Below are 57,671 nucleotides of genomic sequence, written 5' to 3'. Positions count from 1 at the left end.
GTCGTTTTGTCTGGTGCAGGTCGCTTTCCATCCGGTTCTTCAGGTTCTCCACTAATTCGTTGTTACTGGATTCCTCAGCATAATTTTCCTGTAAATGCTTCAGCGCCACCTTCAACAGTTTTATCCGGATCTTCGACTCCTGTTCATCCTCCGGTATCCGATCGGTTAGGTCCTTGGGCTGGACCCATCGAATAACAAGGGGTAAGGTTAATCCCTGAAATACCAGCGTGACCAGAATGACCACAAACGTGATGAAAAGAATTAGATTCCGATGCGGAAACGGCTCCCCATTTCCCATTGTTAGTGGAACAGACAAGGCTGATGCCAATGACACAACGCCACGCATACCTGCCCAACCAAGAACGATTGGGCCGCGTAAACCGGGATTTCGCTGGGCAACTGTAATGTATTTTCCTATAAACCGTGTGAAATACGAAGCCGATATTGTAAATACCATACGGGTAACAATGACAACTCCCGTGATCAGTAAGGCATATAAAACAGCTTCCGTTTTTGAATAGCCATCCAGACCGTTGATGATGACCGGTAGTTCAAGCCCGATCAGAATAAACACCAATCCATTAAGTGCAAAAACAACCGTAGCCCACATGCCCGTTCCCTGAATCCGGGAACTGTGGTTGAGGATTATGTGGCTCTGATTTGACAAAAACAACCCTCCGCTCACAACAGCCATAACTCCCGAAACATGAAACTCTTCAGCAGTCATGTACATAATATAGGGAGCCAGGAATGTCAGTAGAATACTAATCCGGGTTGAGGTAGGCAACCATCGATGAATCGCGTAAAACACACACGCAACAGCTAACCCAATCAATACACCCAGGAACGTGACCATCAAAAAATTGACGGAGGCTTCCTGCCAGACAAACGATCCCGATAAAATAGCGGCCAGGGCAAACCGGAATACAATCAAACTTGCGGCATCATTCACTAAGCTTTCTCCTTCCAGAATACTAACGGCGGTTTTGGAGATGTTCACTTCCTTCAACACCGACGTAGCCGCAACCGCATCGGGCGGTGAAATGATACCACCCAGTAGAAATCCCAACGCCAATGTAAACCCAGGCATCACCGCGCTTGATACATAGGCTACAGCAAACGCAGTGAAAATGACCAGGCCAAAGGCCAGAACAAGTATAATCCGTCGCCATCGCCAGAATTCTTTCCAGGATGTAAACCAGGCGGCTTCATACAGCAAGGGCGGTAAGAAGATCAGGAAGATAAGCTCGGGATCAACTTCAATACGGGGTATACCCGGCACTAAGCTGACCGCCAAACCGCTCAATACCAAAAATATAGGCACTGGAATACGCAGGCGCTGTCCCACCATGACGAGTAACGAGACAGCCAGCATCAATGCCAGGCAAAGTAAAAGTGTTTGGTGCATACGTTTCAAAAAATGAGCAATGAAACGAAAATAGTATAAACTCGGCTAACTTGCCTACTCTCTCGGACTAAGGCAAGCCATGAGTACGAATACGAGCGCTACCATAGATGCTACCGTTCGTAGCGTATGCCAATTATTCCAGGGAATTTCAAACTTTACTCGCTGGGCTGCAATTTCATCTACTGAAGCCGTTTGTATCGGAAACTTATCCAGTGCTTCATTCAGTGGAATATTCCCCAAAGCCGTTACGGCAAGTGCACCAATCAAGTACACGATCGTGGCAGCTAGCAGCAGCCAGAAACGAGTGGAAAGAGGCTGTCCATACTGAAGCCAGGTGCTCCAGATCAGCAGAATCGGTGCCCCCATGAAGCTTACAAAAAAGATGGGATTCTGGATAGCTCTGTTGATCGACTGCATCGCCATTAGGTATTCGGTGTCGGCTAGCCGATTCAGCCCTGGGTTTACCGAGCAGGAATAGGCGTAGAAAAGGCCCGCCATCAGGGCCGTTGTTATAGCAGCACAGGCTAGTATAGTATTAGAAAGTGTTAGCATAGGCTCTTTTCCGGTGAGCAACATAAGTCCAAAAACGCTAGTATCAAGGTGGTAAGTCTGGCTTAATTAGAGACTTAGCTAGATTCCATCACCCGCAATATATTCAGAAAACTATTTAAATAATTAACTATCAGTCAACTACAAAACAGTAGGCCATTTGTAACACCAAAAATCAGAATAACCCTAATTTTTTAATTAAAATTTTACCGTTATTATAATTTAAAAAACTACAAGTATATTATATCTTGCAAATTAACATATAAACCCTGGCACTTATACAAACCAGCTCCTGTAAACGAATAACCCAACACATTGAGCTGGCCTGCGGATACCATCATAAATAGTATTGGGAAATTTTCTAATGTCTATTAAACTACAAAAGATGGTGCCAGCTAAGTACTAACATACTGCTATTATATACGTCAACCCATATAAACTTTATTAGTGAGTAGGCAAAAAGCTAACTAAATACGATGGCACGCTTAATGCGTTTATATTCAAATTTAAGAAATCAAGTTACTCAATTTCGCCTTAAATACACTTATTGGACACTTACTGATAAGTCAGGAGCGGAAAGCCTTGGGATAGTTGGCGGCCAGTATGGTCGATATCCATTTAAGCGGCTTTATTTTGGAAGTCAGCGAGAAATCGCCTTAAAGGCCCATACATATAAGGGTGGAAGTAGCATAGCTCAACAGCTCATTCAAAATCGAGGTCTGGTAGTAATCTCAGAAACTAGTATTCGCAATGAGTTGAAACAGGTACAACATTGGTACGAAAAAATGCCTACTCCCAACCTGAAAACCATTCAGTGACCGGTCAATAGTAACCTCGTTCTCATACTGCTCATAATAAGATTATCATGCCTCTCCACACGTTTGAATTGTGGAGTCATACCTATAGTAAACAGTTGACTTTCAACGTACAGTGCATAGTTAATTTCAGTAAGTAACATTTTTTTGTATGGATTTATTTTACCAATACGACATTGAGCGGCTCCGGCATTATGCCAACATTTCAGTAAATACCAGCAAAATCTCCATTGAATCAACGGCAAGCTATCTTCTTCTTTGCTTTACAGATGTGGGTTATTTTAATTATTGCGTTTGCCATGATCCTGCTAACCTGCCGATACTTGTCAAACAGGCAAATGTGTTTTACACCCATCGACAAATCGAGCATCACAAGTTACTTATTGAAGAAGCACATTGCCAGGAGTATCATTATCAGTATTTAGTACAAAATGGATACTGCTTAAAAGAAAGACTGGTGGCAGTTCGAGATACAATGCTTCATTATAGACAGCACGCATGTCAGTCTGGTATTCAGCTCGAACCAGTCTGCGAAGCAACCATGTTAGCCTTTACCAAGGATTATTTAGCTGCATTTGAGTCAGAACAGCCTGATAGCACTCTGGTATCCAACAACTTCAGCCAATTGCTGCGCAACCAAAATATTACATTGTTCCGCGTGACAGACCATAAAGAGGCAGTAGGAATTGCCGTTTTGTATAGAGTTCAGAACGATTTTGTTCTGGCAGGGGGAGCTATTCTACCTACTTTTCGACACAAAGGCTATCATACAGCAGCTTTAGTGACCAGACTCAATTGGTCAAATAGCCAAAAGGCTCGTAGTATTATAGCCTGGGCTTACCACAACAGCGTTAGTTATCGAAATATGTTGAAAGTGGGCTTAACGCCGTATAAAACCTATCGCGTATATGAACGATAATTTTCGGCTTCGGTGGACAGAAATTGCTCAACAGTATTCAGCTAAAAACGCAATTTGTGCCGGGCACCGCAAAATCACCTATGAATCATTATTCCGAAGGGCTGTTGAATATACGAACGGGTTACTTATCCGTACATTCAACCAGCAGTGCATAGCCGTTCAGGTAGAAGACCCCATTGAACATATAGCGGCTTTATTGGGCATTTTACTGTCTGGAAATTATTATCATTCTATTTCCCTGCAATCCGTCGACTCATTAACTATATATCTGGATTCATTCAATTGTTCTTGTCTCATAAGTGATTCGTCATCGAGCATTTCGGAGCGACTATCCATTCAACTACTCAACCCTAAATCGCTTCAATCATCCCGTTTACGTAAAATCAATTATCCCAACATTCTTCCAACAACCAATTTTTGCCTGTTTACGACCTCAGGAACTACAGGTCAGCCAAAGCAAATCATTCACTCCCATCAGAGTGTTTTAACCGATACTTACCGCCAACTAACAGCTAATAATATTAATGCTGACGACCGAATCGACTTGCTATTCTCGCTTGAATTCAGTGCGTCGCTAGCCTGCATTTTCCCCGCTTTGCTTAGTGGGGCCACACTTGTAGTGTATGATTTAAAAAAGGAAGGGATTTTGTCATTACCTACCTTCTGGGAGCAGAACAGCATTACGTTTAGTAGCCTGTCAGTCAGCACATTTAGACTAATATTAAAAAGTAATACCAATTTTAAAGACCTCGCTAATTTACGCCTTGTCTCTATTGGGGCTGAGCCCGTTATACCAACGGATATTATTAGTTTTCAAGAGCGGTTCCCAGTAAATACGGTGTTGCAAGTGGCTTACGCGACTACCGAAACACGCACTATTTCGGAACATAAAATCCGAATTGACACCCCTGTATCTGATTCCCTATATTCGGTAGGCAAACCCGTACCGGGACGCACGGTTTTAATTCAAGATGAAACCGGGAGATTGCTGCCAGCAAATCAGGTGGGTGAAATCATTATTCAGGCCCATTACATTCCTTCAATTTATCAAAATCAGCCAGCAGCTACTCAGCAGGCGTTTGAGTTATTACCTGACAAAAAGATTCAGTATGCAACCGGAGATCTTGGATTTTTAGATACGGAGGGGAATCTATACTGGAGCGGTAGAAAAGATTTCGTTGTCAAGATCAACGGGCAAAAAGTAAGCCTGATTCAAGTAGAATATGAATTAAAACAGGAAAACAGCGTGTTACATGCGGCAGTACTTTATGATACAACTAATCCTAAGCGATCTCTGTTAAAAGCCTATGTAAGTGTTGACTCCAGCTTTGATTTACCCACTCTGAAGCAATCGTTGGCGCAACGTCTGCCAGAAATTATGCTTCCCGACCGTTACTATTTAGTTGAGTCGCTACCGCTTACAAAGACGGGCAAGATAGACCGAATGCAACTGACTGCTAATCAAGAAAGCGATTTTATAATTGATCCTGTATTTACCTTTGAAAAAGGTTCCCCGGACTTTGTTCAACTTATCAAATCCGTATGGCAACAGGAACTTAGCCTAACGACGGACATATCAGATTACGATGATTTTTTTCATGACCTGGGTGGCGATTCACTACTAGCCCAAAGCTGTTTAGTCGAACTGGAAAAACAAATTGACAGGAAACTCCCCATTCATGCCCCTTATTCTTATACTACCCCAAAGTCATTAGCTTATTATATCACTGGCTACATGAGCCAGTTTCAAGTACAGTGCATACCCTTAAATCAGATTATTTCAAATCGTAAGCAAGCTTATTTTATACCTTCCTTACCAGGTAATCGACGAATGTATAGATGGATTGAGCATAATTTAAATAAGGATTTTAATTTATACTACATTCATTATGAGCCCTTTAATTATAAAGGCGAATTAATTCCGTTTTCAAATCTTGCCCAACAAATTGCCCAGGCTATTTCTAATCCAGCCGAAAGTATTCTGGTTGGATTCTCATTTGGCGGAATGATGGCCTACCAAGTCGCTTTGAGTATAGAACAGATGCAAAAATCGTCACTCCATCAACTTGTCTTGCTGGACACACCCTTATATCGGAAGATGACATTTTTTGAATCTGTACAAAAAGATCTCTATCGGCTAAAGAAAAAAGTTTTTGTAAAGTCAGTTAAACCTGCCAACTGGCAGGCTAGCTGGTTTAGAGTTATCAGTCGGTATAGAAACCGGTTCACGAATCAATCGTCACAACCAGTTATTGATAATCAGTCGATCAATTGGAGAGATTCATGCTTAGTAGCTGTACATCAATACACCCGTACTATACATGTACACCTAACCCTTGGGTGTCCTATCATGCTGTTCAAAGCGAATGATTCCTCCCATTTTCAGCATAGTATTCGCCCTGATTTCAACTGGCAGCCCTATACCATTGCAGGGTTTGAAGAATACATTCTAGAGGCTTATCATGGTCAGCTATTGAATTCTACTAATAGTCACTTTATTGGGAAGACTCTGTATAATCTGTTAAGCAAGCAGGTAAGATAATAAATGTATTTATTCCTGCGCTATTCCTGAAAAGTTCCGGTATTGGGTTTCAATTGTTTGTCAATTCTTCGCGTACTAAACTACGTAAAATATAATAAAGTCCACCTCAACTCCCGGACGCTATTTTGGTCGCCCAGCGGCCAAATACGATCGTTTTAGGTGAATAAACGTGATTAGGCTTCCCTATTGCGATTGTTCACAGCAACTAGCTATACCACTAATACCACTACTGAAGCATCAAAAAAACATTAATATCGGTATCCAATCAACTCTTGAAACAAACTATTAAAATACGAGAAAAACACCCTTTTTTCATATAACTCTTAGTTTAACTTTGTGCAGTTTTTACTTAAAACATGTAAGCCAATTACACAAAAGCGAACACATTACAATTAACTGTCATACAACTAGTTTGGTTGGCAAAAAGCAAGCTCATTCTTATCAATCCACGAAAATTACCTATGAAAAAACTCTATCTACACTTAGTTATCTTTTTACAATTCACTATCGCAAACGCTCAGATTTCGTTAGTTAAAGACCTTGAACGATGCTGCCGGGTAGGTCCTTTCGAGCCGCTCAATAACCTCGTTATTTTCAATTCAAGGGAGCAACTTTGGCGTACTGATGGCACAGATAGCGGTACTACTCCATTAACGTCGAGTGCTAAATTCGCAAATGAGACGAACTCAAGATGCCGGGTAGGAAACATTATTTATTTCTGGGCAAATGGTTCAGAACTCTGGAAAACCGATGGAACAACGACTGGCACAGTTCTAGTAAAATCATTGTCGGGAAGTCCTCACTCCCCAATGGTGAATTTAAATGGCCTATTGGTATTTAGCTTTAAAACAAATGCTGAAGGCACCGAAGTATGGCGTAGTGATGGGACTGATGCAGGAACTTATTTAGTTAAAGATTTAGCACCAGGCTCTGCTGATGGAATAATTTACGACTCACCCCAATCAGCTGTGGTGGGTGGCTACTTCTACTTTCAGGGACCATCCATTTATACGGGTGATCCCGGCTTTGGGTATAGACCAACTTTGTATCGTACAAATGGAACGGCAGCTGGCACAACGCTTGTCGCTAATAGTGGCTTTCTTCCGTATAGCATGAATGCTGTAGGGAATCGGCTGGTTTATCAGGCATACTATCCTGTTACCGATACCTATGGTTACCCCTGTTTTCCATACAGCCCTCAGGTTGTCACTCAATTCCCAACGGTTTTGATGGTCGTTGAGAACGGGGTAGCTAGTGTATTGAAATATCCTTCCAACGTACAATACTGCGGAAAAACACCCCCTATTGGAGATACCTTTCTTAACTCAAGTAAATTCCTCAAATCCAGCAACTATTTATACTTCATCGGACAATCGGAAGTTGTTAGTGGAAATGTAGCGTACAACCTTTGGCGTACCGATGGAACGTCTAGTGGCACTATTCAACTGACGAATTTTGCCCCAGGTAGCAATGAAGGACCTTTTGGCTCCATGTTTTCTGATCGTTGGAGTACCTCTGATCATAGCTTTACCAACATTGCTTACTTTCCTATCTATACCAATGCCGAAGGGGGCGAACTCTGGCGTAGTGATGGAACACCTGGTGGAACCTATTTACTCAAAGACATCAACCCCGGCCCTAATGGCTCTGGTCTTGGTGCTTACAATGGTACTGGCAATCCAAACAATACCAGCGGGCCTCTTGAGATTCGAACGGTAAACGGCACTACTTATTTTTTCGCCAATGATGGCACCAATGGCCTGGAACTCTGGAAAACTGACGGCACCGCCAATGGCACTCAGATGGTACAAAACTTAAATCCAGGAACTCGGAGTCAGCCAATCAGTAATCTCTGGAATGATAATGTATACGGTACATCCGTGGGAAACACGTACTATTTCTACGGGGATAACGGCAATCAACTCGGTCTGTTCTCAACTTCCACCTGCCCCTCTACGCCAAACCTGACCATTACGGCTACCCCTTCGCTCACTATTGTTCAGGGGGCTACCACTACCCTGAAAGCAGCAGGAGCTGCTACGTATGTCTGGAGCAATGGGGCTAAGACAGCCTCCATTGTGGTCTCCCAAGCCGGATCGTATTCCGTTACTGGCACCAGTTCGGGAGGGTGTCCAGCCACCGCCAGTGTGGAGGTCGTCGCGGTTCCACCGCTCCTTCTCACCACCTCCACCACGGCGGGGGCACTCTGTGTGGGAGGCACGGCTGACTTATCGGTAGCTGTATCAGGCGGAACTCCTCCCTACAGCTATACCTGGAGTACGCCCTCGGGCACCAAACTGAGTGCCACCAATACGCCCACCGTATCCACCACTCTCACTACAGCGGGAACCAAAACATTTACCGTCCGAGTGGCCAGTGCGGGGGGAACACCCGTCACTACCACTACCCTAAGCGTGACAGCCAATGCCCTACCCACTCCTAAAATCACCGGAACGCTGAAAATCTGCGCTGGCCAGTCAACTCAGCTCACGGCTTCGGGGGGGAGCAACTACCAATGGTCAGATGGCCAGAGTGGGGCCAGCATTGTAGTGAGCCCTTTGGTTAGTACCACTTATTCGGTTACGGTGACCAATGAATCGGGCTGCCAGGCGGTAGCCAAAGCCACCGTATCAGTAAATGCCCGGCCAAAGGTTGTCATTACAACCAAACCAGCTCTGATCATTGCAGCGGGCAGTAGTGCCACCCTAACAGCTTCGGGAGCCTCCAGCTATGGCTGGAGCACGGGAGAAACTACACCTGCCATTGTGGTTACGGACTCAGGTCCCTACTCGGTCACCGGTAGCGTTTCAACCGGTTGCTCAGCTACTACGTTAGTGGAAATTGCCACCGTCCCCCCCCTGGTACTTTCCCCTTCGGCCAGTGTCAATGTGGGCTGTGTGAGCACATCTGGTAGACTAACCACCGATTTAGCCGTAGCGGTAAGTGGCGGAGTACCGCCTTACAGCTACACCTGGGTAGCCCCGTCAGGGGTTACGCTCAGCACCAAAAACACCGAGACAATCTCGGCCACCCTAACGGCAGGCGTTAAGACCATCACCATTCGGGTAGCCAGCGCCGACGGAGCTCCGGTCAGTACGGCCACAATCAGTCTGACGGCCAATGCCCTGCCCAAACCCACCATCACCGGCGATCTGAAGCTTTGCCTGGGCGAATCGACCACCCTAACCGCATCAGGGGGAGTGGATTACCAATGGTCAGATGGCCAGAGTGGGGCCAGCATTGTAGTGAGCCCTTCGGTTAGTACAGCTTATTCGGCGACGGTGACCAATGAATTAGGCTGTCAATCAGTAGCTAAAGCCACCGTGTCAGTGTATAATCTACCCAAATTGGTCATTAAGGCTAGCCCTGCCCTGATCATTGCAATGGGTAGTAGTACCACCCTGACGGCTTCGGGAGCCTCCAGCTATGGCTGGAGCACGGGAGAAACTACACCTGCCATTGTGATTAGTGATGCGGGCACTTACTCAGTAACGGGTACTGGCTCGGGAGGTTGTACCAGTACAACCAGTGTGGTTGTGAGCACCGTCCCTCCTCTAGTACTGGACGCTACTGCCAGTGTCAACGTGGGCTGCTTCGGCTCAGGTGTCTTGTCGAGTGAGTTATCGGTAGTCGTCAGTGGCGGAGTACCTCCCTATAGCTATACCTGGGTGGTTGCCTCAGGAACCAAACTCAGTGCTACCAATACGCCTACCGTGTCAACCACTCTCCTATCGGCAGGTATAAAGACTTTCACGGTTAAAGTAGCCAGTGCGGGCGGTGCTCCCGTCAGCACCGCCACGCTTAGCCTGACGGCTAATGCATTACCCACGGCCCTACTAACAGGTAATTTAAAGATATGCGCTGGCCAGATCACTACCCTGACGGCTTCGGGTGGCGTTTCTTACCTCTGGTCGACTGGCCAGAGTGGGACCAGTATTGACGTAAGTCCCAGTGTAAGTACCGTTTATTCGGTGACAGCGACTAATGAGTCGGGCTGTCGGGCCGTGAAAAACGCTACAGTGTCGGTGAGTGCGTTGCCCAAAGTAGTCATCAAGGGCACCCCTACATCATTGATCATCAAAGCATCGGGTGGCAGTGCAACGCTGACGGCCTCAGGAGCAACAAGCTATGTGTGGAACAATGGGGCGACTGGTGCCAGTATCGTGGTTAGTGAGTCTGGGCCTTACTCGGTAACGGGTACCAATTCGGGGGGATGTACTGCCACGGCTACAGCGGTAGTAAATGTAACGGGCGCAGTAGCCAACGGCCCTAGTTGTGACACTTATTCCTTTATTGCCGATTCCCTAAAAAGTAATAGTTTGCTTGTACGAAGTGTCTATATTGTCGGCAACACGATCTACGTACCTACTCATTCTGGTCTGAGCATCTCGACCAATGGAGGAAGCTCATTCACTAACTATACCAAGGCCAATGGCTTAGCAGATAACGATGTATTTCGTGTCTGTGTGGTAGGAACTAAGATTTATGCAGCTACCCCGTATGGGCTGAGTATTTCGACCGATGGAGGAACGCACTTTACCACCACGACTACGGATCTGGGCAGCACGTTTGTAACGAGTGTTTATGCCATTGGTAATACCGTTTATGCAGCGACTCAGGGCGGTGGATTAGGTATCTCGCACAATGGGGGAGCGAGCTTTATCAACCGAACGACTGCTAATGGCCTGGGTCATGATGTGGTCTATGATGTCTATGCCATTGGTAACACCATTTATGCCGCTACCGCTGGTGGCGTCAGTGTCTCGACTAATGGAGGAGACAGCTTTACCAACACTAGGGTTGGCATAAGCAATAATTATGCAACGAGTGTCTTCGCCGTGGGCACTACCATCTATGCGGGTACCTATGGAGGGCTCAGTATCTCGACCAACAACGGCGTTAGCTACAGCCACAAAACGACCGATAATGGCCTGGGTAGTAATACTGTGGCGGGAGTATATGTTGTGGGCAACACGGTCTATGCTTCTACCGCTACGGGATTGAGCATTTCCACCAATGGTGGGGGCAGCTTTACCAACCACTACTTGAATGGACATGGGGTGTATGGCAGCTCTGTTGCTAATAACATTATCTATGCTGCTACCGATGGTGGCCTGGCCTTCTGTAGTAGTGCTATCAGTCCTCGTCTGGCAGCTGCTGAACCTATCCAGAACTGGCAGGTGCGTGTATTGGGGAACCCACCTGTCAATGAGTATGCAGAGATCGAGCTGCGGGACGGCATTGGTCAGCAACTGGTGTTACGGTTAAACGATGCGTCGGGGCATGAATTGAGTGTTCAATCGGTGGCGGTTGAGAATGCAGTACAGCGGGTGCGGGTCCGCTTGGGATCGGTCCCGGCTGTGTACTTATTGCAGGTTAGTGATGGAGTACGTAAGAAAACCCTGCGGATTTTACGACCCTAAATCACCTCTAGCATTTACCGACGTTGAAGTAATAACTGCTTTATTTAGCAATAAAAAAGCCCCATTATGGGGCTTTTTTATTGCTAAATAAAGCAGTTTATATCAGGTCTCAGCCATGAAAAAAGTCCTTCATTTTATCAAAGAATCCTTTTTCGTTTTTGTTCGGCTTGGGCTGGAAGTTTGGTGAGTTGCGTAGTTTCTCCAACATGGCACGCTCTTCCGCCGATAGTGTTTTGGGCGTCCAAACGTTGACATGAACGATTTCATCGCCCCGGCCGTAGCCGTTCAACTCTTTAATACCCTTTCCTTTCAACCGTAGCATTTTACCGCTTTGTGTTCCAGGATCGAGAGTGATGCGAGCCTTGCCGTCGATGGTTGGCACTTCAACACTTGTACCGATGGCGGCATCAATGAAGCTGACGTACAAATCGAACACAACGTTGTTGCCATCACGTTTCAGGTCAGCATCTTCTTCCTCTTCAATCACAATAAGCAGGTCGCCCGCAACACCACCGCGTGGCGGCACGTTGCCTTTACTCCCTACCGATAATTGAATACCTTCTGCAACACCCGCCGGAATTTTGATTGGGATAACGTCTTCCTGCAAAACACGGCCTTCACCAAAACAGGCATCGCAGCGGTCGGTTACGATTTTGCCTTCGCCATTACAGGTCGGGCAGGTGCTGGTCGATACCATCTGACCTAACATCGTATTTACCACTTTGCGGGTCTGACCAGTACCCTGACAGGTTGAACAGGTTTGTACCGCAGTGCCGTTTTTAGAACCGTTTCCTCCGCAGGTATTACAGGTTACATGCCGTTTTACCTTGATTTTCTTCTCAACGCCGTTGGCAACTTCCTGTAAATTAAGCTTCAGCTTAATGCGTAGATCAGAACCCCGCCGTACGCGTTGCCGACCTCCACCCCCGCCCTGGGCACCCCGGAAGAAACTCCCGAATGGGGAATCATCACCGAAGACATCACCAAACTGGCTAAAAATGTCGTCCATCGTCGGACCACCGGCCCCGTAACCGCCGGCTGCACCACCCATCCCCGCATGGCCATATTGGTCATAGCGGGCTTTTTTGTTGGGGTCGTTCAGGACGTCATAAGCCTCAGCCGCTTCCTTGAATTTTTCTTCGGCGGTGGGGTCATCAGGGTTTTTGTCTGGATGGTATTTGATAGCCATCTTACGATAGGCTTTCTTGAGATCATCGGCCGAGACGTTCTTATCAACGCCCAGAATTTCGTAATAATCGCGCTTCGTTGCCATGTATTAATATAGTGAAGAATGAAGAGTGTAGAGTGAAGAATATTATTATCAATTGTATTCTTCACTCTACACTCTTCATTCTTCACTGTTTTAGCTTCCTACAATCACTTTTGCAAACCGAATGACCTTGTCATTCAGGTAATATCCTTTTTCAATTTCGTCAATGACTTTCCCTTTCAGGTCGTCGCTGGGGGCGGGGAACTGCGTAACCGATTCGTGCAAATCGGCATTAAATGGCTCTCCTTTAGAGGTCATTGGTTTCAGGCCTTTGCCTTCCAGCGTTTTAAATAACTTTGTGTAAATCAACGAAACGCCTTCTTTCAGAGCCGCTACATCATTGGTGCTTTCGATAGACTGCATAGCCCGTTCGAAATCGTCGACAACGGGAATCAGCGCCTTTAGTACGCCCTCATTGGCATTACTGATGAGATCAAGTTTTTCCTTAGCTGTGCGCCGACGGAAATTCTCAAAATCAGCGTATAAACGGAGGTATTTATCTTTAAGTTCGGCCAGTTCATTGCCGATTTTGTTGGTTTCTGCCACAAAGCTTTCTGCCGAAGCGGGTTCCGTAGTTTCGTCCGACTCGCCAACGGTGGCGGTCACAGCTTCATCAGAGCTGTCCGTATCGGTTGTCAGGTTGTCAGGCTGTTGGGTATCCATAGACGCTTGTTCGTCCAAAATGTCTTTATTTTCCATTGATGAGCTTCTATTTCGTTTCCAGAAATTCATAGGCAAAGATGGGCAAAAGCCCGGCCAAAACCGCATTTCCTGACAAGTTGGCACAATGACAGAACATTGATTTACAAGATTTGGCGGGTGTCTGAACCAGGATTTATAGGATTGAAATGATTTTCAGGATTTAATAAATTGCTAAAATCGTTCTCTGGTTGACCAACTGACAGTCTTTATTATTCATTTCCATTCTACATTGTTCATTAGCAATTTCGCATGCACGCTCCCGCCCATCGCTATACGCAACTCATCAAAGCCAAAGCCACTGAATTGGGTTTCGATTTTTGTGGTGTAGCCAAAGCAGACTTTCTGGAAGATGAAGCGCCAAAACTGGAAACCTGGCTCAAAAACGGGATGCATGGCCAGATGAACTACATGGCTAACCACTTCGATAAGCGGCTCGACCCTCGGTTACTAGTCGACGATGCGAAGTCGGTCATTACGGTGTTGCTCAATTACTACCCCGAACAAAAACTACCCGAAGGCGACGATGACTTAAAGCTATCGAAATACGCCTATGGGACCGATTACCACTTTGTCATCAAAGACAAGCTCAAAGACTTGCTGGCCTATATCCACGACGAAATCGGTGAGGTTGGCGGACGGGCGTTTGTGGATTCGGCCCCGGTTATGGATAAAGCCTGGGCCAAACGGGGAGGGCTAGGCTGGGTTGGCAAGCATACCAATCTAATCAATCGAGAAATTGGTTCGTTCTTCTTTATCGGCGAGCTAATCCTCGATCTTGACCTGGAGCCCGATGGTCCCATCACCGATTACTGCGGCACCTGCACCCGTTGTATCGATGCCTGCCCCACCGATGCCATCGTTGGGCCTTACGTAGTGGATGGCAGTAAATGTATTTCGTACTTTACCATTGAATTAAAAGAGGCCATTCCAGAAGAGGTTCGGGGAAAGTTCGATAACTGGATCTTTGGTTGTGATATCTGTCAGGATGTTTGTCCCTGGAATCGGTTTGCCAGGCCGCATCAGACACCCGCCTTTGACCCCCATCCCGATTTAACTGCGTTTACAAACCGTGATTGGGAGGAAATAACAGAAGACGTTTTCCGGGAGGTATTTCGCCGGTCGGCGGTGAAGCGTACCAAGCTTGAGGGGCTGAAGCGTACAATTGGTTTTGTAAAGTAGTGCCGACAGGGACGGTCGGCACTACAAGAATTTACGTAACGCTTCACCAACTCGCCAGACCTCCTCAAACGTATTGTATAAAGGTGTGGGGGCTAGACGGATGCAGTCAGGTTCACGCCAATCGCCAATAATTCCCTGTTCGGTTAGGTAGTTGAATAGCGCTTTACCATTTTTGCGGACAAGCAAGGAGAGTTGGCAACCGCGTTGGTTCGGGTCGTCGGGGGTTAGGATTTGAATCGCATCAAAAGGCGTCAGAACGTATTCCAGGAAACCCGTCAACTGTTCACTTTTTTGTCGTAGCGCCACGATCCCCGCTTCGGCTGTAATTGAAATGGCCGCTCGGTGCAACGCCAATGCCAGGATATTGGGTGTACTTACCTGCCACCCATCGGCACCGGGGGCAGGCAAAAATCCGGGCGTCATCTCGAACCGCCGATCTTCCCGATAGCCCCACCAACCCGCCAGCCTTGGCAAATTTTGCTGATGATGTTTTTCGTGAACAAACACGCCCGATATGGCACCGGGGCCTCCATTCAGGTATTTATACGAACACCAGGTAGCAAAATCAACACCCCAGTCGTGCAGACGCAAGGGTACATTTCCAATGGCATGGGCAAGATCGAAGCCAATGGGAATGCAGTGGCGTTGAGCCGTTTCGGCAATAACTGCCATGTTATACACTTGACCCGTGTAATAGTTTACCCCACTCATCCAAATCAAAGCCAGTGAATCGGCGTGTTCGGCGATAGCGTGCTGAATGTCGGTCGTATGAATTAAGCCGTCGTCGGCACGGGGCGCTACTTCAATAATCGTCTCCGCTGGCTTAAGGCCATGATGCCTTACGTGCGTTTCCAGCGCGTATTGATCGGATGGAAAATCCCCTTTGATGGTTAATATCTTGTACTTTTTCTGGGTAGGCGAGTCCACGCCGGGCGAATCCACGCCGGGCGAATAAAACGAAGCCAGCAGCAAGTGCAGATTTACTGTCAGCGCATTCATTGGACAAACTTCCGATGACTCAGCACCTACAATCTGCGACAACGCGTCTTTACAGGTCGTATGGTAGCCAAGCCAGGGCTGCTCAGCGCCTTCTGTTTTATCAAACCAACCCTCCACACCCAGATTCTGCCAGGTTGTTAACTCTTGCTCCAATGCTTCACGAGTCGTTTTCGGTTGCAATCCGAGTGAGTTTCCGCAGAGATACGTCAACGGTATGCCATCACGTTGAGGAAGATGAAATCGGTCGCGGAAGTGCCGGAGGGAATCGTTTTGGTCGAGTTGCCGGGCGAAATCGAGGGAATTTTCGTAGTTCATTGCTGGAGAGGATCGCTAGTTATCAAACAATACTAGTACGTACTCATTTGTGTTGTTTTAGAAGCCAATCGTAAATAGTCTGATCCTCAAACAGGTATTGAATAGCATGACCTTCTTTTTCCAGACGTGTAAATTTTACCTGTCCGTTACATTCTTCTAACCGTCTGACCAAGCGCTCTGTTTCAGAAATAGAGATTACATCATCGGCCACCCCATGAAATGTCCAGACCGGAATGTGTTTGATCCGACAGATTTGCGTTGAGTCATCACAACCACCACAAAGGGGCACAATGGCCGCAAATTTGTCAGGATAGGCAACGGCGGTTTGCCAGACACCGTATCCGCCCATACTGATCCCGGTCAGGTAAATCCGTTTGGAATCGATCCGATACTTCGCCTTTACGTCACTGTACAGGGAGTCAAGCCAATTATCCGTAGACCAGAATTTCCCGTCCGGGCATTGGGGTGAAGCAATAATGAATGGAAAATCACGGCCTTTATCCACCAAATGCGGCAGGCCATAGGTCTTAAGCTTAGTCAGATCTTTTCCTCTCTGTGAACCTCCGTGCAGGTAAATAACTAACGGATAGCTTTCCTTTTTGTCAATATACTCTTTCGGCAAGTATACTAAATAAGGATATTTTTCGTAGCTCTTGTGGTTGCTCTGTGCGTAAGAACCTGAAGATAAAAGCCCAGTCAAAAAGCAGAGTAAAGGAGCGAGTATACAGAAGCGCATTGTGGTTGTTAATAGAACGCAGATTTTTATGATTAATATGATTTACACAGATTAACCATAAAAATCATTCTATTCTTAAAAATCATAAAAATCTGCGTTCTATTGTTTGTAGTAAGCTGCAAAGATTGGGAACTCTTTACTTCCTCCATTCAATTTCCATAAACATCTTTCCACCCCAAGCGATCATTTTTGAGTCTAGTACCAAAAACCACCAACTTCTATGCGATTTATCCTGACAACGCTCACCTTACTTGCCATCAGTTATGGCCTGTACGGACAATCGAAAAACGACGGCGAGCCGTTCCCTACCTACCAGCAGATTAAACCGGCTAGTTCCGAGATTATTGACTATGTATCTAAGCAGGGAAAATCGGAGTATACGAAGGAAGTTGTCTTAAACCTCTTCGATAACCCAGAGGGCACCGTTATCTACTTCCTGAACGGGAAGAAAATAACAGATAGCAAGCGTGCAAAAGAACTTGTCTATCAGGAAGGAAATCACATCAATGATATTTCGATTGACAATCTATCAAGTGATGGTAAACGGGTCATACGGATAAATTATTCAACCAAAAAGTAGCCGAATCGACAAAACAAAAGCGGGCCGAAATTAGAGAATTTCGGCCCGCTTTTGTTTCAACAATCAGGTTATTGATGATCCATATCACTGCCTTTTTTGCAGCAGCTCGGTAATTTGTTGTATCCAACAGGATCGGCAACAACTTCTTCTGCGTCATAGCCAGTTTTGCTGATGTTTGCTTTCAGCTTTGCTACGTCCGTTTTAGCAGGGTTGTATTTGATCGTAACGACTTTCGATTTCACATCCAGGTCGGCTTCTTTGACACCCTTCTCAAAGGCCAGGTTCCGTTCAATACGAGCTTTGCACATGCCGCAAATAGCCGAAGTCTTAATTTTTACTTCCTTGTCTTTGTCGTCACGGGTGGGTGCACCGGCGAACGAGTTGCCCAGAATGATCAGTGAGGTTAGGGCGGTTAGAAACAGGTTACGCAACATGGTTGTACGTGGTTTATAGTGAATTGATAACGAAAATTTACTTTAAATGGTGCCCCGCATGGAGGTGCCCGGCATGGAAGTGCTAGGCCTGTCAATGCTTCATACTTCGCATAGTCATCAGGCTGGGCGATAGGCGAAGGTAAATTTCACCCGACACGGGTGTTTTGCCGTAAAACGTTTCTAATGAATTATCAGGCATACTTCCGGTGATTTGTGCACCTAGGACTAGGTCGGTGCTGCGTGTCTGCGCAACACGGTAGTTTATCCCAAGTGTCAAATTATTAATAATAAACGGTTGATCCTTAGCAATCCGGCCAATTTCAGTAGAAGAGGCTGGCTGGTAAAGGCCCAACTCTTCGGCCGATTTTGTTACATTTTCGTATCGGCCATAAAAAGCCAGCTTATCTACTTGAAAACTACTTTCGGCCAGAAATGAATTTTCTCCTTGTCCATCATGACTATTTCGCCCCCAAACCAACGCCGATGTTACATAACGACCAGCCCCGAATCCTTTACTATGCAAAATGGATGCCGTTGTGCGCGTGATATTTTCGTCAGGGTGGGCTTCTTCGGGTGTGTGTAAAAATCCCTGCGAGAACTGCAACGCCAGCGATGGCGATGGATTTACAGACAGCCGATACGAATAACTGTCAAATTTAGGTGTGTCGAAGTTGTATCGGTTTTCGTCGGGCTCACGGCCTTTGAATGTAGATCCCTCCAGTTTTACCCACTTGTACCGAAAGCCAACAGTACCTACGCCAAACAAAATGTGAGACGCATCCTGCCAGTGATGGCTTAGCGGGGCATCGGGATTATTGAACGATGAAATCCGATGCATAAACGCGGGCGGACCCAATGCTGGCTCGCCGGGGTAACCCACGTAACCATAAAGATCAATGTCTTTACTGAACGCGTGACTATAACTGACCGATAATTCGGAAACGAGGTCGTGTGGGTGTTGCTTATCAATCAACGGCTGCCCTTTGTAGGTCTCGCCGGTCTGGAAAAGTAATGGATACCCACCATTACCCACGGTCAACGGATCGAGCGAAAGCATAGCCCGCACCTGAACTAATCCCCGTTGCCCTACTTTACGCTGCGCCATGCCCATAAACCAGTTCGGAGCGCCAAGCTGCTGTCCATGGCCCCGCTTCTGAGGATGATTAGCATTTTGGCTAGTGTAGCGCAGGTAGATTGTATAGTGCAGCATGTAGCTCCATTTACTACCCGATGGCTTGCTCATGTAAGCGTACATAGGCGTATTATCCGGGTGCCAGGACGTACCCGACCCGTTACGATTCATAGATAGATTTCGCGATAGTGAATGCGTCATGCCCATGGTTGTATCCATTGTTAAACCGTAGTTCACTAGGTTCATATCACCTTTTTGGCCCATATTCATACCAGCATGCATCGAATGATCCATTGGCTTCGTTGTATCGGCAGTCGGCTTGGTATTCGCAGGCATTTGCATACCCTCATGGTGCTGGTGTTGTGCAACAGCTATAGGACCCATTCCCAGCAGAAGCATCAAAAGAAACTTATTCATCACGTTGTCGATCATATTCTGGGGTCGTTCAGGGAATAAATCCTGCCCGAACGGTAGTTTCCTCTTCCCACAAACAGAGTACCTTGTTATTCGGTAGCAAGGCTAATTTCGGATACCCACCCGAACCAATAACTGTTGGTTGTGTCTGACTGGGCGAAGTGGCCAAAATCTGTCCAGCCTGTTGAAAGACGATATAATCACCTTTAGGAGTTGTTACAATTTTTGCATTCTTACCGGTAGCAAGTTCCGTTTCAGGCTGGCCAGGCCGGGCTACAAAAAGTTTATCATTTCGTCGAAAAACGGTCGATAGCTTTCCATCGGGACGCATAAACAGCCCTCCCCCATCCATTGGACAGGCTTTTAGCAGCCAGGTTCCTTCACCTACTTTTTCTGCTTTTCCAAACGTCTGACCGCCATTTTCGGATTTCAGGATATACATATCACGCGCTCCAGCTATAAAATTCCGAAACATGATAGCCACATGCTGGCCCTGACTCACTTCCGAAAGCTGGCAACATTCGCAAACCGTACCATCCGGCGATTGATAAAGCACCTGATTGGGTGACCATGTTTTACCTCCATCCGTTGAACGGGCACCAACAATCTTATTGCGCTTATTTCCCCGCAGATCGAGCCAGACAGCGTTATACACGTTATCCGGCCCGGCCGTCAGGGCCACGAAACCTTCTTTCGCTACCTCTACGGTATCCGTTACCTGTACACGGGATTGCCAGCGACCCGTAGCCCGGCTGAGCGTATAGGACCAGATAGTTCCCGCTTTATCAATAGCGGTAATAACCACCGATTGCCTGGTCGCTGCAATTTGTGGCCCTCGTGACGCCCCCAGATGCAGCCCCGGCAAACTATCAACCCGTACGGGTTCCGCAAACTGCTCACCATCCTGCGTACTTGTATAGAAAACAGTCCCGCCTTTACCATACACAATATGAACCTTTCCGGTAGGATCAGTCGCTACTGAAGGATGTATACCTGTACCTACTAATTTTCCCGAACCAGATGGGGAACTTAGTAGCAGCGTAACTATGAACAGAAGACTAGTCAGTAAAGAATACATTGTTTAGGTTAGCAGGTTTTAGGAATTGGATGCTGTAGATCCTCTGGACACGATCATACTGGTAATCAGAACATACAGAATCACTTGAATCTACAGCATCCACAGAATCAATAGTTAGTCCGTCAACTTTTTATGCGTTTGCCGACATTGACCGACACTCTTCAGCGCATTTGCGGCAAGCCTCAGCACAGGCTTTACAATGGGCAAAATGGTCAGCGTGCTTTTCGCATTCCTCGGCACAAGCTTCACAGACTTCAGCACACAGGACCATAAAATCACGCGAGAACTCCGAACCACGGGCATCAAGTCGGCCACAGAGGGTACATATGTCGGCGCAGTCGCGGCAGAGTTTAATGCAGGCACTCATGTCATGACCTTTTCCGTCTTTGTCGCCCATTTCCAGGCAGGCGGTGGCGCAGCGCTCGCAGGCTTCAGCACACTCAAAACACGTATCTACGTGTGTATGCGTATGTTTCATCGTTTCCATAATCGTTGTTGTTTTATCGACCACCGTTGGTCTGACAAATTAACTACCCACACCCGATAGGGTTTTTACATAATTAGGGCCGAGCTTTACAAAAGCTATCGACCGTTACTTAGCCCTGGTTAAACAGCGTACGTAGGCTCAGGTCAAGATCAGCGATTGATACAAAAACATCTTCTTCCAGAGAAACCCGGCTATTTCCCATCTTAATACCATGATAATAAGCCGAATAATGCATATCCATCAATTGCGACAAATACCGAAAATGATCGACAACCATATCCGCAGCAAACAGCTCGAATAGATGCGTACCGGGTTCGCACCAGATTATATTTGTGAAGGAAGCTCCATGTGGCCCTAAAATAAAAGACGCATTTTTATAGATAGCTGCCTGCTCAGCAACCGACCTGGGCTTGTCTTCAACAATGGTGAAGTTAAATTTTTTCAACAGGGTAATCAGTGCGTTCTCGTTGGCTACCTTTCGACGGCCCGACCGACTAATGTAGATCCGATTTGACTCAGTTCGTTGCAGGTTAAGTTTACTTTCTACCTGCTTTTTCAAGGCAAAAATATCGGCCGGATTGGGGTAGAACCAATGACCGCTATTGGCCAGAATACACTGTTTAAAATGAACCTCATACACAGTACTGTCCAGAATACGCTCCTTTTCAAACCCAAGTAAGGCTAAATACTCCTGTTCATAGGCCGTCTTAAACAGTGGATAGGCAAGGACAGCCTGAGCGAATACAGCCTCGGAAAGTGCCTCTCGAATTCGGCACAATTTTGCGGCAACCAGAATCACAAAATCATAATACCCTCCAAACGAAATACCATCCAGAAGGTGAGACCATGGAGCAATTAGTATATCCTGTACCGTTTGAATTCGTTTCCTTCGGGTCAAAAAATTTTTCAGGAGATGGTACCGCTCGAAATCCGTACAAAGAACCCGGGTATCTGTCAGAATTCCACCGTATGGCAACTGAGTGGTTTTCTGTGAACTAGGAGTTACATTCCAAACGTAGCCTGGGTGCGTAATAGCCTCGGTTGGCGTAAATACAAGTGCTGCTGAGTTAGTTTCATTTTGTACGCTGGGCAACACAATCCGGGTAGCTGGACTTACTTTTAATACGTACGGTTTTAGATACTCCTCTGTTTGCTCTTTCGTTAACTGAATAATACCAAACCGTTTCAGTATCGACCCCAAAAAGGTTTTGATTAAATCCCGTAAACGTCCCATAATCAGTCCCTACGATTTAAAAGGTTCACCAGCACAAATCGCTTTAGATTAGCCGCCAGCTTCAATTTCTACTTAGCCCTTACTCTGTCTCGTCAGGATGGCCGGATTTCTTGATAAAGAGGGCATCTAGATTTCGCCGATCTACCTGAGTTGCTTTCCGAAATTGCCCCGGCGTTAGCCCCACAACTTGTCTAAATTGAGTAGAGAGGTGTTGAACACTACTGTAATTCAAACGCCAGGCTATTTCACTCAACGTCAGTTCATCATACCGCAACCATTCTTTTACCTTCTCAATTTTTAAGGCAATAGTGTACTTCTCAAGCGTATGGCCTTCGTTCACCGAGAACAAATTACTCAAATATGAGTACTCATAGCCTAACTTACGTTCAAGAAAGGTCGAATAGTTTTCAGACGCTTGTCGCTCCCCTTTTAGGTGTTGAATTTCGTTGATCAACAAAATCTTGATGTGTTCAACCAGAGCCTGTTTCTTATCATCCACCAAATCGAATCCATTTGCCTGTAGCGTCTGCCGAATAACCGCAAGCTCTGCGGGCGACGATACGTTCGTTACATCCACTTCGCCCAGCTCAACCCGGCCAACGGTCAGGCCCAGCTTTTCGAGTTCTTCACGCACAACCCGCTTGCAGCGGTCGCACACCATATTTCGGATGGATAGTGTCATAATAGTCAGAACCGCTCCGGCGGCCCGGCGGGATTACACTGATTTAAGGATTTACAGGATTTTGCTCTGCGCTTCTTTGAAGCGAATCATTAAAACAAAATCAGGTTTAATCCTTAAATCAGCTAAATCCAGGTTCAGATTAGAGGTTTAAACCGAAAGCCCACATACACCATACGACCTGTGATAGGTCCCCACACCTGCGATCCAGCATCAAAACGTGCTCCAAATGGATCGTTGGCCGCAACAATCGGGTTCAGTTGACGGAAACCCGTCAGGTTTTCTCCACCCAGATAGATCTCCCACCCACTCCTGAACGCCCGGCTGATCTGTGCGTTCAGGTTATAAAAACCAGGAGCCTCTTCGGTTGGCATATTCTGATAACTGGAATGGACGTAACCTTCGCGAAGGTAGGGAATCCGCCGGGGACCGTTCCATTGCAGGGTAGCATCAAATTTCCATTTATCAAAAGGTAGTGCATAGCCCGCATTGAGCAGTATCCGATCCCGGCTAACCATCATTTTAGGCAATAGTCGTTCTTCACCGAATGGCCCGCCCATGCTCTGCTCCACGTCGAAAAACCGATAGGCGGCTTTTACTTCAAAGCGTTTTGCCGGTTGCACGTTCAATTCGGCCTGAAAACTATTGGCAAAGGAGCGTCCTTTATTGCCAGAATCAGTCAGGTTATAAAAATACAGTTCGCCGGGGTGTTCAATATCAACAATGAGCTGGTTCTGAAAATCAGTCCGATGGTAATCCACCACAAACGACGCTTTTTTACCCAACAGTTCGAAATCGTTTGTGATGCTTAGTCCGTAATTCCAGGATGATTCGGCTTGTAAAGCTTTGTTCAGAAACACGGCCCGCGAACTGACTAAATACCCGAAGTTTTCGGCGAAAGGATTAGCTGCCCGAAACCCTCTCCCTGCCGATGCACGCACCGTAATAGCCTGACTGAGGTTATATTTCAGGTGAGCCCTGGGCGTAAATTGAGTACCAAACAGGTTATGAAAATCGAGTCGACCACCCAATACAAGGGTTAATTTTTCGGGATAGGTGTAGGTGTATTCCACAAAAGCACCGGGCACCGATTCTGTACGAGCGGTACCGATGGCCCGGTATTGCTCCCGGTAATCATCTAACAGGTAACTCAATCCAGCTTTGAAACTGTTGTTGGTAGTCCCAATAATGCTTTGGTAAATCAGGTTGGCATAAAACGTTTGCTGCTGACCCTCGTAAGGCGCAAATCCAAAGTGCGCCGTTTGCTCATGATGCACCCCGTTCAGAATCAGCCCCAATCCTTTATAGGGTTTTTCAGGATACAGTTTTGCGGTTTTTGAGAAAAACTCCAATCGCTTTGTTGTATTCAGAAAACTGTAACGTGATGCCCCGAATTTCGACAGTTGGCCACCATCCCGGTCCTCGTAAAGAACTTTTATGCCAAACTGGGCCATGTACCGATCACTGGTATACTTGTACCGATTGATGGCATTAATCTGGGTGTATAACGGCAAATCTCGAAAACCGTCGTTATTTTGATCGATCTCTGTTCGCAGGGTACTGGCATGACCCAGTACCCCCATGCTCCATTTTTTACTCAGGGCTTTCGACCAGTTGACGTTGCCCTCAATCCGTCCAAAACTGTTAGCATACGCATTTATAAAGAGCGTTTGCTTGTCGTCAGGTTTTTGAAGTTCAACATTCATCTGGCCACTCATCGACTCATACCCATTCACGACTGAGCCTGCGCCTTTACCCACATCGATACTCGTGATCCAGGTTCCAGGAATGTAATTTAGGCCAAACGTAGTCGCCAATCCGCGAACGGTTGGAATATTCTCAACGTTCGTCTGCACGTATTGCCCTCCCAATCCCAGAAACTGAATCTGCTTCGAACCCGTAACGGCATCACTATACGACACACTTACGGAAGCGTTGGTTTCAAAACTTTCGGAGAGGTTGCAGCAAGCAGCTTTGGCCAGTGTACGCTGATTGATAAATTCGGTCTGAATGGGATTGATCCGGTCAAGTTGCCCCGGCGCGCCCGATACTGTTACTTCCTGTAGGGTTCGGGTACTTCGAAGTGTTACCGTTACTGCACCCGTAGGATTTGTTACCGTTAATGTGTCCGTTTGGTAGCCAACATAACTCACAATCAAACGCGTATACGCTGGCTGGAGTGACAGTTGAAAATGTCCCTCCGCATCCGTTATCGTACCAACTGAGGTGTTAACCCATTGTACAGTTGCGCCAACAAGGGGAATTTGTTTGCCGTTGACGAGTTCGCTGACACTCCCCCGAATGGCTACAGGCTGCGTAGAATCAGCAGCAAAAAGTTTGTTTGGGACTGTTTGGGCCGCGCCAGGTAGGCTCGCCAGGAGCCCAGTCGACAGCACAAAAATCCATACATAAATAGATTTCATGAGTTCGTTGATTGATAGATAGAGTATATCATAAGCCTGCGTCGGAACGACAAAGGCCAGAAACCATCAATCAACGGATCAGATAAGGAGGCTATGGATGAGCGTCAGGATGTCGCGTCCGGATAGAGAAGGCGGGGATGGAAAGATCGAAACAGAGGACGACTTTCCGGCAAAAATCCAGTGGACAAACCAGGTTAATACGGAAACAACACCGGCGGCAATCGTTTCGGTGATTGTCTTGATAAACTTCGCAACCAACTGGCTCAGTGAAGACGAAATATCGACATTCTCATACTGTTGGTCATCCTGACAACACTGCGTCTTTTTAACGAGTGTTTGCTGGTCTGGCATCGACTTCTGATCAATGGCGCAACCGGATTGGGCTTTGGTATCGCTAAACGCGACAACCATCGTTTTTTTCTTGCCGCGCATCTGGCATGAATGTTCCACCAGCCCAAAGCCTGTGCTGCTCAGCAGCACGACGCAGACCATTAGTAGGTTGAACACTTGGAACAGAGCGCGTTTCATAATGAGGGCAAATATCTGTACCTAACTCATTTAATGCAAGTATTTTTACCTATAAGTCGGGAATCTTGTAAAAAAAGAGCCGCATTCTATAAAAGCAAACATCCCGAAAGCTCAACGCCTTCGGGATGCTAAGTGGTTAGACCGTTTCCGGTTCAGGGCTTACCAACTCACTGATTGGCCGAAGATTACGGGTTTCTTCTTCGTTATATGGAAAAATATCTAAAATCTTGGTTGTGTTGACGTCCGTAATTTCGAATGGATCAAGCGCCGATTTCAAACTTAATTCTACGCGCTCGTAGGCTTGTTTAGGCGTTTCGGCATTCACCAGCATGATGCTTGGCGTTTTCTTCTGCTTGCCCGTTTTTTCGTCGTCTGTAATGAACATGGCTTTTACCTTGAACCAGACTTCGCCCCCATCTTCATTATGAAACACATCAGCTAATTTCATTCGCGAGATGTTCGTAATTTCAAAATCAGGGGTGTTTGCCGCAATCTCCTGGTACAGACGACCTTCTGCTTCGGTATAGCTGACGGCATCCACCAGGTACGCTTCGGTCACTGTTTTTTGCTTGATAAACTCTTCATTCCGGGTGCCGACATTCGAGTCGTCAATGGGTTGCTGATAGCGGATTTTTCCGAGAAACCAGTTAGGCATTTTAACGATTTTTAGTACAGTTTTATAACACAAATTGGGGGGCAAAGGTGCCGAAAATGAATGGATAATGTAGAATGAATAATGTATAATTTTAGCAGACTTCATTCTACATTATCCATTTTACATTCCTCATTTATCACTCCTTCTTACTTGCCCGATTGGCTTGTTTGATGGTTTGTTCGATCATATCCCATTGCTCGGTAGTGACCTTTTCCAGATGACTGAATTCGCCCGCCATCAGTACTTCTCCCCCATCAATAGTGATGCTTTCTCCAGTGATATAACCGGAATAGTCGGAGAGTAGAAAAGCCGCCAGATTAGCCAGTTCGCCGTGTTCGCCTACGCGATGCAGCGGTATACGGCTTGTTGGGTCCATCATGCTCGCCAGCGGCTCGGGAAAGAGTCGATCCCAGGCACCTTTGGTTGGGAATGGGCCCGGCGCAATAGCGTTGAGACGAATGCCATATTTGCCCCATTCGGCCGCCAGAGATTTTGTCATGATAAGCGCACCACCTTTGGCTACTGCCGATGGCACAACATAGCCAGAGCCCGTAGTAGCATAGGTGGTGGAAATATTCAATACCGTACCGGGAATCTTGTTTTCGATCCAGTACTTACCCACGGCCAGCGTGAAATAATAGGTTCCGCGCAGAACAATGTCTACAATGGTATCAAAAGCTTTGTACGATAGCCGTTCGGTTGGGCTAATGAAATTACCGGCGGAGTTATTGAGCAATCCGTCGATCTTCCCGAATTTCTCAATCGTTTTGGCCATGACATTTTCAATCTCTGCGGTGTTACGCACATCGCAGGCTACGGCCAGTACCTGCCCCCCCGTCTCGGCCATTAATTCATTGGCGGTGTCGTCAATAACAGTCTGTCTGCGGCTGCAAATCGTGACGTTTGCCCCAAGTTGCAGTAGATACCGGCTTATGGATTTACCCAGTCCTGTGCCACCCCCAGTAACAATAATCGTTTTTCCTTTCAGCGCATCGTCGCGCAGCATACCCGTTACGTTCATGGTTTAGAAATTAATGGAGTAAGTGGAGTGGGTGAAGTAAGTGAAGTGAGTGGAGTAGGTGAAGTAAGTCAGGAAACACTGCCACCTTATTACACCTACTTCACTTACTTCACCCACTCCACTTAATATCCTCGATTTGATTTTTTATTAAACTCTGCTTTACGTTTCTCTATTGTCGACTGCATGGCTTCGGAGAAATCATTGGATTGCAATTGACTTGAATTCCAGACGGCTACGTATTGAAGGCCATCCTCGATGGATTTGTTCAGGCTGTAATTCAGTACTTGCTTGGCACCCTGTACAGCCGAAGCGGGATTATCGGCAATTTGGCGAGCCAGGGTTGCTGCGGCATCAAATAATTGATCGGGAGAGTCGTAAACGTGGTTGACAAGACCAATTCGCTCAGCAAAAGCAGCATCGTAATCAGCGCCAGTAAACGCCATTTCGCGGGTAAATCCCTGACCAATGATATGCGGCAAAAACTGAAGACCGCCAATATCGGGGGTGATCGCAAGTTTAGCTTCCCGTAAGCTAAACCTGGCCTCACGGGAGCAAAGCCGGATATCGGCAGCAGCAATCATGTTTACGCCACCGCCAATACACCAGCCATGTATGGCCGCAATAACTGGCTTTGGCGATTCGTGCATTTTCTGAAAGCCTGACTGCATCTGCCGAATTTGTCCCATTAGTTCCCTGCGCTGTTGTGCCAGCACAGTACCCGTGGTCATTTTCCCCAGGCGAGGCATCATCTGCGGGATGTTAAGCCCGTAGCTAAAATGATCACCACTTCCCCGGAAGACAATGCATCGAATGTCGGAAAGCTGATTGATTTCGTCCATTACGTTGGGAAGCTCCTCCCAAAACTCCGGCCCCATGGCATTTCCCTTGCCAGGGCCAAGTAGCGAAACGGTCATCACGCCATCGGCCTGCGCGAATGATAAAGATTGATAGGTTTGTTCCATTGCCAACTAGTATGCGTGCATACGGTTTTCGTAAAGGTAGTAGAAAACCGAACTGCAGCGCAAGCCGTTCCCTAAAAGCTGGCAACGAATGGTTTGCCTTCACTAGCCCGTCATCTGCACAGAGTAAGGCCCAGTGAACTGTAATTTACCCTCAAGTCTGATGTTTTTTACGCTGATTGTCTGATCCAGGGTTACGGTATGGCCTGCGTTTATTTTAACATATTCACTGGCAAATGGCACTCGACCTACGGTCCAAACATTCGGATTTTGCCAGTTCCCCGATGTTACAGTTTCCACAGTATCTGAAAACAACGAAACAGTCGGGAATTCATGAAAAAGCAGGGAGTTCGTTGTGGTGTGTGCAGTGCCAAACCAATCGTTCAGGATGTCTGTATACACGCGCCGAAAGTCGATCTGCATGTTAATGTCCTTATTTCCTGCCTGACCTGTCAGGTTCGCCAGGTCAGGATTGTGGCCGATGGTGCGGTGTTTGACACTAGTTCCGAACACAAACATGGGGGCAGCTATTCCATGATCTGTACCTTTTGAATTATTGGAATTTGCCCGCCGACCAAATTCCGAGAACGTCATACCAACCACTTTATCTTCAGTGCCCTGCAATTTCAAATCCTGCTGAAAGGAAGCAACAGCCGATGACAGTTTCCCTAATAGCACCGCATGGCTACCGGTTGTCACATCCGTACCGTCCACCTGACCCGAATGCGTATCAAAGCCTCCCAGCGAAACGAAGTATACTTTCGTTTTCAGCCCCCCGTGAATCAGTCGGGCTACAATCTTCAACTGGTCGGCCAGGGAATTATTTTGGGTTGAATCAGGGTAGACGGCCAGATTCTGACCCGCATCGGCGGCTTGTTTGATCTGGGCTGCATATCCCACCGATAGCGCCTGTTGCTTACGGATAAAGGCAATTAAGTCCCCCGCGTCACAGCACGGTAAATCGCCGGGTGAGGTTGCACTAGCCGAGCCAACCAATTGGTAAAAACTATTGGGATCACTCAACGCAATACCCATTGATTGCTGGCTTCCCAATAACGCCGTGGAGGTCAGGTAACCGATCTGAATAGCCAATGGATCTTCCATCTGCGCATTTGGATAGCCGGCTGGGTAACCCGGAAACCGATTTTCAAGATAACGCCCGGCCCAGCCCGAATCGGAGGTTTGGCTGGAGTCAACAGCGGTCATCCAGATATCCGTTGCCCGATAGTGAGATTGATCTGGATTGGGATACGAAACGGAATGGACAATCGAGAGTTTGCCATCGTTATACAGGTTACGCATACCCGTCATGGCCGGATGCAGACCCGTAGCCAGATTCCCCTCTAAGGGAAGCACCGCGTTTTGCGGAATGGCAATGTTAGATCGCAGGCCATTGTACAAGGAATACTGGTCCAGGGGAATCACGGTATTGAGCCCATCGTTGCCCCCATTCAGGTAAACAATAACCAGTACCCTGTCGCTGGCTAATGCACTTGTTCCCAACAATGCCTGCACCAATGCCGATTGGCGCGACATGGCCTTTAGTCCAAAACCATCCAGCATAACAGGCAGCAAACTCGCCGAAGCCGCCGTCAAAAAATCTCTCCGTTTCATCGCGTAGTGGTGGTGTAGGTGAAGTAGGTGGTAGTAGTGGAGTGAGTAAAATTGGTGGCGTGAGTGCAGTGAGTGGAGTCCGTCTAATACAATTTTACTTTTTGACTGACTCCACTTACTGCACTCACGCCACTAACTCCACCTACTACACCCACTCCACCTCTTCACCACACCAGGCTAAAAAATGTGATACTCAGCCATGCGAAGCATGTATTTCATCAGGTTCTGCAATCGATACAAAACCGCATTCTTTTTACTCGTATTCGTTGGAGCGGTTCGATAAGCGTTCCACTCAAAGGTCCAGGATGAGCGCGGAATGCCCTGCATCATAATGGTATCAATCAGAAAATCGACTTGCGACGGAAACAGATCACTGGCAAACAGGTTTTTTGAAAAGGCTGTCTGCACATCCACACAACTAATAGCTGCGGTTCCCGCTACATCAGAGAAATTCGGCTGGAGGGTAGTGGCCCAGGCCAGCAAATCGATCCCCATTTTATAATTCGGTTTCACCTGAAGCCAACGCCAGATATAGGCATCCGTGTAATCACTACGGAGAGCTATGGTGGTTGTATTCATCCAGATTTTCGAATACCCCGTCTGATAATAAGGTTCGTACCCAAATACCGACGGTTGATCAACAAGCGCCATTTGCATGTCGCGCATACGCCAGAACATGAAGTCGAAATACGTCTTGAAAGCTGCGTAATCAGTCGTCATATCGGGTACGGGCTGATTAAAAAATCGCATCGCTCCCACGGCCAGATCAGCCGGTGATTTAACCATAGCTCCCCGATTCGAATCATCGAAAAATAGCTGACTCGTTAGCAGTTTGACAATGACCGGCTGAATAGCATAGTTATTACCAGGGCTTGACAAAAATTGGGCCAGAGGTATAATTACATTATCCTCAATAGCCTGAGTTACGTTTGGATTCACATACCAGCGATACAGTTTCCGGCAAATAAACCTGGGCGTTTGGGGGTGATTCAGCAACATCGTCACCAGATCATCCAGCTCGGTATCACCCGCGGTAACCGTAGCCGATGGATTGGCCGATCGACCCGGAATGACGGTACTGCCATACTTTGCCGAAAATGTCTTATCAGCCTTGTCGTGTTTAGAGAGTGTAAACGTCGTGGCAAAACTCGTTGAGCCAACCACCAAATAATTTGTGTATTTCCAGCCAGTAAGCACTCTGGCCGCGGCTTTCACGTCATCCTCGGTGTAATTCTTGTTCCCCGCAAAATCCACGGCACCAACTGTAAACAGTTCCTGAAGCTCACGGGCGTAATTTTCGTTAGGTTTCCCAACTTCATTTTCATTCCCGTTCAGGTAGCGAAGCATAGCAGGCTCCTTACTGATTTTGGTGACCAGCGTTCGAAAATTGCCCAGTGCATTAGTGCGCAACAACAACAAATACTGATTCACAAATCGGTAATCATCCACTACTTCGCGAGTTGTCACAAAGTGATTTTGCCAGAACAGCGTCAGTTTATCGAGTAAGCTTGGCGGGGTCGTTTGGGAGGTCATCAGCCCAAGCCACCAGTAGCGTAGATAATGGCCAAAATCGAAATTACGGTCACCACTAAACGGCTTATCAAGGTAGGTCTGCCCAGCCGTTGATTTGGTACTGTCCAGGTCTACCGGTGGCGAGAGTGAATAATTCGCGTTACTGATTAATTGCTGTACAGCCTGGGCAGCCGTCAGTCCTGTGAAATTGGCAATTTCGGTTTGGGTAGGCCCAAAGGTGGCTCGGCGAAGTAAATGGGCGGCTGTCTTAGCCGTTAGTAAAGCTGTGTATTGATCCAGATAAGGCATTCAAGGAGAAGGTTAGTAATACAGCCATGCGTCTAATTGTTGTCTACACTAAAGCATACCGCTTAGTCAACAAAATAGCTATAAAGACTAAGTATTACTGACCACTCCCAGTATTAATTAAAAATAAGTTTATACATCAATATAATCATAAGCAATATACAGAGAACGAGCGCTGCGAAGATCATGGTTTAAAATCAGTTTAAATGTCAAAAATGCCTTTTAGCTAACGGGTTAGGGGTTCAAAAAAGCTGGTATTCAGCCATGCGAAGCATGTATTTCATCAGGTTCTGCAATCGGGAGAACACGGCCGTTCGTTTCCCCACATCATTGGGCAACGCCCGGTAGGCGTTCCACTCGAACGTCCAGGATGTGCGCGGAAGCTCCTGCATCATGATGGTATCAATCAGAAAATCAACCTGCGACGGAAGCAAGTCGGTGGCAAACATATTCGTTGAAAAAGCCTTCTGCACATCCAGGCAAGTGATGGCGGGCGTGCCAGCCAGATCATCAAAGTTGGGTTGTAGAGACGTGGCCCAGGCTAACAAATTAATACCCAGAATATAAACCGGGCTTACATGAAAGCCTCCCCATATAAACGCATCGGTAAACTCGCTTCGTATGGCAAGGGTAGTCACATTAATCCAGGTTTTCGAATAGCCTGTTTGATAATAAGGTTCATACCCCAGTACGGAAGGCGGGTCCAGTAGCGTCATTTGCATATCGCGCATGCGCCAGAACATGAAGTCGAAATACGTCTTGAAAGCTGCATATTCGCCTGCCATATCCGGCACGGGTTGATTAAATAAGCGCATTGTTCCAACGGCCAGATCAGCCGGTGACTTAACCATAGACCCCCGATTCGAATCATCAAAAAAAATCTCGCTCGTCAGTAACGTAACGATCACGGGCTGAATAGCATAGTTATTACTCGGGCTCGACAAAAATTGAGCCAATGGTACAATTACGTTATCCTCAATGGCTTGGGTTACGTTTGGATTCACATACCAGCGGTAGAGTTTTCGGCAAATGAACCGAGCTGTTTGGGGATGATTCAGCAGCATTGTTACCAGATCGTCCAGCTCGGCATCCCCTGCCGTAACCATAGCCGATGGATTGACTGATCTGCCTGTGATAACGGTGTTGTTATATTTCTCCGAGAACACTTTGTTCGTTGAATCATGTCTGGAAAGCGTGAAGGTCGTGTCAAAACTTATTGTACCATACTCCTCATAATTGGTATACTGCCAGCCGGTAAGCACTCTGGCTGCGGCTTTTACGTCATCCTCAGTATAATTCTTGTTCCCCGCAAAATCCACAGCACCTACCGTAAACAGTTCCTGAAGCTCACGGGCGTAATTTTCGTTGGGCTTACCTGTTTCATTTTCATTGCCGTTCAGAAACCGGAGCATGGCGGGGTCTTTTGTGATCTGGGTGACCAGTGTACGGAAGTTACCCAGGGCGTTGTTGCGGAGTAGCAGTAAATACCGTTTTATAAAGCGACAGTCTTCAACAATTTCGCGGGTTATTACAAAGTGATTGTGCCAGAACAGCGTCAGTTTATCGAGTAAGCTTGGCGGGGCCGTTTGGGAAGTCATCAATCCCAGCCACCAATAGCGCAGATAATGGCTGAAATCAGAGTTCCGGTCATTATTATAGGGCTGGTCGAAGTAAGTCTGCCCAACAGTCGGCTGCGTCCCATCAATATCGACTGGCGCCGGGGGTGAATAATTGGCATTATTAATTAATTGTTGTACGGCCTGGGTAGCCGTTAGGCCCGTGAAGTTGGCAATTTCGCTCTGCGTAGGCCCAAAGGTGGCTCGGCGAAGTAAATGGGCAGCTGTCTTATTTGTCAATAAAGGCGTATACGGAGACAGATAAGGCATTAAATATGATATATAGTGTTACATATAAAGTTCCTTTATCCGCTAAACAAAAAGCATACCAGCTAATTAATGAAGGGGTTAATCGTAAGTTTTCTTGGTTCTGTTGATTCTATCGTATCTGATTATCATTAGAACCACAGAATCAAATTTAGACAACACTATCCCGTATCGCTACAGATCAGAAAATATGGTATTCGGCCATACGAAGCATGTATTTCATTAAATTCTCCAGGCGTGACCGTACTTCATATCGGGCTCCTCCATCTGTTGGATCAGTCCGGTACGCATTCCATTGAAAAATCCAGGACGTGCGCGGTAGGTTCTGCATCAGAATGGTATCAATCAGAAAATCCCGTTGAGAGGGCAGCAGATCGTAAACAAATAGATTCGTAGTGAAGCCATTCAGGATATCCACGCTGGAGATGGCAGGTGTTCCAGCTACATCTGAAAAATTGGGCTGGAGAGCGGTAGCTTTCGCCAGCACATCAATGCCCATCAGATAATCCGGTTTGACTTGTAGATATCGGAGAACGTAGGCGTCGGTATAGTCATATCGAAAGCCGATTGTGGTTGAATTTATCCAGATTTTCGAGTAGCCGGTTTGATAATACGCTTCATAGCCAAATACCGAAGACTGGTCTAAAACAGCCAATTGCATGTCCTGCATGCGGTAATACACAAAGTCGAAGTACGTTTTAAACGCTGCGTATTCGGTGGTGATGTCGGGCACTGGCTGATTAAAAAACCGCATGGCTCCAATGGCCAGCTCAGCGGGCGACTTAACAATGGCACCGATCGTAGTCTCATCGAAAAAGACCTGACTCGTTAATAGCTTGACTATGACGGGTTGGATAGCGAAGTTGCCTTCCTGAAAAACCTGCGCCAACGGGCCAATGATGGTATCTTCAATGGTCTGAGTAACATTTGGATTTACGTACCAACGGTACAGTTTCCGGCAGATGAACCGGGACGTATGCGGATGACTTAACAGCATGGTTACCAGATCATCCAGTTCAGCATCTCCCGCTGACGTTGTGCCTGGTAACGAGGTAGCACGCCCAGTTATGACCGTATTGTTATAATGAGCAGAAAACGTTTTATCCGTACTATCATGCTTTGCATCCGTGAACGTAGTGGCAAAACTTGTTGAGCCGTCAAGTTCGTGGTTGGTATACTCCCAGCCCGTCAGCACCTGAGCAGCCGCTTTCACGTCATCTTCGGTGTAATTCTTATTCCCCGTAAAATCAAACGCCCCTACGGTAAATAGTTCCTGTAGTTCGCGGGCATAGTTCTCATTCGGATGCCCTACCACATTTTCATTCCCGTTCAGGTAGCGAAGCATGGCAGGCTCTTTAGTGATTTGGGTAACCAGCGTTCGGAAACTGCCCAGCGAATTATTCCGCAATAGTAACAGATACTGATTCAGGAACCGGTAATCACCAACCGTTTCGCGGGTTGTCACGAAATGATTTTGCCAGAATAGTGTCAGTTTATCGAGTAAGCTGGGAGGAGCTGCCTGCGAGGTCATCAGCCCCAGCCACCAGCAACGCAGGTAATGCCCAAAATCGAAGTTTCGGGCATGGTTAAATGGCTTATCTAAATAGGTCTGCCCGGCGGTTGGCTGATCATGGTCCAGGTCAACAGGTGGCGCTGGCGAATAATTGGCATTCGTGATGAGTTGTTGAACGGCCTGTGCTGCCGTTAAACCCGTGAAATTGGCGATTTCGGCTTGCGTTGGGCCAAAGGTAGCTCGCCGGAGTAAGTGCGCAGCCGTTTTAGTCGTCAGCAGTGTTGTATACGGATCCAGAGAGACCATTTTGTCCAGTTCATTCCAATGAAAAATAAGGTGGGAAAAACGTTGAGAACTATTTGGGCCCGCTGATGCGGAATTACCAACGGAAACCGAGAACTTCGGCATACAAAAAATGAGCCGTTTTACGGTTCTGTCCGCTTATGCACTTCGATACGCTCGCCCTCCGCGCTACGCACCAGCCCGACCCAGTTACGGGAGTTGTAGTGCCTCCCATTTATTTGTCAACAACCTATGCCCGCAACGAAGCCAACGAGTTGCCGGCCCACTACCTCTACACCCGCCCGAACAACCCAACCCGGGAAGCGCTGGAGAAGGCACTCGCGACCCTCGAAGGGGGAGCTGTAGGTATGGCCTTCGGGTCAGGACAGGCAGCCACAATGACCCTATTTCAGGCTTTACGTCCTGGTGATCATGTGCTGTTGTCAACGGATGCCTATTACGGCACCCCTGCCCTGCTCGAACAGGTATTTCATCCCTGGGGTCTGACGTACACGCGGGTAGACATGAGCGATCTTGATGCAGTAAAAACCTCTATTCACGAAAACACCCGTATCGTCTGGTGCGAAACGCCTTCGAACCCAATGCTCGACATCACTGATTTGCTATCCGTCAGCCAATTAGCGCATGAGATGGGGGCCATTTGTGTGTGCGATAATACCTGGTCTACGCCCGTACTGCAACGCCCATTCGACTTCAACTGCGATGTAGTTATGCACTCGACCACCAAATACCTGAGTGGGCATAGTGACGTATTGGGCGGTGCCCTGATTTTTAAAGAAGACAATGAGTTTGCGCAACGGATTCGACAGTTACAGGGGCTGTCGGGAGCAGTACCGTCGCCTTTTGATTGCTGGCTGATTAGCCGGGGGATTAAAACGCTGGGCGTTCGTGTACGGGCGCAAAGTCTCACGGCACAGGCTATCGCCGAATTTCTGGAAAGTCACCCAGCAGTAGAGAAGGTGCACTATCCAGGACTGGCCAGTCACGCTAGCCATGCGCTGGTTCAGCAGCAAATGAATGGTCCCGGAGCTATGCTGTCAGTTCAGGTAAAAGGCGGTCCCGAAGAGGCAATCCGATTTATTGGCAAGCTAAACCTGTTTACCAGAGCTACGAGTCTGGGGGGCGTTGAAAGCCTGATTGAACATCGGGCCAGCGCAGAAGGCCCCACTAGCATAACGCCCAAAAACCTGCTCCGCATGTCAGTTGGTCTGGAATACGCCGATGATTTAATTGCTGATTTGGCGCAGGCTTTGGCGTAATTGCTAACTAGCTTAACCTTATCTAAACTTCTTCGGCACGACCTGCGGCATAGGTTTTATAAACTGCGGTGGTCCCTGGGGTTGTCTGTAGGGCTGGAATGAGCGCATCATGGTATAATTCGTAGATGAGTCCGGCACTTTAATCGGCATATTATCCAGCGTTGCCCGCATCACGTTTTTGGCATCCGTGGGGTTTCGATAAAATGAATTGTTGGGTCGTGCATTCGGCATCAGGTCTGGCGGGAAAACGTCGGGCAACGAATCCTGGCGCACTACTGTGCTGGGAACCTGTGCGTATACAGCACCAGATAGGACGATAAGCAACAGGAAGAGCTTCATAGGTGTAGTGGTTGACAGTACAATGGTGAATAGACCCAATATAGTCCGGAAGCGTTGCATTCGGTTACGAAACTAAAGCAGTAAGGCCGGGGTTTGATAACTAACTTGAATTGATGACCTATCACAATGAAAATCACCCTAATTTCCACCTCATCACGCAAAAATAGCAACTCGCTGCGCTTTGTCAGCTACCTCCGGCATATTCTGGCCGAAGAGGGTCAGCATGAGGTTTCGATTGTAAATTTTGAGCACTACGATATTCCATTAGTCGGTCAGGGATCGGTCAAAAAAGATTCGCTTACTCCTTTCCAGGACGAACTTATTAGCGCCTGGGAAGCGGCTGATCTCGTCATTTTTGCCATGCCGGAGTACAACTGGACAGCTCCCCCACAGGCTACGAACGCCATTCACCAACTGGGTGGGCCCGCCTTTAAACATCTCTTCGATAACAAGGTGTTTGCTATGGTGGGAATCTCGAACGGCCGTGGAGGTCGGCAACCGGCTCTGGATATGACAACCGTGGTGAACAAGATTATCAGTTTCACCAGTAGCTACTCCATCGTTTCACCTAAGCTCTACGAATCGCACGAAACGGATAAAAATCTGGATGAACATGGTCATTTCAACGGCCACGAAGTCTACGAACGAACCGCACGGGCTTTTGTGGAGTATACGCTGAACGTAGCCCAGCGCTGGATTGGGGTTCCGAGTTTGGTAGAAAAATAAGCCAGCCTGGCAGTGCAATCATAAACAGAAAAAAGCGGAGTGTACATACTCCGCTTTTTTGCGTTAACCAACCTATAGCAGACTTTTATTTCAAAATTACTTTCACCATAACGGGCTGATGATCAGAAGGGTATCGCTGTTCTTTTGCGTCAGTCAGGACACCATATTTCAGTACATCGAATTGCTTACTGACAAAAATGTAGTCAATCCGATTCTGCATCGGCGCATCAAATTTGAAGCTATTAAAGGTACCTTCTGGTCCATACGGTGGTGTAGCCGTTACGTTATGTGCATCGCTCAGGAGCGTCTGTATCGTTTTAATCTGTTCCGTTTCGGGCGTTGAGTTAAAATCGCCGACTAGGATTACGGGTACATTTTTCGCGATTTCCTTAATCTTCTCAACCATCAGCTTTCCCGATTGCCGACGCGCTTCAACGCCCTGGTGATCGAAGTGAACGCTGAAAAAGTAGAACTCTTTTTTCGTCTTCAGGTCGTTGAATTTTGCCCAGGAACAGATGCGGTTGCAGCAGGTAGCATCCCAGCCTTTGCCGGGTTTGTCGGGGGTTTCGCTCAGCCAGAAATTACCCGATTGCAGGGGTTTAAACCGATCTTTTTTATAAAATATCGCCGAGTGTTCTCCCGCTTCTTTGCCATCATCGCGACCAGCACCTAAAAAGGCGAACTCGTTGAGTTCGGCAACGTCGTTTAACTGATTGCGCAAAGCCTCCTGGGTGCCAAACAGATCGAATTCGTGAAACTTCACCAGGGCTTTCACATTCTCTTTCCGATTAGGCCAGGCGTTGATCCCATCGCCTTTGTTATCGTAGCGAAGGTTGTAAGTAGCCACCGTAATCGGGGTATCTTTTTGGGCAAACGAAGATTCGCTGATAAACAAACTACTGAACAGAATAAAAATCAATACACGCATTTAACTTGAGTTTAAAAGGTTATTGTTTGTGGTTTTGGAATAGGTCTTGGCAGGCAATTGCTAGTACAAAACCACAAACGAATCGAATTCTACCAACCTGGGTTTTGACCGATCTTCGGATTGATCTGCAAATCGTTGGATGGAATGGGATAAAGATAGAACTTCTCATCCCATTTTCGGGGAATATTACTAAGCCAGGTTAACTCCCCATAGGTATCGTTTTTCAGTCGCTGTGGATTCACAACTCCGTTTACCGTTTCAGCAACACTAACATAGGTTACGCCTGGTAATTGAGTGGCTGGTTTCACTTTATAAAAAACGACATCATTCTTACCATCCTCATTCAAATCCAGGGGCTTATCCAAAGCGGGCACATAAAACCCGTTCCACTCCTGTTCCATTAAAGGCCCACGGTTCCAGCGGATAATATCGGGAAACCGGAAGCCTTCCAGCACCAACTCGATACCCCGCTCCCGACGAACCTCCAATAGAACTGGGTCTGAAATATCCGGAAAATAGTTGGTCTTCAGATACGAATCCGCAACGGTTGGTTTCGTAGTTAAGCCAGTCGTAATTCCTGCCCGTTTCCGTAACGCGCCAATCGTTTTGGTCCAGTCATCGTTGGTTAGTGTTCCCAGTTCGGTTTTGGCTTCGGCGTAGTTCAACAGAATCTCGGCATACCGCATCATAGATATGGAGTTGATGTTACGCGTGCCCCCATCGTAATAGGTATCATCCAATGACCACTTAATGGGCATATAACCTGTATAGGTGTAGGAAAAAACGGGCGGAGCGGGTTCAACAGCACCTGCGTTTGTACGAGTGTAATTGCCCATCCGGATCGTCTGTTGCAGTCGCTTATCACGCCCTTTCACTTCGTCCATAAAGGTCAGGGTCTGGTAGCCTGCTTTGTCGGTAAAGGGTGTCCCGTCGATGTTCAGGTACGTATTAACGAAGGTTCTGTTCAAACTTACCCGAGCACCATAGGTGGCACTGGTCCACCACCAGTTAGCATCATTGTACACGCTCAGCGTGGCATCGGCCACAGCCGCCAGCATGATTTCATTGGTAACGGGCGCGTTGTTGGTAAACAGTTGCCGATAGGATTTTTCGGTCCCACCGCTTTCATTGAGGCTAAACCCGCCCTCCTTCATGACTTTGTCCGATGCATTGACAGCTTCGGTAAGCCATTTTTCGGCAGTGCTGCCCAGATTGTAACTAGTGTGGTATTTGCGGAAAGTTCCCTCGAATAAACAAACTCTTGATTTTAAGCCATAGGCTACGTACTTGGTAATCAGGCTCCGCGTATTATCGCCGGTGGTTCTAATATTGTCGCAGGCAAAGTTCAGATCGGCCAGTACCGAATCCATTACCATAGCCCGTGGGTCCCGACCTTTGTATAAATCCGGATCATCCACATTCATGGCCTTACCGATCCAGGGAACATCGCCAAAGCGCTTCACTTTCTCATAGTAGAAATAGGCTCTGAAAAAGCGAGCCAGACCAATATAGTGCCGACGTGTATCGGCCGGAACACTGGGGCTGTTACAGTTGGCAATGAAGTAGTTAATGTTCCGCAGGGGCGTCCAATCCCAACCCGTACTTTGCTGAGGGCCATACGCACCCGCTCGTAAAAAATCGGGAATCTGCGTTCTGACCGAATAATCGGCCATTTCATCACTTCGGATGATGTCGGCACCCGAAGGCAAATTATCGTAGAATGAGTTTACGTATAAATCCAGGCCACCTGTGCTGCTGAAAACGGCGCCTTTAGACGCTGTTGATTGGGGTACCTGTTCCAGTTCGCTACAGCCAACCAGAAAAAGGGCAATCAGAAAAACCCAGTTATATCTTGTGTTCATAATCGTTGTTATTAGGTTAGAAGGTAGCGGATAAACCCATGGTGAAGCTCTTCAGAATTGGGTAGTTATTCCCGTTTCCACTGCTGCCATTATTAGGATCGCTACTACTTGACGAAGGGTTTAAGACCGTGTCGGACCGGCCAATATTTTCAATATCCAGGTCCCGGGTGATCTTGTACAGGGGTGACCATGACAGTAGATTTTCGCCTGATACAAACACACGAGCGCTGTTCATACCTACTTTCTGGATCAGTTTTCGAGGTAGATTGTAGCCCACCTGAATATTTTTCATCCGCAGGTAAGCCGCATTCTGAAGGTATTTCGTCTGTGCCTGTGCTAACTCACCCGCAGAGTTCTGCGCCACATAGCCACGGTAACGAGGCAGGTACGCATTTGGATTATCGGCCGACCAGATGTTGCCTAATTGCCACTCCGGTATTTTGTTATAGGGCCGGTTATACTGCCCCCAGAAAATCCCCGCTTCGGAACCTGGCCACCAGTCCTGCTTGGCAACGCCCTGAAAGAAAGCCGAGAAGAAAAAGTTATTATAGTCAGCACCCAGCATAATGCCGTAGGTATAGCGGGGTGTCGAGTTACCAATGATGCGACGGTCGCCGGGGTTACCAACCGTGTTATCGCCGTAATTGATGACGCCATCGCCGTTGAGATCTCTAAACTTAATATCGCCCGGTAGCCATTGGCCCGTGTTCGACGCCTTATACAGATTTTGTTTGGGCGAGTTAGCCACATCATCGGTAGAGGTGAAATAGCCCGCGGTTTCATAGCCCCAGATCTCGCCCAGTTTTTGCCCAACATAATAGGTCGAATTGTCGGTAGTCAGGCGCTTGGTTGGGTTGTTATAGTTATCAATTGTTGCCTGATAATCAGACATTGTCAGGCGTACTTCATAGTTAAATGGCTTGCTGGATACCTGAAATTTATCCCGCCAGGTCAACACCGCTTCCCAGCCCTTTGTGGTTAAGTCAGCATAGTTTCCTTTGGGTACACTGGTTCCGAAAACGGCAGGTAGGGTCATCCCTGCGGTAAACATGCCAGTTGTTTTACGGATGTACGCATCGCCCGTGAAGGTTAAGCGATTGTTCAGCATACCCAGATCAACACCAAGGTCAGACGTGGTGGACGTTTCCCAGGTCAGGCCATCGGGAATAACCGTTGGCTGACCAGTTTTCTGTGGTTTAACCCCATTGAGCACCCGAGCCGACTGCGAAATAGAGAATTGCTCCTGAAACGCATACGAGCCAATACTACCATTCCCCAACGAGCCATAGGAACCTCTGATTTTTAGATCCGTAATGGCTTTTGGCGACACTTTCCAGAACGACTCGTTCGATACGCGCCAACCCGCCGAAACCGAGGGAAAGAAGGCATAGCGTTGATCGGTCGGGAATTTTGATGAACCGTCGTAGCGGCCATTCAGCTCAAGCAGATAACGATCTTTGAACGAGTAGTTAAGCCGATAAAACCCGCCAACAATGGCCCATTTTTCGGAGCCACCACTGGTTGTGATCGACTGCCCCAGGGCCAGGTTTAAATCCGTTGCATTTTCATAGATCAAACCATTTCGAACCACTTCGAGCCGCTTGAATGTCGACTGCTCGTAGTTATACCCGGCCAATACTTTTACGTAATGATTAGGGCTGAACCGAGGCTCATATTCGGCATATAGGTTTGTTGCCAGGTAGTTCGTTTCACGATAGATGTTCTGCAGGTCGTTGTAGTTGGTCCCCACATATTCGATCACCCCCGGTTTGCGACTATAGGGTACGGGTACCCGCGTCCGAAATTCATTATTATCGGTCGTCTGGAAGGTAAAATTCCCGTTCACCCGAAATTTATCATCGAAGAATTTGGTGGAGAAGTCAGCCGTGTTCCGAAACACGCGCTTATCCATATTGATCCCATTTTTGCCATACCAGAAATCCCCAACTGTATAAGCCGCCGAGTAACTCAAGGTTCCGTCGGGGTTAAACATGGGGGCAACCGTATGGCCTTCATCCGAGATGTTACGCCATATGCTGCCCCCCTCTCCAACGTTGAGTGGGTTGTGGTACTTCATGGACGAGAAATCGGCATTGTTGCCAATCTTCAACCAGGGAAATACCTGAACAGAACCTTTGGCCCGTAAGCTTAAGATCCGGTAGTCATCGGAATTATACTTGAAAATGCCATCCTGCGAATAGTAACGACCTGTTACGTAAAAATCAGCTTTACCACTGCTCCCGGAAAACGACAGGTTGTGCTCGGTGGCACTGGTGTTTTTCTTGTAGAGTTCGCCATACCAATCGGTGTTTTCATAATACACGTACTCGCCCGTTGTGGGATCAACTACAGTCTTGGGTAAGCTGGGATCGTTGTTCCTTCGCTCCAGTTCAGTCAGGTATGCGGGTGAAAACTTTACCGTTTTGTTGATATTCTGGGGCGTTTGCGAGTAGTCATTCCAGGCCGACCAGCCTTCATTGAACATCTTGGCAAACAGGAATCCATTCGTTACGTAATTTGGAACGGTGGTTGGGCTTTTGATGGAATGATTGACCGAATAGGTAACACTGGTACGATCTTTCGTTGGACTTTTGGTAGTGATCAGCACCACCCCAAACGCACCCCTTGCTCCGTAAATAGCGGCAGAAGCGGCATCTTTCAGGACCGAAACCGTGGCCACATCATTCGGGTTCAGGCGACTTGGATCCCCTTCTACCCCGTCAATCAGAACCAATGCACTACCGCCCTGCCCAATGGAGGTTGTCCCGCGGATGTTGTAGGTCGGCGATTGAATGGGCTTCCCATCGCCCATCACTAAATTGAGGTTGGGAATTGTTCCTTGCAAGCCCTGGCTCAGGTTAGGTAACGAACGATTATCAAGCACTTCGCTCGTTACCTGATCAACGGCGCCAGTCAGGTTAACCTTCTTTTGGGTGCCATACCCAACAACTACGACCTCTTCCAGCGACTTGGAATCAACCTTGAGCGTTACACTGATAAGGCTTTGATTCCCTACCACAATTTCCTGAGGCAGATAGCCAACAAAGGAGAAAATCAGGGTTGTTGATCCATTGGGTACGTTAATCCGGTACTGCCCTTTGGCATCGGTGGTTGTACCGCGCTGGGTGCCTTTTATAACTACGCTTACGCCGGGCAAAACTTCGCCTTTTTCATCACTGATTGTTCCGCTCACCGTCTGATCGGCGCTGGCCACCGCTGGAAGTGAGATCGTTGTAATCGACGGCAAGGAAAATGAGGAGTTTTCGGTCGATTTTTTACGCAACAAGATCCGTGTACCAACTACTTCATACGAAATCCGAAGGGGAGTCAGTAATTCATCCAGCACTTTCGATAACTTCCCGTTCAATACGTTCACCGACATTTTCTGGTCGGCCCGAATGCTGTTTGTACTATACACAAACTTAACATCCGTCTGCTTTTCGAGCCGGTTCAGAATTTTCCAAACTTCGGTCGATTCCATTTTCAGGCTTACTTCTTTATTCAGTATTTCCTGAGCGTGCGTGTCTCGGGCAAACGACAAACTATAGGCAAGACCGAAGAGTAGTAATTGTACAACCGTTGTCGTCATGGCCTTAAAGAGAACCTTTTTTAGGTGTATACTTCTCGTCATACTAGTAAGGGGTTCATAAAGATTTGAGTAAATAAGAGAGTGCTTACGAGCCCAAATTGGGCCTGAATTCGATTGCTGATGGGGGTATATCCCTGCCGATTTTTTGCATCGCAAAACTAGACCAGCCCATGTTACTGATGTGTTAATTATGCGTCTATGATGTTATGTAAGGGTTAACTCTTTAGTCAGAACAGCCCTCACCATTAATAAAAAGCGTAGTTCCCCGGCGCTCGTACGTAGCGTTCAGCGATTTGCAAACTAAGTCGAGTTGCAGGTAAAGCGGCAGGTCGTTCAGGTCACCATTGAATGCACAGTGATTGAGGGCCTGATTTTCGACAACGAACTCAATTCCGTAGGCTTTTCGGAGCGTAGCCAGCACCTGCGCTAAGGGCGTCCGATCAAATACGAAGCTTGTTCTAGTATCGGGAGGCTGAATAATACGGGGAGTTTCGACAAGACCTGGCGTCAGTTTCTGAGAGGTTTTATCGAACGTAATTTTCTGATTGGGTATTAAAATAACTCCGTTTCGGTTGACCGACGATTTTTCGGAAGCTTCGTAAACGGACACCCGGCCACGGGTTACCTGCACTTCAATGGCACTGTCTTCGTCATACGATTTCACCATAAAGCTGGTCCCCAGCACCTGTGTTACCAGATTGCCCGTATGAACAATAAAAGGATGGGCCGAGTCTTTTTTTACATCGAAAAAGCCCTCTCCCTGCAAATACACCTCCCGTTTTTTGTCGCCGAACCGTTCAGGGTAACTTAGGGTACTCCTCGCGCTTAACACAACCGTACTCCCGTCTTTCAGGGTAATTGTCTGCTCCTTTACGGACGTATTTCTGATGTTAACAGTCCCCGGCAACTCCTGCTTTTTTTGAGTCATTGCCAGGAATCGCTTATTTTCTTTTGGCAACTTCCATAGGGAAATACCAGCGACTAGTAGAAGCAGAACTGATGCAGCAACAGCACTTGGCCTGAACCAGTCATGGCGAACCAGAAACGGCTGCTGACGAATTGTGTTACTATAGATACGTTCCCAGAGTCGCTTATGAATTACCTGCTTATCGGTCTCACTCAGGCTCATTCGGCTCTGCTCCAGCATCAACTCCGCCCATTCGTGCATTAGCTTTTCTTCTTCCGGACTGCTCTCGCCCGCAAGGTATTTCTCTACTAATTTATCGAAATCGTATTGGCTCATTCGGCTATGCGTTTGCTTCGAATCAGTTATCTGACTGATACCCTTTCAATTGCTCCTGTAATACTTTGAGGGATTTTGTAATATGATACTCAACGGCTTTTTCGGACAGGCTGAGCTGGCGGGCAATATCTTTCACCGGTTTATGCTCAAACCGACTCAGTTTAAATACCTCGCAGGTTTTTTCGGGGAGCTTTTTCATGACCTCCTCAACTGCTTTCGATAAGTCTGAAAAGTTTACCGTTTCGTCGGTCGATTCTGATTGCCGCAATTCGTGAAGGATCAGGTATTCCTGGTACCTGCGCTGGGTAATTTTTGATTTTATATAATTGCTTACCAGATACTTAACCGAAACAACCAGGTAGGAACTTAGATGCTGAATACTGGCTTGATGGCGTTTATTCCAAAGACTTTCAAAGAGGTCATGCACTAATTCTTCGGCGTCTTCCCGGCTGCCGGTTTCGTGATAAGCCACGCAGAACAACTTATACCAATAGCGATTATATATTTCCTCAAAGGCTTTCTGATTGCCCTCCCTGAGAAAACACACTAATTCTGCATCGGTTATTCGTACATTCATTGAACGGGTAGATGAATTTTATGTATAGTCAATTTACCCTAATAAATCCCTAAATAGTTTTTAAAAATATATGATAAGTACAATATTAAGCTTATAAATATGACTGTTCTTATTTAACAGGACAAAAAATATGAAAATATGTAATTATTATTATATATTATTTAAAAGACAAGCGATTCTATCTAGCGCCAATCTTGGCATAGGTAACCTGATGTAGGGAATTTACTGGAGATGGGCCTGCGTTTGTTCCAGCTGACAAGGACAATGAGATAGATTATAACGCAGTTAATTTATTCAGGCGCTGTAGAATCTGATGATGAAAAACCTCTGACTTAGCTTTCTGCTGGCTATATGTATTAATCAGAGCGGTATAGCGACTAATTAATCTGGACTTCGCGGGTTCAAGAAACAACACGTCTTCAGCCCGTTGACGTAGCGATTCAAGCCTATTGATTTGTTGTGTTTGATTAGCCAGTTTAACCTCACAGCAATCAATACATCTTAGATTCCATTGAATCAATTCCTGCGTCAGTTGAGAAGAGAAAGGACTAGGTTCGCGTAAAAGCTCCTCCCATTCACGCTCTAATTCATGAATAGGCGCGGAGAATGACTCTCCATCTACAATGTCAAGAGGCAACTCAAGAACCCCGTTTTCATCAACTAAATGGGCGCTCAGGATAATATCACCCTGTGCTTTAACCAGATTTAAAAAGTCTAAGCCGACTTCCAGCTTATCGGGCCGAAATGAAAAGGTAACCACTTCCTCTTCCTGTAAGGCAGTTAGTAAAAGCACCATAGCCTGGTTGTGGTAGTATCGGTTTGGATGATCCATTCAAATGGATCATCCAAACCAGTATCGCTTCTTATTTCACAAGTTCCTTCTGGTACAACCCAACCAGCGTATCAACAGCGTAATCAATTTCCTCCGCTGTATTATATTTTCCGAATGAAAATCGGACATAGCCTCGCTCCGAATCCAGTCCCGGCAGTGCAGCCAACACGTGCGATCCCACGCTGGAACCACTCGAACAAGCCGAGCCTCCCGAAGCCGAAATACGGGCAATATCTAAACTAAACAAAAGCATGTCGCTCATATCTGATGCGGGCAAACTCACGTTCAGTACCGTGTATAAGCTATTCTCTATATCCGCCGAATCGCCGTTGAACTGGACATCCGGCATTTTTGCCCGTAACTGGTCGATCATCCGGCGTTTCAAACCCGTAATGTGCTGCTGGTGCGCACCCATATCATGGTAAGCAATTTCCAGGGCTTTCGCCAGTCCAACAATGCCGTATACATTTTCTGTGCCACCCCGCATGTTGCGCTCCTGCGCTCCTCCATACACAAACGGGTGGATTTTTACCCGATCGGCATTAACGTATAGGAAACCAACCCCTTTGGGTCCATGAAATTTATGGCCTGCTCCCACAATAAAATCGACGGGCAGTTGCTGTAAATCGTGACGAAAGTGGCCCATCGTCTGCACCGTATCGGAATGAAAAATAGCGTTGTAAGACCGACACAACTCCCCTACCCGATTTAAATTCAGCAAATTACCAATTTCGTTATTGCCATGCATGAGCGACACCAGCGAGCGGGGGCTCATGCGTAGTAATTCTTCCAGGTGAGCCAGATCAATATGGCCTTTTTCATCAATATCGACAAGGCTGAGTTGAATGGTTCCTTGTTGGGCCAGATGCTGAAGCGTATGCAAAACGGCGTGGTGCTCCAGGGGCGAGGTAATGGCATGTGTCAGTCCATACGTTTCAATGCTACTCCGAATGGCCGTGTTATCAGCTTCTGTACCGCCCGACGTAAAGAAAATTTCGGCAGGTGATGTATTTAGTAATGACGCTACCGTTTTACGTGCTTTTTCGATGGCGGTACGTACTGCCCGGCCATGGCTATGAATAGAGGATGGATTGCCAAAATGCTCGGTCATTAGGGGCAACATAGCCTCTAACACGTTGGGGTCGAGCCGGGTGGTTGCAGCGTTATCCAGGTAAATAGCAGTGGTGGGTGTCATTGTCGATGAGGTTTGTCTACCTTGCAAAGGTACGGCGATTCAGTTTACTGATGAAACACTAAGCAAAACTGTGTCGTTCTAGTCGTATCACTAGTCGATTATAAAATGAATTTTTCGCAGGCTGCCGGGCTTATTTACGGAGAACTCTCGACCTGGATTCGTACTGCCATCCGCTACACGCCCAAATTAGCGGTAGCGCTGTTGCTACTTGTTTTCTTTACGTTCCTATCGCGCTGGATGAGCCGATGGGTTGTGCAGGGGCTGGATCGGGTTAGCAATAACGTCTCCCTGATTAACCTGACCGGGGCGGTTATGCGGGTCGTTGTTCTGTCTATTGGGCTATTTGTTGCGCTGGGCGTATTAGGTTTAGACAAAACGGTAACCTCTTTACTAGCTGGAGCAGGGGTTATTGCGCTGGCCGTTGGATTCGCTTTTCAGGATTTAACGACCAATTTTATTTCGGGTGCAATGATCGCGCTGGCCCGCCCCATTCAGGTTGGCGATACAGTCGAAACAAACGGTTATACGGGAAAAGTGTTGGATATTAAACTGCGCTCCATTGTGATGGATAATGGCCAGGGACAAACCGTTGAGATTCCAAGCAAAGATGTTTTTCAGAAACCCATCACCAATTTCTCCCGAATTGGTCAGCGACGCATTGAATTGGCTGCGGGTATCTCGTATCTCGACGATATGGCAACAGCTCAGCGACTGGCCAAAGCAGCTGTTAGTGCCCTTCCCTTCGTGTTGCCAACCTTTCCGGTTGAGTTACACTACCGCAACTTTGCCGATGCCAATGTTCAGTTTGTACTCTGGTTCTGGATTAACCCAACCACCACCAATTCGCAAATGGCGCTGAGTGAAGCGATGATTGCGGTGAAACGTATATTTGATGAGAACCAGATTTTGATTGTATTTGCCGGGCAGACATTTGATTTGAAACAGAAACTGGCCACGAACCAAACTACTACAACTGATAGCAAGTAAGTTTTATTAACCACAGAGGCACAGAGAACACAGAGTTTTAATCATCGCAATAAAAACTCTGTGTTCTCTGTGCCTCTGTGGTTAAATCTTTTTAGCAATTAAAAGACCTCGCCCAAGTTTAGGAACAGCCCCTGAGAACCGCCAATGCCAAAACCATAGTCGACGGCCAGATTCAGATTTGAATGTTTATTGATCTTAATACGCAAACCAACCCCACCACCCGGTAGTAGTTTCCCAAATTGTTTCGTGTTGGGGTAATCGCTATAGGTTTGCATATTGGCAAAAATGACCCCACCAAGTAAGCCGTTATTAAGTAATACGGTACGGTATTCTGTTTCGAGGTAGATTAAATTTCTACCCCGGAATCGGCCCTGCGCATAGCCACGGCCCAGGTTGGAGTGTGTATCCCAACCCGTGCTGGGCAGATCTAAGTACGGTGCCTGGCCACCAAAACTTAACCAGTTCACATTCCAGAATGTCAGAATATGCCGTCCATCGGTCGATAAAGGCACATACTTCCTGAAATCAGCCAGCACCGACTGCCAGTTTTGGTCGCTGCCCAACCAGCGCATGTTAGGCCGAAACACAACACTTCCAAAAAAGCCATTCTGGGGATTGTTGGGATTCCGCCGATTGGTATATTGCAAACTGAAGGTCAGCCCCGAAGAGACAGTCTGATCCGTTGATCCGTATTGCTGGAAATCATTGTTCAATTGGGGCGTCTTATTCTCCTCCCGAATAGTCCAATGGTAATCGAGTGAATACCCGATACCAACTGAAAAGTTAGGTGCAACCTGCCGTAAAACAGACTGATATAACCGAAAATAGGAGTACTTCAACTGGTCGTCGACGTCTGCCCGTGAGTAATCGCCCAGACCAAAATTATCCGCAGAGTAGTCATAGTACCGGCAGTCAGTCAAAATATTGTACCGGTTCCCTTTTGTCCAAAGGTTAGCTTCAATGGGTATAATGACTTGTTGATATTGAGTGTACTGAGGAGTAAAATAAATTACCGAGACATTCTGTTTAGGGTCGGCGCTGGTAAAAGATAGATTAGCATTTAACCCTACCGCAAAGCCTGTTTGCAAGGCATAAGCCAACTCAGGAAAAACAGAGGGATGAAACCCGGGCTGCTGACCTTCGGCGGTACGATGACCCTTTCTGTTTATAAACCGATAATACACATCCCAGACATCGGCCGACGTATCGGTGCGAGAGACAACAGGTTGACTTTCCTTAGCTAATTGGCTTGAGTCTGTCTGAGCCCAGACTTCCTGATGCAAAGTCAACAAAAGCAAAATACCGGCTATCAGTGAGAGGTACCTTGCACCAAAACTTAACAGGCCGTTAGTCGGCTTATACATAATAAACCCAGAAAAGGTTAGTTCCAAATTAAACTCTGTTGCCTAACCCCTTCATCTACTATTCCGTTCATTTTTCGATTACCGAGCTAAAACAACCAGGTTCCTATTGTGTGACTGTTGCCAGTACTTGCTTCAGTTTATCAAAACTCCCGGCTCCCTGAAGGTTAGCAGCCACTTTGCCCGTTTTATCAATAACAACAAACGTAGGAGTAGTTGTTATATGGTATTTATTATGAAATCCGTATGCATTGAAAATAGGGGTGAAAGGAAGCTTTTTCAGTGCAGTCTTGTCCGCTTCTTTAGGCTGCTCGCTATTTAAAACTCCCAATACAACCAGCGCTGTTCCGGCCAGATAAGGACGCAAGGCATTCGCCAAGTCAGCACTCTGTTTATCATCCCAAAGTGATTTATCCAGGCTAATCCAGAAACTTAGGATAACTACTTTCCCCAAAAGTTCGGCAGACTTGTATGTTTTCCCGTCTGAACCTGCGAGTACAAATGGAGCAATCTGTTGTCCTGCTTTGGGTTGTTTAGCGGGATCACGGTCGCGAAAACGGTGTGTTTCGTGCTCTTCAGGCGTAGCTGGCCGCATCGTATAGAAGGCAGGTAGGCCATACTCATTGTATTCAGGTACCAGATGATACGCGAATGGGTCCGCTTTTGTTAGTTGGCTGTAGTCTTCCATTGTAATCCGCTTCCCGGTTGCCTGATTGGTGATGGGTGTAGTATCATCGGTTTGTCGGTTCGTTCGAACAACTGTTTTTTGAATGGCTACCTGTTTTTGGATGCTCACCTGCGCCTGACAAATTGTGCCAGTAGTTATCAGAAAGGTAGTTAGAAATAATTGTTTATAGGCTATCATAATTGGTAGTCAACACGGTCTGCACAGTACTCCAAATGCCATAACCGTGCCATCTTTTTTAAATGGTAATCTACCCACTAAATCAAGGATATAGCTATCAGTACCTGGACGCCTTGCAACCATCTTTCTATCAAAAGAATCAGTAATTCAGGCAACGCCGAGTTAACAATATAGACTGTTTTTGTTATTCTCTGGGGTCACCTTAATGCGTGTTCAATCCAGTAGTTGATCAATCTGTTATTTCTGTTGTTAAATTAACATTAAAGCATATGTAGAAGCAGCCCATATCGTTCTAGTGGAAATATTATTAACCAAACACACCTATGAAAACCCTGATTAGTAGTATCATACTGATTCTGGCAACTTATGCCAGCTTTGGTCAGACAGGACGTACCACGCCAATGAATCGTAGTTATCCTGTTATTATTCCCCACCCATCGACTCCATACGTGCAACCGATCATTTATCAATTACATGACGGCATTGCCCGACTAACCGATGGATCTCAATTACAGGGGCGATTCATGTACAACAAGAATAGTTCATTCACTTTTTATCAGGATGGGCACTCACCGGGTAAGTCTATCGCCAACTATAAATTCGAATACCTAAAGCTGGCCGGTGCCGATACCGCAGCAACACCCCGTACCGATTCAACCGTTTTTCTACGGGTAAAAAATAATTTGTTCCGTCGACTAACGGTCGGCAAAGTTGGGCTTTACGATAAAACGTATTCTATCAACGAGGATAAGGGTAAAATCGGCGATATCTTATTTACGTGGGATAACGATGGCAGCCTTAGGCGATTACACAATCTAGAGCAGGCGAACCAGTGGTTTTATCAAATCTGCCAGCAGAATAATTGGCCAAATTCAGATGTTTTTTTGAGCAAAACCGAGATCATTAAACGTCTGGCGCAACTTGACCCAATTCCATAAAGACCAAAAAAGCCGTTCCCCAGTACTGGGGAACGGCTTTTTGATCTTTATGGAATTCTTGATTATTCCTTTTTATACTGCTGAATGATCTTGTAAAGCGCTTTCTGTTTTTCCAGTTCAGGAAAGAACTCGAACAACTGAACGTGCGCATCATAGTCAAGTGACAGGGCGGCTTCCAGTTGAATCAGTGCCTCGCGATAATGACCGGCATGAATCAGATAAACCGCTGAGCGATAATACAAATCAGCATCGGTCGGCATATCATTGATGCCCGACTGGATAATATCATTCGCCCGAAGAAAATCACCCTGATCGAAGGGTACCAAGGACCAGGTCAGGTATACATCGGGGTTTTCGGCATCTACTTCGGCTGCTTTCTCGAACGCTTCCACACTCGACAATACATTGCCAACTTTGTATTCGGTTTCGGCGATGGCAATGTAATATTCACCGTTCTGATCATTCAGTTTGACTGCTTTTTGCAGAAATGGCAGGGCTTCATACCACTTGCCCGATTCGCTTAGGCAGACGCCAATACCATACCAGGCTTCGTCCCACATGGCATCCAGCTTGATAGCCTCACGATACTCTTTAATAGCTTCGGGCAGGCGATCCTGTTTCTCAATGCTGGCACCGAGATGGCAGTACGTATCGGCAGTAGCTTCTTCGTACTTCAACGTCTCCCGATAACAATGTTCGGCTTTCTCGAACAACCCCAGATTCATATAGGTATTACCCAAATTGAAATGGGCGGACGCGAAGTCATCTTTAATGATAACGGCGTAATCGTAGGCTTCGGCAGCTTCTGAATACCGAGCTAACTTGCTGTAGGCAATACCCATGTTATACCAGGCATTGTACGAATAGGGATCTGTGTCAATCAGTTGCTGATAATAAGACAGACTATTCTCCAACTCGCCCGTTACATCCAAACAGAACGCCAACTCATACAGCGCGTTTTCATTGTTAATATTCAGCGCGATCGACTTTTTGTACTGGGTAATGGCTTCATCGTATTTCCCCCAGTTCTGGTAACTCTGCCCAAGCTGAAACAGGATGTCGTCCTTATCCTCAGCCCGATCGAGCAGTTCTTCCAGCACCTGAATGGATTCTTCATACCGCCCGGCCATGTTCAGCACAGAGCCTTGCATAAACGGTACGTCGAGATCTCCGGGATTAAACAACGAAGCCCGTTCCAGTAACTCCAGCGATTCATCGAACCGTTGAAAATTAGCCAGAATCTGGGCTTTATCGAGCATTAATTCCAGCGCATAAGGGAAGTTCTCCAGACCGGATTCAGCGGCTTTCAGCGCTTTGTCTAAGTCACCCTGGTTAAGATAATGCTCAACCATCTGTTCATAGACATCCAGGTCGAAAAACTGGCTTTGTTGCTGGTCCAGCATCTGCTCAAAACGCCGGATTGATTCTTTAATATCGCCTTCTCGTTCTTCGAACTCTTGCTCCATGTATAAAAAATTTAGAACCGGGGCGCCGTGGTCCGGCATTCCGGTGCGGGTTCGATTTACAGGTTGCGATTTATAAACCACGATAGCATCGTACTTCCTAAATCACGGATAGGGGACGCATCAACGATGCGATTTATCCTTTACCATTGAAATATATATCCAAAAAAACAAAACTGCAACCCCTAACCCGAAAATTTACAAACCTACTAACGTGTACGAAACGCACCGGTTATTCGCCGTAATGTTTCGCTTAATGGTCGGTACTGAAAATCAAGCGTCTGCTTAATTTTCTGCCCATTGTACTCGTAAAGTGAACTCGCCGACCGAGCCGTTTCGCGGGTAATAAGCGGTGCCTTACCGGTTATCCATGCCCGAACGGCCTCGATAGGCCAGAGCAGCCGCGTTAGCGCAGGGGCTACCCGCCGGGTTGGTGGGCGCTTGTTCAATGCGACTGCTATCTGTTCTAACAAGGAACGATACGGAATGGTGCCCCCATTAAGAACGAACCGTTGGGCCGTTATATCGGACTGCATTAGCTCCACGAGTGCATCCGTTACATCGAGTACATCCACATAATTGACCAGGCCAGCCGGGTAAAACGGTTTTTCGTCGTAAACGTATTTAATAAGTTGTAAGCTGCTTCGGCTCCAATCGCCCACACCGAGAACGACGGACGGATTGACCATGACCACAGTCAACCCTTCGGACTGCCCGCGCCAGACTTCCAACTCGGCCCAGTATTTGGTTTTGGCATAGAGTGAGTTATTCGGCGAGTCCACCCATTTCTGATCTTCGTCGATCACAACGGGCTCGTTTGCCTTCCCGCCCTTCGCCACTGGTCGACCCAGAGCGGCAACCGAACTGACATAACCTAACTTTCGGATACCCGTATTCAGACAGACATTTACAACGTTGGCCGTTCCTTCTACATTGATCTGTTCCATACGGTCGCGATCTTTCGGAACAAATGAGACAATTGCAGCGGCATGAATCACATCCATACCTGGTAAGATGGCCGTTTCGAGCGACGGAATATCCAGCACATCACCCTCATGCCAGGTAATCTGATCGGCTACGTCGGTCAGCAATCCATACCCATTTTGCGGGCGATACAAAGCCGTAACGGTGTACCCATCGGCCAGATACCGCCGGGCAATGTGGGACCCAATGAAGCCGGTTGCTCCGGTAATGAAAACAGAATTAGGTAGTGATGAGGTCATTCAGGATTCGTTCAAGCGTTTGGAAACCGGGAGCCTGGCGGGTGTGGAGATCGGTGAGAAGTTGAAGGTAATTGGGATCAGAGCCGATTGTAGTGCTCTTTACCTGCTTACAAAACGCTTTAATGGAATCAGAAAATCCATACAGTGTAACATCCAGCATTATCTGTTCCGCATTCCAAAGCAAGAAAGATTCAATGGCTTTGTCTACTAAAATCAAATGCTGGCTTGTCCCGAATTTTCTTCCATATGTCAATTTATTGCCTATTTCTTCTAATTGAAAGTCGTTGAAGTACGCAGGTTTTCGCTCAGGCTTGTATGTAACATCCTTATCTACTATTCCAACCACGGTATAAGTTGGCCGATTTATAGCTGTATTCTTCATCTCTTTGACCACGTTATATACACCAGAAATGTGATCAACAACTACATTGGGTGGAGAAAGCATTGAAATTAGCGCTGTATCAGCAAAGCACTCAGGCAGAAATAGGACGTCCGGCATTAGGAATGAATTTATCCAAATTAAAAAAGACGTCAGTACCAAAGTCTAAAATGTCACGCAAGTTTTCGGTTGTCAACGCGTGCGCCTTCGTTTCGTAATTCTCGTAATAGGTAATGTATACATTAAGTTGATCATCCTCCAGATTTTCAATGAGTGTGTGAAGCAAATACGGACTATGGGTGGAAATAAAATACTGGTTATCTTCATCATAAATCATTCTATACGCCATTTCCTGTGTGTAAGGCGGAAATGAATGCACTTCAGGCTCTTCAAAAACGATAACTGCGTTTTTATTGGACTCAATGGCTGTGATGTAAAACATGAACCGCCGGAAGGTGTCGGCGATTGTATAATAATCAAACTTATAAACGTAATAACCTGCTCTACGCTGTAATTCAAATGCCTGCGCTTCCCGATCAAGGACAAATTCTAAACCTTGCTCTCGAAAGAGTCTTCCAAATTCTTCTTTCAGATCATCTCGGCGATCAACAACATTGAAAAGATTACTACCGTTAGGAGGCAGTAACCATTGTGAAAATGGAGTGTCCACTTTTTCAAGATTCATAAAATCATATTTCTTAATTGCATGAATCTGTTCAAAATCAAATCCTTTGTTAGCTAATTCCTTGTTAAAAATACCCTCCTTCGAAACCACAAAATCGAATTTTTCAGGCTGAAATTTAGATGCATCTCTAACATTATCATACCCTTGCTCAGATCCTAAATTCTTGATATCTCCTTGTGAATAGTACTCGTATTCAGAGACGCTATCTCTTTTCTGTTTTAAATATGCTACGCATTTATCTGTTTTTACTGCAATTGTCAATTCGTTGTTGTTCTCATAGAACAAATGACGGATTTCACGATAACGTATTAAATTTTTTAAGAATATTTGGTCACTATACTCTATTCCCAACAACCCTAACCCCTCCAAAATATTCGACTTCCCCACATTTGGCTTGCCGATGAAAACGTTGACCCGCTTGCAGTCGAGCCGCAGGTCTTTGATCGACTTGAAGTTTTTGATTTCAACCCAGTTAAGGAAATTATTCGTGTTCGGTGCTGTGTTCTCCATAGTAGCCCGGTTCGCTGTTGCTTCGGCGAGTTTGCGTAAACATAACAACGTTCGGGCCTGAATTGCTAATTTTGCCCAAAATTGAAATTGAGTTTGACGTTTATAGTTTGATCCGGGCCGCCGGTGCGGTTTGACGTTAGCTACGCAAGACGGCTAACGCGCCAGATAACTTCAGACGTCAAACATCGAACCTCAAACTGATGTTAGAAAATCCCCAACGCTATACCGTTACGGCGGCCCTGATCTATGCCAACGGCCCGATTCACATCGGCCACATTGCTGGCTGCTACCTGCCCGCCGACATTTACGTGCGCTACCTCCGTTCAACGGGTAAAGATGTCGCCTTTATCAGCGGCACCGATGAGCATGGCGTACCTATTACCATTAAAGCCAAAAAAGAAGGCATTACTCCTCAGGAGGTTGTGGATAAATACTACGGCCAGATCAAACAGGCGTTCAGTGACTTCGGTATCTCGTTCGATATTTACTCGCGAACCTCAAATCAAGTTCACCATGAGACCTCACAGGAGTTTTTCACGAAACTCTACGAAAAAGGCGATTTTGATGAAGAAGTTACGGAACAGTATTTCGACGAAGTGGCCAATCAGTTTCTGGCCGACCGCTATATTGTGGGAACCTGTCCGGTTTGCGGAAACCCCAATGCCTATGGCGACCAATGCGAACGCTGCGGTACGGCCCTCAGTCCTACCGAACTGATTGAGCCTCACTCCATGCTGTCGGGCTCCAAGCCCGTAATGCGCTCGACCAAAAACTGGTTTCTGCCTTTAGACCGCATGCAGCCAAAAATTGAAGAATACGTTAACAGCCATACGGAATGGAAAACGAACGTATTTGGTCAATGTCAGTCGTGGCTGAAGGAAGGTCTGCGTCCCCGCGCCATGACCCGCGATCTCGACTGGGGCATCAAAGTTCCCCTGCCTGATGCTGATGGCAAGGTACTGTACGTTTGGTTCGATGCGCCCATCGGCTACATTTCTATGACCAAAGAGTGGGCCGCCGAACAAGGTCGTGATTGGGAACTGTACTGGCGAGACGAGCATACGAAACTGGTTCACTTTATTGGCAAGGATAATATCG

General features: G+C 46.8%; 46 protein-coding genes (1 of these 46 cut by a window edge). 11 read left to right on the top strand and 35 right to left on the bottom strand.

The window, feature by feature from the left end; translation table 11 throughout:
• Together ACYVGO_RS16935 and ACYVGO_RS16930 are read right to left on the bottom strand one after the other, a co-directional pair.
• Positions 1–1,408 carry the 5' portion of a Na+/H+ antiporter gene (locus ACYVGO_RS16935; protein WP_460970286.1) on the bottom strand. Its footprint begins 191 nt before the window's first position, so the window shows 1,408 of its 1,599 coding nt (coding positions 1–1,408); its start codon is at positions 1,406–1,408; its stop codon lies off the left edge, out of view.
• Between the two features lie 54 nt (positions 1,409–1,462).
• Positions 1,463–1,960: an anthrone oxygenase family protein gene (locus ACYVGO_RS16930; protein WP_460970285.1), complete on the bottom strand. Its 498-nt coding sequence runs from the start codon at positions 1,958–1,960 to the stop codon at positions 1,463–1,465.
• Between the two features lie 473 nt (positions 1,961–2,433).
• Here ACYVGO_RS16930 and ACYVGO_RS16925 point away from each other — a divergent pair, with 473 nt between their 5' ends.
• From ACYVGO_RS16925 to ACYVGO_RS16910, 4 genes are all read left to right on the top strand, one after another.
• On the top strand, positions 2,434–2,775 hold the full coding sequence (locus ACYVGO_RS16925) for a hypothetical protein (protein WP_460970284.1): 342 nt from the start codon (positions 2,434–2,436) through the stop codon (positions 2,773–2,775).
• Positions 2,776–2,923: 148 nt separating this feature from the next.
• Positions 2,924–3,691 (top strand): hypothetical protein, encoded by a 768-nt coding sequence (locus tag ACYVGO_RS16920; RefSeq protein ID WP_460970283.1) that lies wholly within the window; start codon positions 2,924–2,926, stop codon positions 3,689–3,691.
• A complete protein-coding gene (locus ACYVGO_RS16915; protein WP_460970282.1) occupies positions 3,681–6,233 on the top strand; it encodes a non-ribosomal peptide synthetase in 2,553 nt (850 codons plus the stop codon). Before ACYVGO_RS16920 ends, ACYVGO_RS16915 begins: the two co-directional genes overlap by 11 nt.
• A 461-nt stretch (positions 6,234–6,694) precedes the next feature.
• A complete protein-coding gene (locus tag ACYVGO_RS16910) occupies positions 6,695–11,656 on the top strand; it encodes a hypothetical protein (protein ID WP_460970281.1) in 4,962 nt (1,653 codons plus the stop codon).
• A 109-nt stretch (positions 11,657–11,765) separates the two neighbouring features.
• On the opposite strand, the gene dnaJ is transcribed toward ACYVGO_RS16910, so the two are convergent.
• A complete protein-coding gene (gene dnaJ / locus ACYVGO_RS16905) occupies positions 11,766–12,929 on the bottom strand; it encodes a molecular chaperone DnaJ (RefSeq protein ID WP_460970280.1) in 1,164 nt (387 codons plus the stop codon).
• 90 nt (positions 12,930–13,019) lie between these two features.
• Positions 13,020–13,625, bottom strand: a complete 606-nt coding sequence (locus tag ACYVGO_RS16900) for a nucleotide exchange factor GrpE (protein ID WP_460970427.1) — start codon at positions 13,623–13,625, stop codon at positions 13,020–13,022.
• 252 nt (positions 13,626–13,877) lie between these two features.
• On the opposite strand from ACYVGO_RS16900, the gene queG reads away from it, so the two are divergent.
• Positions 13,878–14,807 (top strand): tRNA epoxyqueuosine(34) reductase QueG, encoded by a 930-nt coding sequence (queG, locus tag ACYVGO_RS16895; RefSeq protein WP_460970279.1) that lies wholly within the window; start codon positions 13,878–13,880, stop codon positions 14,805–14,807.
• A 21-nt stretch (positions 14,808–14,828) separates the two neighbouring features.
• On the opposite strand, the gene kynU is transcribed toward queG, so the two are convergent.
• Positions 14,829–16,121: a kynureninase gene (gene kynU / locus ACYVGO_RS16890; protein WP_460970278.1), complete on the bottom strand. Its 1,293-nt coding sequence runs from the start codon at positions 16,119–16,121 to the stop codon at positions 14,829–14,831.
• Positions 16,122–16,164: 43 nt separating this feature from the next.
• The gene (locus ACYVGO_RS16885) at positions 16,165–16,857 is read right to left on the bottom strand and encodes a carboxylesterase family protein (RefSeq protein ID WP_460970277.1); all 693 of its coding nucleotides are present in this window, start codon (positions 16,855–16,857) and stop codon (positions 16,165–16,167) included.
• A gap of 220 nt (positions 16,858–17,077) precedes the next feature.
• Between ACYVGO_RS16885 and ACYVGO_RS16880 the strand changes: the two genes are divergently transcribed.
• On the top strand, positions 17,078–17,437 hold the full coding sequence (locus tag ACYVGO_RS16880; RefSeq protein ID WP_142772386.1) for a hypothetical protein: 360 nt from the start codon (positions 17,078–17,080) through the stop codon (positions 17,435–17,437).
• Between the two features lie 68 nt (positions 17,438–17,505).
• Here ACYVGO_RS16880 and ACYVGO_RS16875 read toward each other — a convergent pair whose 3' ends face one another.
• The 15 genes from ACYVGO_RS16875 to ACYVGO_RS16805 all read right to left on the bottom strand — a co-directional run bounded on the left by ACYVGO_RS16875 (position 17,506) and on the right by ACYVGO_RS16805 (position 35,615).
• Positions 17,506–17,871, bottom strand: coding sequence for a heavy-metal-associated domain-containing protein (locus tag ACYVGO_RS16875; RefSeq protein WP_142772385.1), 366 nt, complete (start codon positions 17,869–17,871; stop codon positions 17,506–17,508).
• Positions 17,872–17,962: 91 nt separating this feature from the next.
• Positions 17,963–19,420 carry a hypothetical protein gene (locus ACYVGO_RS16870; protein ID WP_460970276.1) on the bottom strand — a complete coding sequence of 486 codons (1,458 nt, stop codon included), beginning with the start codon at positions 19,418–19,420 and terminating at the stop codon, positions 17,963–17,965.
• Between the two features lie 28 nt (positions 19,421–19,448).
• Positions 19,449–20,495, bottom strand: coding sequence for a sialidase family protein (locus ACYVGO_RS16865; protein ID WP_142772383.1), 1,047 nt, complete (start codon positions 20,493–20,495; stop codon positions 19,449–19,451).
• 130 nt (positions 20,496–20,625) lie between these two features.
• Positions 20,626–20,982, bottom strand: coding sequence for a four-helix bundle copper-binding protein (locus tag ACYVGO_RS16860; RefSeq protein WP_142772382.1), 357 nt, complete (start codon positions 20,980–20,982; stop codon positions 20,626–20,628).
• Positions 20,983–21,091: 109 nt separating this feature from the next.
• On the bottom strand, positions 21,092–22,216 hold the full coding sequence (locus tag ACYVGO_RS16855; protein ID WP_460970275.1) for a glycosyltransferase family 61 protein: 1,125 nt from the start codon (positions 22,214–22,216) through the stop codon (positions 21,092–21,094).
• A 79-nt stretch (positions 22,217–22,295) separates the two neighbouring features.
• Entirely contained in the window at positions 22,296–22,898 is a 603-nt protein-coding gene (locus ACYVGO_RS16850) for an AraC family transcriptional regulator (RefSeq protein ID WP_460970274.1), read from the bottom strand.
• Between the two features lie 134 nt (positions 22,899–23,032).
• Complete coding sequence (locus tag ACYVGO_RS16845; RefSeq protein WP_460970273.1) at positions 23,033–25,318, bottom strand: TonB-dependent receptor; 2,286 nt, start codon at positions 25,316–25,318, stop codon at positions 23,033–23,035.
• A gap of 78 nt (positions 25,319–25,396) precedes the next feature.
• Entirely contained in the window at positions 25,397–25,846 is a 450-nt protein-coding gene (locus ACYVGO_RS16840) for a hypothetical protein (protein WP_142772378.1), read from the bottom strand.
• Between the two features lie 136 nt (positions 25,847–25,982).
• Positions 25,983–26,501 carry a DUF4494 domain-containing protein gene (locus ACYVGO_RS16835; protein ID WP_460970272.1) on the bottom strand — a complete coding sequence of 173 codons (519 nt, stop codon included), beginning with the start codon at positions 26,499–26,501 and terminating at the stop codon, positions 25,983–25,985.
• Positions 26,502–26,637: 136 nt separating this feature from the next.
• Positions 26,638–27,522 (bottom strand): SDR family oxidoreductase, encoded by an 885-nt coding sequence (locus ACYVGO_RS16830; protein ID WP_246859539.1) that lies wholly within the window; start codon positions 27,520–27,522, stop codon positions 26,638–26,640.
• Positions 27,523–27,644: 122 nt separating this feature from the next.
• Positions 27,645–28,484 carry a crotonase/enoyl-CoA hydratase family protein gene (locus ACYVGO_RS16825; protein WP_460970270.1) on the bottom strand — a complete coding sequence of 280 codons (840 nt, stop codon included), beginning with the start codon at positions 28,482–28,484 and terminating at the stop codon, positions 27,645–27,647.
• Between the two features lie 102 nt (positions 28,485–28,586).
• Positions 28,587–30,095 (bottom strand): DUF1501 domain-containing protein, encoded by a 1,509-nt coding sequence (locus ACYVGO_RS16820; RefSeq protein WP_460970269.1) that lies wholly within the window; start codon positions 30,093–30,095, stop codon positions 28,587–28,589.
• Positions 30,096–30,272: 177 nt separating this feature from the next.
• Positions 30,273–31,916 (bottom strand): DUF1800 domain-containing protein, encoded by a 1,644-nt coding sequence (locus ACYVGO_RS16815; protein ID WP_460970268.1) that lies wholly within the window; start codon positions 31,914–31,916, stop codon positions 30,273–30,275.
• Positions 31,917–32,155: 239 nt separating this feature from the next.
• Complete coding sequence (locus tag ACYVGO_RS16810) at positions 32,156–33,799, bottom strand: DUF1800 domain-containing protein (protein WP_460970267.1); 1,644 nt, start codon at positions 33,797–33,799, stop codon at positions 32,156–32,158.
• 178 nt (positions 33,800–33,977) lie between these two features.
• A complete protein-coding gene (locus tag ACYVGO_RS16805; RefSeq protein WP_460970266.1) occupies positions 33,978–35,615 on the bottom strand; it encodes a DUF1800 domain-containing protein in 1,638 nt (545 codons plus the stop codon).
• 137 nt (positions 35,616–35,752) lie between these two features.
• Between ACYVGO_RS16805 and ACYVGO_RS16800 the strand changes: the two genes are divergently transcribed.
• Positions 35,753–36,871: a trans-sulfuration enzyme family protein gene (locus tag ACYVGO_RS16800; RefSeq protein ID WP_460970265.1), complete on the top strand. Its 1,119-nt coding sequence runs from the start codon at positions 35,753–35,755 to the stop codon at positions 36,869–36,871.
• 18 nt (positions 36,872–36,889) lie between these two features.
• Here ACYVGO_RS16800 and ACYVGO_RS16795 read toward each other — a convergent pair whose 3' ends face one another.
• A complete protein-coding gene (locus ACYVGO_RS16795; protein ID WP_460970264.1) occupies positions 36,890–37,270 on the bottom strand; it encodes a hypothetical protein in 381 nt (126 codons plus the stop codon).
• A gap of 66 nt (positions 37,271–37,336) precedes the next feature.
• On the opposite strand from ACYVGO_RS16795, the gene ACYVGO_RS16790 reads away from it, so the two are divergent.
• Positions 37,337–37,936 carry an NAD(P)H-dependent oxidoreductase gene (locus tag ACYVGO_RS16790; protein WP_142772370.1) on the top strand — a complete coding sequence of 200 codons (600 nt, stop codon included), beginning with the start codon at positions 37,337–37,339 and terminating at the stop codon, positions 37,934–37,936.
• Positions 37,937–38,021: 85 nt separating this feature from the next.
• Here the strand turns inward: ACYVGO_RS16790 and ACYVGO_RS16785 are convergent, their stop codons facing one another.
• The 7 genes from ACYVGO_RS16785 to ACYVGO_RS16755 all read right to left on the bottom strand — a co-directional run bounded on the left by ACYVGO_RS16785 (position 38,022) and on the right by ACYVGO_RS16755 (position 48,162).
• On the bottom strand, positions 38,022–38,864 hold the full coding sequence (locus ACYVGO_RS16785; RefSeq protein WP_460970263.1) for an endonuclease/exonuclease/phosphatase family protein: 843 nt from the start codon (positions 38,862–38,864) through the stop codon (positions 38,022–38,024).
• An 89-nt stretch (positions 38,865–38,953) separates the two neighbouring features.
• Positions 38,954–40,726 (bottom strand): RagB/SusD family nutrient uptake outer membrane protein, encoded by a 1,773-nt coding sequence (locus tag ACYVGO_RS16780; protein WP_460970262.1) that lies wholly within the window; start codon positions 40,724–40,726, stop codon positions 38,954–38,956.
• Between the two features lie 16 nt (positions 40,727–40,742).
• Positions 40,743–44,357, bottom strand: a complete 3,615-nt coding sequence (locus ACYVGO_RS16775) for a TonB-dependent receptor (protein ID WP_460970261.1) — start codon at positions 44,355–44,357, stop codon at positions 40,743–40,745.
• Between the two features lie 181 nt (positions 44,358–44,538).
• On the bottom strand, positions 44,539–45,558 hold the full coding sequence (locus ACYVGO_RS16770) for a FecR family protein (protein ID WP_460970260.1): 1,020 nt from the start codon (positions 45,556–45,558) through the stop codon (positions 44,539–44,541).
• A 22-nt stretch (positions 45,559–45,580) separates the two neighbouring features.
• Complete coding sequence (locus ACYVGO_RS16765) at positions 45,581–46,135, bottom strand: RNA polymerase sigma factor (RefSeq protein WP_142772366.1); 555 nt, start codon at positions 46,133–46,135, stop codon at positions 45,581–45,583.
• A 274-nt stretch (positions 46,136–46,409) separates the two neighbouring features.
• Entirely contained in the window at positions 46,410–46,967 is a 558-nt protein-coding gene (locus ACYVGO_RS16760; RefSeq protein WP_460970259.1) for a hypothetical protein, read from the bottom strand.
• Between the two features lie 31 nt (positions 46,968–46,998).
• Positions 46,999–48,162 (bottom strand): cysteine desulfurase family protein, encoded by a 1,164-nt coding sequence (locus ACYVGO_RS16755; protein WP_460970257.1) that lies wholly within the window; start codon positions 48,160–48,162, stop codon positions 46,999–47,001.
• A gap of 105 nt (positions 48,163–48,267) precedes the next feature.
• Between ACYVGO_RS16755 and ACYVGO_RS16750 the strand changes: the two genes are divergently transcribed.
• A complete protein-coding gene (locus tag ACYVGO_RS16750; RefSeq protein ID WP_460970255.1) occupies positions 48,268–49,149 on the top strand; it encodes a mechanosensitive ion channel family protein in 882 nt (293 codons plus the stop codon).
• 98 nt (positions 49,150–49,247) lie between these two features.
• Here ACYVGO_RS16750 and ACYVGO_RS16745 read toward each other — a convergent pair whose 3' ends face one another.
• Both ACYVGO_RS16745 and ACYVGO_RS16740 read right to left on the bottom strand, forming a co-directional pair.
• A complete protein-coding gene (locus ACYVGO_RS16745; RefSeq protein ID WP_142772362.1) occupies positions 49,248–50,513 on the bottom strand; it encodes a BamA/TamA family outer membrane protein in 1,266 nt (421 codons plus the stop codon).
• Between the two features lie 103 nt (positions 50,514–50,616).
• The gene (locus tag ACYVGO_RS16740) at positions 50,617–51,375 is read right to left on the bottom strand and encodes a TlpA family protein disulfide reductase (RefSeq protein WP_460970253.1); all 759 of its coding nucleotides are present in this window, start codon (positions 51,373–51,375) and stop codon (positions 50,617–50,619) included.
• 323 nt (positions 51,376–51,698) lie between these two features.
• On the opposite strand from ACYVGO_RS16740, the gene ACYVGO_RS16735 reads away from it, so the two are divergent.
• Positions 51,699–52,313: a hypothetical protein gene (locus ACYVGO_RS16735; protein WP_142772360.1), complete on the top strand. Its 615-nt coding sequence runs from the start codon at positions 51,699–51,701 to the stop codon at positions 52,311–52,313.
• 62 nt (positions 52,314–52,375) lie between these two features.
• Here the strand turns inward: ACYVGO_RS16735 and ACYVGO_RS16730 are convergent, their stop codons facing one another.
• The 4 genes from ACYVGO_RS16730 to ACYVGO_RS16715 all read right to left on the bottom strand — a co-directional run bounded on the left by ACYVGO_RS16730 (position 52,376) and on the right by ACYVGO_RS16715 (position 56,573).
• Entirely contained in the window at positions 52,376–53,779 is a 1,404-nt protein-coding gene (locus ACYVGO_RS16730; RefSeq protein ID WP_460970252.1) for a tetratricopeptide repeat protein, read from the bottom strand.
• A gap of 206 nt (positions 53,780–53,985) precedes the next feature.
• The gene (locus ACYVGO_RS16725; protein WP_460970251.1) at positions 53,986–54,999 is read right to left on the bottom strand and encodes an NAD-dependent epimerase/dehydratase family protein; all 1,014 of its coding nucleotides are present in this window, start codon (positions 54,997–54,999) and stop codon (positions 53,986–53,988) included.
• Positions 54,980–55,444 (bottom strand): hypothetical protein, encoded by a 465-nt coding sequence (locus ACYVGO_RS16720; RefSeq protein WP_460970250.1) that lies wholly within the window; start codon positions 55,442–55,444, stop codon positions 54,980–54,982. The genes ACYVGO_RS16725 and ACYVGO_RS16720 overlap by 20 nt, the downstream gene beginning before the upstream one ends.
• 28 nt (positions 55,445–55,472) lie before the next feature.
• A complete protein-coding gene (locus tag ACYVGO_RS16715) occupies positions 55,473–56,573 on the bottom strand; it encodes an AAA family ATPase (RefSeq protein ID WP_460970249.1) in 1,101 nt (366 codons plus the stop codon).
• A gap of 200 nt (positions 56,574–56,773) precedes the next feature.
• Here ACYVGO_RS16715 and metG point away from each other — a divergent pair.
• A partial coding sequence (gene metG, locus ACYVGO_RS16710; RefSeq protein WP_460970248.1) for a methionine--tRNA ligase occupies positions 56,774–57,671 on the top strand: 898 nt, incomplete at its 3' end.

It is taken from the genome of Spirosoma migulaei, from assembly GCF_054776855.1.
The sequence above is the reverse complement of the archived record's forward strand: the minus strand, read 5'-3'. Positions and strand labels throughout refer to the sequence as shown.

Coding starts and splice junctions, on each gene's coding strand:
- ACYVGO_RS16930 (WP_460970285.1), bottom strand. CDS start 1,960: ATGCTAACACTTTCTAATACTATACTAGCCTGTGCTGCTATAACAACG.
- ACYVGO_RS16925 (WP_460970284.1), top strand. CDS start 2,434: ATGGCACGCTTAATGCGTTTATATTCAAATTTAAGAAATCAAGTTACT.
- ACYVGO_RS16920 (WP_460970283.1), top strand. CDS start 2,924: ATGGATTTATTTTACCAATACGACATTGAGCGGCTCCGGCATTATGCC.
- ACYVGO_RS16915 (WP_460970282.1), top strand. CDS start 3,681: ATGAACGATAATTTTCGGCTTCGGTGGACAGAAATTGCTCAACAGTAT.
- ACYVGO_RS16910 (WP_460970281.1), top strand. CDS start 6,695: ATGAAAAAACTCTATCTACACTTAGTTATCTTTTTACAATTCACTATC.
- dnaJ (WP_460970280.1), bottom strand. CDS start 12,929: ATGGCAACGAAGCGCGATTATTACGAAATTCTGGGCGTTGATAAGAAC.
- ACYVGO_RS16900 (WP_460970427.1), bottom strand. CDS start 13,625: ATGGAAAATAAAGACATTTTGGACGAACAAGCGTCTATGGATACCCAA.
- queG (WP_460970279.1), top strand. CDS start 13,878: ATGCACGCTCCCGCCCATCGCTATACGCAACTCATCAAAGCCAAAGCC.
- kynU (WP_460970278.1), bottom strand. CDS start 16,121: ATGAACTACGAAAATTCCCTCGATTTCGCCCGGCAACTCGACCAAAAC.
- ACYVGO_RS16885 (WP_460970277.1), bottom strand. CDS start 16,857: ATGCGCTTCTGTATACTCGCTCCTTTACTCTGCTTTTTGACTGGGCTT.
- ACYVGO_RS16880 (WP_142772386.1), top strand. CDS start 17,078: ATGCGATTTATCCTGACAACGCTCACCTTACTTGCCATCAGTTATGGC.
- ACYVGO_RS16875 (WP_142772385.1), bottom strand. CDS start 17,871: ATGTTGCGTAACCTGTTTCTAACCGCCCTAACCTCACTGATCATTCTG.
- ACYVGO_RS16870 (WP_460970276.1), bottom strand. CDS start 19,420: ATGAATAAGTTTCTTTTGATGCTTCTGCTGGGAATGGGTCCTATAGCT.
- ACYVGO_RS16865 (WP_142772383.1), bottom strand. CDS start 20,495: ATGTATTCTTTACTGACTAGTCTTCTGTTCATAGTTACGCTGCTACTA.
- ACYVGO_RS16860 (WP_142772382.1), bottom strand. CDS start 20,982: ATGGAAACGATGAAACATACGCATACACACGTAGATACGTGTTTTGAG.
- ACYVGO_RS16855 (WP_460970275.1), bottom strand. CDS start 22,216: ATGGGACGTTTACGGGATTTAATCAAAACCTTTTTGGGGTCGATACTG.
- ACYVGO_RS16850 (WP_460970274.1), bottom strand. CDS start 22,898: ATGACACTATCCATCCGAAATATGGTGTGCGACCGCTGCAAGCGGGTT.
- ACYVGO_RS16845 (WP_460970273.1), bottom strand. CDS start 25,318: ATGAAATCTATTTATGTATGGATTTTTGTGCTGTCGACTGGGCTCCTG.
- ACYVGO_RS16840 (WP_142772378.1), bottom strand. CDS start 25,846: ATGAAACGCGCTCTGTTCCAAGTGTTCAACCTACTAATGGTCTGCGTC.
- ACYVGO_RS16835 (WP_460970272.1), bottom strand. CDS start 26,501: ATGCCTAACTGGTTTCTCGGAAAAATCCGCTATCAGCAACCCATTGAC.
- ACYVGO_RS16830 (WP_246859539.1), bottom strand. CDS start 27,522: ATGAACGTAACGGGTATGCTGCGCGACGATGCGCTGAAAGGAAAAACG.
- ACYVGO_RS16825 (WP_460970270.1), bottom strand. CDS start 28,484: ATGGAACAAACCTATCAATCTTTATCATTCGCGCAGGCCGATGGCGTG.
- ACYVGO_RS16820 (WP_460970269.1), bottom strand. CDS start 30,095: ATGAAACGGAGAGATTTTTTGACGGCGGCTTCGGCGAGTTTGCTGCCT.
- ACYVGO_RS16815 (WP_460970268.1), bottom strand. CDS start 31,916: ATGCCTTATCTGGATCAATACACAGCTTTACTAACGGCTAAGACAGCC.
- ACYVGO_RS16810 (WP_460970267.1), bottom strand. CDS start 33,799: ATGCCTTATCTGTCTCCGTATACGCCTTTATTGACAAATAAGACAGCT.
- ACYVGO_RS16805 (WP_460970266.1), bottom strand. CDS start 35,615: ATGGTCTCTCTGGATCCGTATACAACACTGCTGACGACTAAAACGGCT.
- ACYVGO_RS16800 (WP_460970265.1), top strand. CDS start 35,753: ATGCACTTCGATACGCTCGCCCTCCGCGCTACGCACCAGCCCGACCCA.
- ACYVGO_RS16795 (WP_460970264.1), bottom strand. CDS start 37,270: ATGCAACGCTTCCGGACTATATTGGGTCTATTCACCATTGTACTGTCA.
- ACYVGO_RS16790 (WP_142772370.1), top strand. CDS start 37,337: ATGAAAATCACCCTAATTTCCACCTCATCACGCAAAAATAGCAACTCG.
- ACYVGO_RS16785 (WP_460970263.1), bottom strand. CDS start 38,864: ATGCGTGTATTGATTTTTATTCTGTTCAGTAGTTTGTTTATCAGCGAA.
- ACYVGO_RS16780 (WP_460970262.1), bottom strand. CDS start 40,726: ATGAACACAAGATATAACTGGGTTTTTCTGATTGCCCTTTTTCTGGTT.
- ACYVGO_RS16775 (WP_460970261.1), bottom strand. CDS start 44,357: ATGACGAGAAGTATACACCTAAAAAAGGTTCTCTTTAAGGCCATGACG.
- ACYVGO_RS16770 (WP_460970260.1), bottom strand. CDS start 45,558: ATGAGCCAATACGATTTCGATAAATTAGTAGAGAAATACCTTGCGGGC.
- ACYVGO_RS16765 (WP_142772366.1), bottom strand. CDS start 46,135: ATGAATGTACGAATAACCGATGCAGAATTAGTGTGTTTTCTCAGGGAG.
- ACYVGO_RS16760 (WP_460970259.1), bottom strand. CDS start 46,967: ATGGATCATCCAAACCGATACTACCACAACCAGGCTATGGTGCTTTTA.
- ACYVGO_RS16755 (WP_460970257.1), bottom strand. CDS start 48,162: ATGACACCCACCACTGCTATTTACCTGGATAACGCTGCAACCACCCGG.
- ACYVGO_RS16750 (WP_460970255.1), top strand. CDS start 48,268: ATGAATTTTTCGCAGGCTGCCGGGCTTATTTACGGAGAACTCTCGACC.
- ACYVGO_RS16745 (WP_142772362.1), bottom strand. CDS start 50,513: ATGTATAAGCCGACTAACGGCCTGTTAAGTTTTGGTGCAAGGTACCTC.
- ACYVGO_RS16740 (WP_460970253.1), bottom strand. CDS start 51,375: ATGATAGCCTATAAACAATTATTTCTAACTACCTTTCTGATAACTACT.
- ACYVGO_RS16735 (WP_142772360.1), top strand. CDS start 51,699: ATGAAAACCCTGATTAGTAGTATCATACTGATTCTGGCAACTTATGCC.
- ACYVGO_RS16730 (WP_460970252.1), bottom strand. CDS start 53,779: ATGGAGCAAGAGTTCGAAGAACGAGAAGGCGATATTAAAGAATCAATC.
- ACYVGO_RS16725 (WP_460970251.1), bottom strand. CDS start 54,999: ATGACCTCATCACTACCTAATTCTGTTTTCATTACCGGAGCAACCGGC.
- ACYVGO_RS16720 (WP_460970250.1), bottom strand. CDS start 55,444: ATGCTTTCTCCACCCAATGTAGTTGTTGATCACATTTCTGGTGTATAT.
- ACYVGO_RS16715 (WP_460970249.1), bottom strand. CDS start 56,573: ATGGAGAACACAGCACCGAACACGAATAATTTCCTTAACTGGGTTGAA.